The following is a 57,671-nucleotide window of genomic DNA, read 5'->3' on the forward strand; positions in this document are numbered from 1 at the left end:
CTCATTCCAAGAGCGCCGCACCCCGTCGGTGGAGGCGGGTTATAGGGCCCCAATACAGACCTGTAAATACCTTTTTGCAGAAAAATGACAGAAAATCGGAAAAGCATTCATTCCGGTCATTTTTCGGCAATTCTTTCACCCACCGGGCGTCATTTGAACGCGCTTTATATCCGTATTTGCGTATTTTCCCGATCAGAGACGCGTCACCCGTTAGCTAAAATCTCGAACGACGATAAAAACAGACCGGAAAAGATTCGGCAACGCGAGAGCTTTGGTCCACAGCCAAAATCAAATCGGGCCGCTCGATCTGTCATCTGGATATGAGATCTTCACTCAAACTGCGGAAACAGTATCGCGTTCTCCAGATACATATGCGCAACCAGATCCTCGATGAGTTTACCCGTGCCACTATATAATGCACGCCAGGAACCGCATACGCCTTGGGGGAGCTGACAATTATTTGTCAGCTTATGAAGTCGATGAACGGCCTCGGCATGATCATCATGCTCTTCTCGCATACAGTGGATCGGCAAAGCCAATGCGGCAGATATCGCACCATTTTTACGCATCTCACGCATTGCCGGGAAAAGAACAGCTTCTTCCTTCTTCATATGCAGATCAAGATTTTCGGCAATCGCACATAATTCGTCTGCCAGCCCAACCGGGGCTTCCGGATGATCACCGTGGACAGCTTCAACCTTGCGGGCCAGCACAATCAATTCAGGAAGTTCGTCCCGGTGTACCTGATGATATCGATCCAGAATGAAATTGATGAAGGCATCCGTATCATGCAGGTCAGGCAGATTTATCGGCCCTTTGGGAAGCTTGCAAAGTTCTTCTGCAACAAGATGGGCATTGATATCTTTCTTGTTGGCCAGTTCGGCTAATGTCTGCCCGGCATGACAGCAAAACCCGATATGGTGATGGCGAAAGACCAATGTTGCCCCCGGAAAACAGGCAACCAATGCACCTATCGTCTGATTGAGAAGATCATCTGGTGTAACGGGTGTTCCAGCATTACGTAAATCCGGCTGCATACGGTTTTCCTTCCCACTTGGCTGCCAATCAACCATCAGGAGTGTAATACCGGCACACGATGTCACGTTGACGATGGTCAAATTCCAGTTACGGCAAAAATTCCAAACTTTCTCTTTGAGAATCTTTCCCTGCCAACCAATGCCATGAACCATTGTTGAAAGTTGTAAAAATCCAAACCTGACGAGGATTTGACAGACATCAACCACAAACCCGAGAGCCCGCGCGATACTTCGGCCAACAAAAGTACCGGAGCATCACGTGTCAGGAAGTTATCCGTCTTTCACCCCTTTTCTGCTGGCCAGTCCGTTAATACGGAATGCTCCCAAAGCTCTGACTGAGCAAATCTGCCGCCATGCGATGGCAACAATGCACCGGCAACACAAAGCGGTGTTCGAACGGGTGGCGGAACGCGAAAGTTTCGCCTTGCTCATTGCTCCCACAGATCTTGATTTGAAGTTCTATCTGAAAATTGATCCGGAGCACCCTGAACTTCGCCCCGTCACAAACCAGACGCCAGAACCGGTTGCCGCCCGGATTTTCGGGCCCCTGCCTGCGTTACTGGAACTCCTTCAGGGCAAATCTGATGGCGACGCCCTGTTCTTTTCGCGCACCCTGCGCATTGAAGGGCGTACCGATCTGGTCGTGGCCCTGCGCAATGCCCTTGATGGTGAGGAAATTGATCTTCGTTCTGCAGTCAGTAACAGCTTTGGCATTGCCAACCCGGTTGCGCGCCTCATGCTTGGCCTTGCTGAAACACTTTATAAGCAACTGCAACACGATATGAATCGCACGGCCGCGACACTGACATCGTCAATCGAGAAACGCCTTGGCGGATTGGAGAAGCGTGCCAGTCAGCAAGCAGAGGCACTTGCCCGGCTCGAAAAATCCGTGCAGCGCAGCAGTCGCCGAACGCAATATTCCCCGGCGGTGTCCGCCAAAGACGACTTTGCCCTTCCCGATCACAAATAGCCTAAGCCAGTCAGAGGAACGATATGGAACTCGTTTGTCCGGCAGGGACACCTGCCAGTCTTCATGCCGCCGTCGATGCCGGTGCAGATGTTGTTTATTGCGGTTTCCGCGATGCGACGAATGCCCGCAACTTTCCGGGCCTGAATTTTTCGCGCGACGAACTTCGCAACGCTGTCGAACACGCCCACAAACATGATGTGCATGTTTACCTTGCCTGCAACACCTATCCGCAGGCCGGTATCGAACACATATGGCATGCTGCAATCGATGATGCTGTGGCAATTGGTGTTGACGCCATCATTCTCGCAGATATTGGCCTGTTGCGGTATGCGCGGGACCGCCATCCGGATGCCAGACTTCACCTTTCAGTTCAGGCATCGGCTTCAAATGAAGAGGCGATCAAATTCTACCATCGGGAGTTTGCTGTTCGCCGTGTCGTTTTGCCACGCGTTCTTTCACTTGAGGAAATCGCATATCTCAACAGCCGCATCCCGGTTGAGACAGAAGTCTTTGCCTTTGGTGGCATGTGTGTGATGGCGGAAGGTCGTTGTTCACTATCGTCATATGCGACCGGCGAAAGCCCGAATATGAATGGCGTATGTTCACCCGCCGCCCATGTCCGCTATGAGGAACGCGACGATATGACGGTTTCCCGACTGGGTGACTTTACAATCAATATTTACGATCAGGACGAGAAGGTCGGCTATCCGACCCTTTGCAAAGGCCGTTTTCGCGCCATGGACAAATCGGGATATCTGTTTGAGGAACCAACCAGTCTGGATGTCACCGGAATGCTGCCTGAACTGGCAAAGGCGGGTGTCACCGCCCTGAAGATTGAGGGGCGCCAACGCGGGAAGGCCTATATTTCCCAGGTTGTCAGTGCCTTTCGAGCATCTCTTGACCGGATTGCCCAAGGCAAGCTGGTCGAGCAAACAAGTCTGAATACCCTTAGCGAAGGACAAAGCGATACTACAGGCGCATACCGGAGAGGCTGGCAATGACAAAGTCACGACTTATTATGGGTCCCGTTCTCTTTCACTGGGACGAAAACCGGAAACGTGATTTTTATGCACAGATTGCCGATGAGACAGACATTGACACAGTCCATGTCGGAGAAGTTGTCTGCGCCAAACGCATGCCATTTTTTGACAAGCATCTGCCAGATGTTATTGAACGCCTCCAGCGGGCTGGCAAGGAGGTTGTTTTCTCAACACTTGCGCTGGTGATGAACAGTCGCGAAAACGCACTGATAAACGAAATCACCCAGATGCCGGATCTGCTTATTGAGGCCAATGATATTTCAGCAGCTGGCTTGCTTGCAGATCGTCCGCATGTCATCGGTCCCTATATCAATATCTATAACGAAAGCACGTTTTCATATTTCGAGAGCCGGGCGGCAAAGCGTATTTCGCTTCCCTGGGAGTTGCCTTTATCGTCAATCTCGCAACTGTGCGAAACGCGCAAATCTGCAGAAATTGAAGTTCAGGTGTTTGGTCGAATGCCTTTGGCTATTTCCGCGCGTTGTTATTCTGCGCGCGCGCAAGGCCTGCACAAGGACGGTTGCAGATATGTTTGCGGTGAACAGCTTGATGGCATGGAAGTCGCAACACTCGACGATACGCCATTTCTCGCAGTTAATGGCTTGCAGACATTATCCAACCACTATGTAGAACTCTCTGACAATATCGGAGAGTTGCAGGATGCCGGTGTCAGTGCATTCCGCCTGTCACCACATAGCCTGGACATGATGGAAGTTGCACAACTCTATCGTCAGTTGCTCGATCGTAAAATTGATGCTGGCGAGCTACGCCGGAACCTTCAGGAGATGCCTCTGCAGATGGCATTCTCTGACGGTTTCTTGCACGGTTTACCGGGTGCAGAATTGCGCAGCACATTGGGGCAACGCGCCGAATAACCACACCACCCCGACAAAAATCAAAAAAGAAGGGCTGCGACGGAAAGCGCAGCCCTACAATACATTGCAATTTCGGGGAGTCAGCAATTCAATGCATTGTTGTCGGGCCACTATATCGCAATCAAAGAAGCTGACCTTGACGATGGTCAACCCCAAGAATAATCTGACACGTTGCACATCCCGCTATCCCCCGATGATTAGTTGACTTGCTTTCTCGGCAATCATGACAACGGGCGCATGTGTGTTGCCCGAGACGATTGAAGGCATAACGGAGGCATCAACAACCCGTAAATTTTCCACCCCGCGCACACGAAGCTGATCATCAACGACCGCCATCGGATCATCTTTGGGGCCGATCTTTGCCGTGCCGACCGGGTGAAAGATCGTGGTTGCGACCTTGCCTGCTGCATCTGCCAAGGCCTCGTCAGAAGTAACTTCGGCACCTGGTGCAAACTCGACCGGGCAATATTGCGCCATACTCTTTGTTGCCATCAGGGCTCTGGCGTGACGGATTGATTGCACCGAGACTTCCCGATCCAGATCGGTACCAAGATAGTTCGGGGCAATGTGGGGAGCCGCATGCGGATCAGAAGAGGTCAGTGTCACGCGTCCCTTACTGGTTGGCCGCAGATTGCATACCGAAACCGTGATGGCCGGGAAGTCATGCAAAGGCGCACCGAACTTATCGAGCGATAAGGGCTGCACATGGTATTCGATATTGGGCGTTTCATAGCGCCCGTCGGATCGCGTAAAAATACCAAGCTGACTGGGTGCCATTGCCATCGGACCACGACGGCGTAGCGCGTAGTCCAATGCGATTTTGGCTTTGCCAACAAGGGTGGACTGCATTTCATTAAGTGTCTTTGCACCCGTTATCCGAAATGCTGTGCGTATTTGCAGGTGATCCTGAAGGTTCTCGCCAACGCCGGGCAAGTCGTGTTTGACCTCAATTCCATGATTGCGCAGCTCTTGTGTCGGCCCAATGCCCGAGACCTTCAGAATGTGCGGCGTTCCGATAGCACCCGCGCTCAGGATTACTTCACAATTTGCAGATGCAAACTCGGTTTTGCCACCACGTTCATACTGCACACCACGCACAACGGTGCCATCAAATTCAAGCCTGACAACAGTTGCCTTGGTCAAAACTGAAAGGTTCGGGCGATGCATCACCGGTTTCAGAAAAGCACGGGCAGCACTCCAGCGCACGCCGCGTTTCTGGGTCACATCGAAATATCCCGATCCTTCGTTACTGCCTCCGTTGAAGTCGTCCGTTTTTGGAATGCCGAGTTCCTCGGCACCATCACGCACAGCATCAAGCACGTCCCAACGCAGGCGTTGTTTTTCAACCCGCAACTCCCCGTCACTGCCATGAGCGTTTGACGGACTGTGATAATTCTCCGATTTGATGAAATAGGGCAGTACATCGTCCCAGCCCCAACCTGTTGCTCCCTCAACAACCCAGCGATCATAATCTGCGGCTTGGCCTCGCATATAGATCATGCCGTTGATGGACGAACATCCACCAAGAACCTTGCCACGCGGATAGGCAATCGACCGTCCCCCCAGTCCTTTTTCCGCCGCAGTTTCATAGAGCCAGTCTGTTCGGGGGTTTCCAATACAAAACAGATAACCCACCGGAATATGTATCCAGGGATAATTGTCTTTCCCCCCTGCCTCGATCAGCAGAACGCGGTTATTCGGATCTGCACTGAGCCGGTTGGCCAATACACATCCCGCGGATCCGGCACCGATAATGATGAAATCAAAAGAAGAATTATCGAAAGACATCTGTTGTCTCCGCAAAGGGACAGGCATGACGACGCCCCTGTTCATAAGTCAGAACAGTCTTTTGTCGAATTTTCAGGTGAAAGACCCCCTGTCACACACTGTCGCAACAGGGGGCTGAATATCTGAAATCAGGCGTTTGCCGCAGCAAACCGTGACCAGAATGGCAGCATCGCCGCTTCCAGATCACGCCACATTGCAAAGCGTTTGCGATAGATCTCGCTTGCTTCTAGGGCGGGGCTGTAATGACGGTCCATCCTGACCATGCTGTCTGCTGCCTGATCGTAGTCATGATACATACCAACACCAACAGCAGCAGCCATTGCCGCGCCGAGCGCACCTGTCTCCTGACATTTCGCAACACTGAGGGGCAGCTCAAGAATATCGGCAATAATTTGAGGCCAGATTGTACTGCGCGCTCCGCCACCCGACAGAATGATCTTGTCAAAATGAGCACCGGTCGCCCGTAACTTGTGCATATGTTGAAGATGCGCAAAGGTCACACCTTCGTAAATGGCACGCAACATATCGCCTCGCCCATGCCATCCACCGACACCAAAGAATCCTGCACGGGCTGTACCGTTGCATGGTGCACCATACAGATACGGATGGTAATAGGGGCCATCCAGACCAAATTTGCTTTGGGCAACCAGCTCATTGGCAAGGTCAAATGGTGATTTGCCATTTACGACTTCGGCATCATGCTCAAGATATTCCCGAACCAGCCATTCCAGATTAACCGCAGACGTCGCCGAACTCTCAATCGACATGAAGCGACCATCCGCATAACCAGATGACATGAAAATTTCGTTCTCACTCTGGAAATCGATATTCTCGAGGATGATCTGGTTAATGCTCCATGTGCCGACAATCATTGATGCCTGTCCCGGACGAGCAACACCCGATCCCAGTGCACTTGCAATCACGTCAAAGAAGCCTGCAACAACCGGGGTTCCGACACAAAGGCCGGTTTTAGCCGCCACCTCCGCCGTGACATGACCAACAATCTCGCTTGGATGCGCAAGACGCGGCAGTTTGTCCCGCGCATCAAGAATGCCAAAGGCATCAAGTAAATCATCGTCGTATATATTCTCGGGCATACGCAACATTCCGCATCCGCCCATGTCGGAAATATCACTGACCAGTACCCCGGTCAGCGCATGTGTCACCACGTCCTTGCACAACAAAACTGCGCGGGTGTCCCCATAAATATCCGGGCGTTCGCGCTTGACCCAGGCAAGCAAGGTCGGTGTCTGCGAGACCCAGGGACGCTGCCCGGAAATCGGATAACTTATATCCCCAACACCATCACGGGTCAGATCATCAACAAGCCCGTTTGCGCGTGTATCAAGGGACTGAACCCCTAAAAGCGCTTTGCCTTCCGCCCCCAGAAGATACAATCCATTGCCGTGCCCGGCGCTGCCGATTGCGGCAATATCGGATGTATTGACACCGGATTTCCTGATGACTTCCGCCACCACTTCCAAAAGGTCATTACGTAACTGGTCGATGTCACGTTCCACAAACCCCGGGGCAGGACAATGTGACACAGCCTCGCGGGAGGCATGGGCAACTTCTCTGCCAGCGGCATCAAACAGCACGGTTTTGACCACCGTATTGCCCGCATCAATTCCAAGAAAATAGCGCGCCATCAGCTTAACCTTCGAACCCGGAATAGATATCCCACGCCTTGGCCCCGTCGGCTCCGTCGTGAATCATCGCCATCAGGGCCGCGACGACCGCCTTGGGATTATCATGTTGATAGATGTTGCGACCATAAACCATGCCGTGAGCCCCTTGCGCCATCAGGGCCGCAGAATTGTCAAACACAGTTCGCAGATCGGCCTTGCCACCACCGCGGACCAGAACCGGACAACGCGCGGCCTGAACAACATGGTGGAAGTCCTCAGGATCGTCCGTCGGGTCCGCCTTGATGATATCGGCACCCATTTCACGGGCCAGACGTACCAGGGTCGTGACTTTTTCTGTATCTCCATCGACAAGATATCCGCCGCGTGCGCTGTTCGGCTGCATGACAAGCGGTTCGATCATCAATGGCATTCCATATTTTTCACAATCATTGCCAAGCTTCGAAATATTCTGCACACACTGACGGAACAGGTCTGGTTCGTCCGGAAGCATGAACAGATTGACCACGACACAGGCCGCGTCCATCCGCAATGCCGGCAGGATCGGATCACTTTCGTTCTGCATCACCGCCCACATCGAACGATGGCGTTCCTTGTTATATGGATTACCCATATCAACACGCATCACCAGTGCCGGGCGGTTTTCCCCCGGCAATGTCTGCAACAGGTCGGATTGCCCGTAATTCATCTGAATGGCATCGGGCCGCGCATCAACCAGTGTGTTAACCACCGACTGCACATCTTCGAGACCGAGCATGAAGCTGGGTTCATTACAAACACCATGGTCAATGGCGACATCAAGACAACGGCCGTTTTTCATCAAACGGTTCAAGCGCACTTTTTTCGATACGAACATGTTTCCTCCTCTGACCGGATTGCCCGGTTCATTCTTCAGACAATGCTGTGTTTTTTGCCGAGCTCTTCACCCAGCAACTGTTTGTGATGTTCAAGTTCGGATGCGGTCCAACCCAGCACGCCAGACATCAGCGTTCCGATTTCATCAATCAAAGGCTGTGTGATCCCACCTTCCAAACCGATGCCTGTGCGGCGTAACAAGATGTCGGAAAGGCTGCGCACTTTTTCATTACGGATCAGAAATTCGATCTCGCGACGGGAATATGCTGATGCTGCGACAAGTTGAGCATCCGGACCCGACTGGCAAAAACGCGCGATCTCTATAGCCCGGCTGCCATAACGTTCGGCAAGGCGTTCAAGGGTCGGGCGATCAATTGTCAGATCAATCAGTTCAGCCCCGACCCAGTCATCCAGATCGCTCTCGGAATTCGGAAAATCACGACCGCCTCCGATACGCAGATGGCTTGTGCTGCATTGGCGTTTGCGTCCCAGACGCTTCAAAACCACATCGGCAATTTCTTCGCCGAATACGCGAAATGTTGTCCACTTCCCGCCAATCAGACTGATGACCGGGAAATCACGTTTGTCATTAGGTTCCTGTTCGCGGTGCGAATGATCACGACTGATCCGGCCGGTAGCATCCGCATCACTGACGGGCAATGGCCGCACACCGGTAAAGACATGAACGATATCGTCCTGACTGATCTCGATTTCAGGAAAAACAAAACGCAACGCGTCAAGCATATAGTCCTTTTCGCTTTGTTCGCAGCGCGCGAGTTCGGGATCATCAATCAGGATATCTGTCGAACCGACCAGTGAGACACCAAGATAATTAAAGGCAATGCAGATCCGTCCGTCAGCATTCTCGTAGTAAACCATCTGATCATCCAAAGCAGCGGCCAGCTGCTTGTTACGGATCATCAGATGCGATCCCTTGGTCCCGCGGACAAAGCGTGGCGTGTCGTTTTCCTGTCCGCCAGATAAGGCCAGATTAGTGAAATCAACCCAGGCACCGGTTGCATTAACAACCAGATCGGGGGCAATCGTACCGGTCTCGCCGGTCAGGCGGTCGCGCCAGTGGATATTTTGACCTTCGACTTTTTCGACCGCGATATAGGAATGCGCACTGGCGTTCGGACAGGCTTCTTGCGTATCAAGGATCATCTCGACACCAAGACGTTCCGGATACTTGACCCAAGCATCATAATAGATCGCCCCGAACTTGGCGTCCGGCGAAAGATCAGGGGTCATCGCACGAAGTTTCTTGCGCGAGACGAATTGATGGGCTGGCATGGTGCGGCTTTTGCGCGACAACCAGTCATAAAGCATCAAGCCTATCTTGATCATCATCGCGGATCTCCGCGACGGCCCGCTTCCAAGACCAATGAAACGTTTCAGAGATGCCATTGACCCGTTAAAGACATCAAAAATCGGCACCAGCGTCGGCAACGGAAATACGTAGTGCGGTGCATTGCGTAACAGAAGGTCGCGTTCTTGCAGGGATTGCCGGACAAGCCGGAACTCGCCATTTTCCAGATAGCGCAATCCACCATGAACCATGCGCGAAAGTGCCGCACTTGCACCGGAACAGAAATCTCTCTGTTCCAGCAACACAACATCGATCCCCTGCAAGGCCAGATCACGGAACACACTGATCCCGTTGATCCCGCCCCCGACCACAACAACGGTGGCCCGTTTCGGGATTGTTTTATCCTGAGAATTCTGTGTCATCTTATTGTCAATCAGGCCGCACGTGCGACTGGGCCAAGATGGGCCGCAATTGCCTGGTCAATGATTGCAAGTTCATCAGAAGACAGCACGATTTCACCGGCGCGGGCATTTTCCAAGGCCTGCTGCGCATTTCGCGCGCCGCATAGCGAGAAGGTGATACCCTTTTGCGCAATCGTCCATGCGATCACAATTTGTCCCGGCTCGACATTATGCGCATCAGCAATCGGAAGCAGAACCTTCATGAAATCGGCAACCAGCTTGCGATTTTCGACCGAGAATTTCGGGTTGTCCCGGCGAAGATCATCGCCTTCAAACACGCGGTCCGGCCCGATCTTGCCCGATAGCAAACCAAGCGCCATCGAAGAATAACTCAGCACGGCCACATTGTTCTCAAGACAGAGCGGCACGAGTTCTTCTTCAAGCTGACGTTCGAGCATGTTGTAGCATTCCTGGATGCAATCAAGTTGCCCGGCGGCCAGATACTGTTTCATCTCGCCAGCATTCACATTACTGATCCCGATTGAGCGGATCTTGCCTTCACGTTTCAGATCAAGAAGGGCCCCCATTGTTTCGGCAATTGGTGTTGTTGGGTCCTGCCAATGGGTGATGTAAAGATCGATATAGTCTGTGCGCAGACGTTTGAGGCTGCTTTCAAGTTCGGCACGGACAGACTCTGCCCCCAGATAACGGTGGATTTTCTTGTCATGTTCATCGACGAAATAGTTGCCCTTGTCCGTATCCCAGACCATGCCGCACTTGGTCGCGATCACCACCTGGTCTCTGCGTCCCTCGATGGCCTGACCAACAAGTTCCTCGGCACGACCAAGACCATAGGCCGGTGCAGTATCAATCAGCGAGATACCTGCATCAATTGACGCCTGAATGGCTTTGATGGAGTTGGCATCATCATGTCCACCCCACATCCAGCCCCCCATCGCCCAGGTTCCAAGCCCAATTGCAGATGCCGATACACCGGATTTTCCAATTTCACGAATAAGCTGTGCCATCAGGCATCTCCTTTTAGTATGTCGCTGACCGCATAGGCGGTTTGTTCATCGATCGCCAAGGTTGTCAGGAAATCACCGCGCAAAATTGCTGCAATCGGCTCTGCCTTGTGTTGACCACTGGCAATGGCAAAGCGGTGCGGGATCTGACGCAATTCATCAAGGGTAAGGGCAACCACACGGTCATTGCCCGAATAGTCGCACGGGGCGCCATCCTTGCTGATCAGATGCGCCAGCAATTCACCACTTGCCCCGGCAGCGAGGACTTCGTCACGGTCGATATCGTCATCAAGAGACAGGTAGGTTGATGTGCTCTCGCGCACTGACCCGATACCCATCACGGCAATATCGGCCTTGCGGGCAATATCAAAAACGTCACGGATCGAACGGACATCCAGCAAAGTGTCACGTGCTTCTCGTGAACCCGCGATAATTGGTGCATGAAGCTGAAGCGCACGCCCCCCAAGCTTTTCGGCCATTGCCATCGAAACCTGATTGACATCCGTGTAATATTTTCCCTGAACCCCGCCGGTTCCCGGCACAACCGTCACGTCATATGTACGTTTTGGTTTCATTGCCTCGACAATCGCACTGACACCAACCCCGCCTGAGATTGCGATGGTCATGCCATCTTCAAGTTTTTCAAACAAAGCGGCTGCGGCCGCATCCGCCGTAGACTTGATCGTGATCTTGGGGTCGGTCGAGACTTCCGGCACCACAATCGCGTTTTCAATCCGTCCCGCTTCCGCGATCAGGGCCCCAAGATCCGTCATATTGCCAAAGGGTGACTTGACGGTAATCTCGACCAGTCCGCGCTCCTGGCCTTCCTTCACCAGCCGGTTAACTGTGGTGTGTGACAAACCTGTCAGTTCCGCAATTTTGGCTTGGGAAATGTTCTGTTCGTAGAACATCACCAGAACCTTGTGCAGGCGTCGCAGTCGCTCGAATTCTGTACTGTTGGTCATTCTTTTTGTTCCTGACGCGATTACGATTTGGCCGATGCGCTGCGTTTGCGGCGATTGAGCAGATGGTCTGCCGAAACCGCGACCAGAAGAATCAGACCGCGAATGATGTCCTGCCAGTAAACCGGCACATCAAGCAGGATCAGGGAACTTGTCACCAGTGACAGAAGAGCCGCACCAAGAACCGCACCAAAGATGGTTCCCGATCCACCATTCAGGCTGGCGCCGCCAATTACCGCGGCCGCAATCACGCTAAGCTCCATGCCAATACCGAACTGCGGCGTCGCGGCACCGAAACGCGCCATATAGACAACGCCGGCCACACCGGACAAAAGTCCGCAGAGGGTCGCGCATAAAATCTTGATACGCTTGGTCTTGATCCCTGAAAACAGCGCCGCCTTTTCGTTGCTGCCGGTGTAATAGACTTTGCGGAAGATGGTTGAATGGCGCAGCAAAAGGTCGAAAAAGACAACCAGCGCAAAGAACAGGATGATCACAAACGGCATTCCGGCAATATCACCCTGTCCGATAAATTTGAAACTTGGCGGCAGGGTAAACAGCGATTGCGGCGTCCCCTTTGTGATCAGCAATGAAAGGCCACGTGCGATGACCATGAAGGCCAGTGACACGATAAAGAAGTGAAGTCCTATGCGGGTTACACATTGCCCCATAAGGAAGCCGATAAAGCCGCATGCCAGAATTGCAATCAAACTTGCCGACCAGGGATCCATCCCCATCAGGAAAAGCTTGCCACCAATCACCATGGCCAGACACACGACCGAACCGACAGAAAGATCAATTCCGCCAACAATCAAAAGAATTGTCATCCCGACCACGACAATCCCCTCAATCGAGAAAGACAGCAACATGGCCCGGAAATTCTGCCAGGTCAGAAAATAGGGCGAGGCAAAGCTCATCGCGATGCAAATAATCAGGATGATGGCAACAAGCCCCGCTTCACGCGCTTTGAAAATTCCCAACATTCGGTTTTGCACACCCTTGTTCAACTGGGTTGCCTCCGCATTCTGTGTTTCGTTTTTCGTTTTGGTTTCTGGTTTCAAGGCCTTGACCGATGTCATGACACCAACTCCCGTTCCTTCACGACCGCGTTCTGGCGGGAAAGCCCCGAAGCCAGTTTCATGATTTTTTCTTCGGTCATATTTTCATCTTCGACTTCACCGGCAACTCTGCCTTCGTGAAGAACAATAATGCGATCGCAAAGACCAATCAGCTCAGGCATCTCGGATGAGATAACAAGAACCCCGACCCCCTTGGACGCCAGATTACGCAAGATGGTGTAAATCTCGCTCTTGGCACCAACATCAACACCGCGGGTCGGTTCATCAAAAATGATGATATCGGGGTGCACCGAAAGCATCTTGGCGATTGCCACCTTTTGCTGGTTTCCACCGCTGAGCGCAGATACCGGCTGACTGACATGAGCACAGCGCAACGAAAGCAGACGGCCGAGTTCCTCAGCCCGTTTTTCCTCTTCGCGCTGGAGCACAAATCCCTTTGAGCTGACATGCCGAAGATCAAGGGCCGTGATGTTTGCAGCAATCGACAGGTCAAGGAACACGCCTGACCCCTTACGATCTTCAGACAGATACACAAGCCCGTTCCGAATACTTTCGGCATAACTTTCGATATTCAGAGGTTTGCCGCGCATTGCCACGGATCCAGCGGTTTTGCGGCTTAGTCCGCAAATCGCATGTGCAAGTTCACTGCGTCCGGCACCTATCAAACCGCCGAGACCAAGAACCTCGCCCTCGCGCAAATCAAAGCTGATATCTTTCAGGAAACCGTCATCACTTAGTTCACGCACAGACATGACCGATGACATCCCACTTTTCAGATCAGGGTTCTTTGCCGGAAACTGATGAAGGATTTCGCGGCCAACCATTTTGGTTGCCACTTCATCAGGGCTGGTATCTTCCGTCATCAGGGTGTCAATGAAAGTCCCGTCCCGGAACACCGTGATCCGGTCAGAAATCGCAAAGATTTCTGCCATGCGATGACTGATATAGATGATGCCGATATTGCGCGCCTTCAGATCAGCAATGATCCGAAACAGGGCTTCGGCCTCACTATCTGTCAGTGCCGCAGTTGGCTCATCGAAAATCAGCACATCACAGTCAAGGGTCAGGGCCTTGGCAATCTCGACAATTTGTTGGCTGGCGATTGGCAGATTTCCGACTTTTTCATCAACGGGTATCGGCATCAGATCGGCCAGAACTTTTTTGGCACGTTCGCGCAATTCACGATCATTCATCAAAAATGAGGTACGCGCGTTGGTCGCTGCCATCAGGATATTTTCTGCAACGGAAATGTCCGGGCACAGGGCTATTTCCTGATGTACCAGACCGATGCCATGTGCCTGCGCTTTTGCCGGGTCGGAAAGAACTATGTCACGTCCCTTGAAATGGATACGTCCCTGGTCAGGCGGGAATACACCGCTGAGAATATTCATCAGCGTGGATTTTCCCGCACCATTTTCCCCCATAAGGGCATGGACCTCGCCGGGCATCAGCGACAGTTGAACACCGCGCAGGGCCTGCACCGGGCCGAAGGATTTATGAATGTCGTGAACTTCTAGAATGGGCTGCATAAAACCGGATGCCTTGCGATGAAAAGAAGGGCAGCCCTTCCTTTCGACCAATCAAAGTGGGAGGACCGAAAGGAAGGGTCTTCTGGTCGCCATGGGCATAGCGACCAGATCTAGATGTCCTTATTCTTCGATACCTTTGGTACCGCGACGTTTCAGATAATCTTCCCAATAGAAGTCATCGGCATTCTTTGCAGTCACGACCGCATAGCCATTATCGATGTAGGGAACCATCATCGGGTTGGCACCAGCCCGCATATAGTCATTCATCGGATCAATCAGATCCGGATGTGCTGCGAGGAACAGGGAAATGAAGCCCATGTAACCCTGAATACCCTGGTTAGGGTTAATTGAACCAAAGACCTCTCCTGCCTTGATCATATCAAGGATCTTGGCATTCACGTCAGCAGTCATCACCTTGATATCTGCCTTGGTCTCGATGGCCGCCTGCGCTGCACCCAGTGCACTGTTTGCCTCTGGCATAAAGACAGCGCCAAGGTTCGGGTGTGCCTGATGCATGGTCAGAACAGCGTTATAGGCCTTGGTCGGATCTTGGTTTGATGCCGCGCGAGCAACCAGCTTAATATCCGGGTATTTTTCTTCCATGCGGGCGATGAAGGCCGAAACGCGGCGATCATGGTTGTCCTGCCCGGGATTCTCCAGAACTGCATATTCACCGGATCCGCCCATAGCCTCGGCAATAGCATCAGCCGCAGCTGCTCCTTCGCGGTCATTGTTCGAGGTGATATAGGCCGAACGCTTTGAATTCGGAGAATCTGCGGCAAAGGTGACGACAGCCACGCCCTGCTCAACAGCACGATTGATCGGTGCGATGAACGGATCAGAGTTCATCGGATGAACCATGATGCCGGCTGGCTGACGCGCCAGAACCTGCTCAAAGGTCGCAATCTGCTTGTTCACATCATATTCCGGCGTGCCGGTATAAACCGTGTCACATCCCATCTGCTGCGCAGCCTGCTTGAACATTTCATAGACAGGGAACCAGTATTCGACACCGCTGACCATGACGTTCATGGCATAAAGCTCGCCGGGCTCACACTGGAATGCGCTTTTTTTAGTATCCTGCGCCATTGCCGAAGACGCAGTGAGAGTCAAGAAAGCAGCCGCTGCTGTTCCCAGCAGCATTGATTTGATTTTCATGTTATCCTCCCTAATGCGTAACCAGTTCCGGGCTTTCCAGGACACGGTGTGGTTCGCATAATGTTATTTATGGTAGATATTTCACATCTGGAAATATCTACCATTCATTTGGATTGATCCCGTTTCGGGAGTCAACATGAAATATATTTCAACCATAAATGTCGCCGCGTAAGCTTGCAAAACCAACGCTTTCCGCCCGCAAAGAAATTTTCAGAAGATCGTTTTCTGTCCGAATTTTCCTCGATATTTTTTGCTTAACCTTGCCACCTAGCCAGCGGGAAACGCCCGAAACACTCAACCTTGCTGGCCGCAAGGTATGACTGTGATCAATTTTTGACTTGGGTAATGGAAATTTATCGGGGCTGGAATCGCCCCCTGCGGCGTCTAACATCCCGGAAAATACAATTTTCCAAGCCGACATCACCAATGCAGCCTGAAGCTCTGCCGTGACGGACAGGTGGTTCGACAATGACAGGAAGATGATCTTGCGGCCCGTGACCTTTATCTGACACGCAACTTGAAACATGCCTGCGCGACATGACCACAAGCGATATCGAAGCGAACTATCGGAGCGTATTCCGATTTTGCTGCTTGCAAACGCCCGTTTACAACCCGGCAAAAAGACCGGCGGCATGTTTGATCACCTGGCCGCCGGTCCTCAAAGATCTGTGACATCAAGCAACAGGCTTAACGAATGGCGACCGGATTTATGATCATCTGGACGGCACCCTTAAGCTTTGCCTGACCAAGAACAAAAAGAAACTCGTACGCCCGATCTTCGGCCAGGTCCCTGGTGACGATATTCTCAAGAATATAAACACCGTTTTCCGCCAAAAGTTTTACGTGAACCGGGAAGAATGCCGTCGAATCTTCATGGGGAACGGCTTCCAGCCCCCACGTGTCGGCTCCGACAGCAACGACCCCTTTTTTTGCCAGCCATTCCGCGGCTTCCAAGCCGATGCCAGGCTCGGTCGAACCATAAAGTGCATTATCCTGTCCAACCAGATCAAGCCATCCGGTATGGACAAGAACCACGTCCCCCTTGCGAATTTCAGTTCCGGCCGCCTTTTGTGCTGCCAGTACATCATCAAGGGTAATGACATATCCACCCTCGAGCCGCCCGGTTCCTTTGATCGCAGCAACGTCGAGCAACACACCCCTCGTCGCCATTGGCGGAACATTCTCAATACCCAGTTTGGTCAGGCCCGTAGCTGCCACCATGTCTTCGGCATGGTTGTTATTGTAGTAAGTATGGTGATCACCAAGATGACCCAAACCGTCAATCTGCGTCCCCACACCAAGCCAACCGGTGAACATGTCGTCGTTATATGTCCCGGAATTGCTGCCAAGGGTCTTGTTACCACTTTGCCCCGGCGAGAAAACAGTTACAGCAACACCACGCGGCGCGAATGCCGGTGTATCACGTGAAATCTCCATACCAAGCGAGTAGACTTTCCCTTCGGATATCAACTTGCTCGCGGCAAGGGTAACTTCGGCAGTCAGATAGTTTGCGGCACCGATCTGGTCATCGGGCCCAAACGGCGACGTGAATCGTTCATCGGCAGAAGCAACGCAGGTTGCCCCGATAAAACCCAGCATCATGGAAGCCGTGACAAACATTTTTGCTTTTTGCATTTTTTCCTCCCTAAGTTGATAAGGAGTCAGAAAATTGCAATTATGATGCCAACAAAAAATGGCTGAAAACCGAGACTTTCAAGGGAAGTTTGAGCGGAATACGATCAACTACAACGTTGGAATGATCGGTTACCGCTCCGGCAAAACATACAAGGCGAAAACCAGACTCACATGAGCCTGCGGTTTTGCTAAATGTCATCTACCGGAAAAAAGCGATGGTGCCCCCGGGGAGAATCGAACTCCCACTCACTAGGTGAAACAGATTTTGAGTCTGCCGCGTCTACCAATTCCGCCACAGGGGCAGGCAATCTGGGTGCGTGATCGCACCCTCCATCGACGGGCGGGATAATAGCTGTAAATTTCGCGGGGTCAATGGGGCTTTGTGCAAAAATGTTGCTGATTTTGCGATCATCAACTGCATCATTGCGATTGGTCGCAAAATGCGCTTTGATCGCGCCGAGTTTCAAGGCCCTGCGCCATTCACCAGACCATAGCTAAACAAGATAAGGCGCGATTGCCGTGATCCGCAGTCTTTATGATTGGACCATGAACCTGGCGGGTCACCGTCATGCCGCTTGGGCATTGTTCTTTATTGCTGCGATTGAAAGCTCGGTCTTTCCGATCCCGCCAGATATCCTGTTGATCCCGATGATCATTGCAGCTCCGACCAAGGCCTGGCGTTATGCGCTGATCTGTCTTGTCGGATCGGTTCTGGGCGGTCTGATCGGGTACGGAATCGGGTTCTTCCTGTTTGAAACGGTCGGCCGTCCGGTGCTGGAGCTTTATGGCTATGGCGCAAAGTTCGATCAGTTCAAAGACTATTATAATGAATGGGGTGCCTGGGCTGTGCTGATCGCCGGCATCACTCCGTTCCCCTATAAGGTCATTACGATCCTGTCGGGTGTCACCGCACTTGATCCGGTGGTCTTTACCGTCGCTTCGATCTTTGCCCGTGGATTGCGGTTCTTTGTCATTGCGGCCCTGATCTGGAAATTCGGCCCGGCCATTCGTGATTTCATCGAAAAACGGCTGGGCCTCGTTTTCACCATATTTATCGTGGTTCTTGTCGGTGGGTTCGCCGCAATCAAACTGATCCCGCACGGGTGACCCCATGAGCACATTTCAAGGAAGACGAGATACGGATTTGCTGATGTTCAAAATGCTTCGCCCGCGCTATATCCCGGCCTTCGCACCGATTATCCTGTTCCTGGTCTCAAGCGGCAGCATCGGATTTGCTCTTTATGCGCAGTATGTTCAGAAACTACTGCCCTGCATTCTGTGCCTGTATCAGCGCAAGCCCTTCTATATCGTGATCGGCCTGTCTGTTCTGGCCCTGCTTCTGATCCGCTTCCCCAAGGCCGCACGTGCAATCGTCTATCTTTGCGGGTTGACCTTTGCGGTTGGCACCGGCATTGCCATTTATCACGTCGGCGTTCAGGAACTCTGGTGGCAGGGACCGGCGATGTGTGGCGGAGTGCAAAGTGGTGCAAGTTCGCTTGCCGAACTTAAGGCACAGCTTCTTGCCCAGCCGATTATTCGGTGCGACAAAATCGACTGGACCCTGTTTGGCATCACCATGCCCACGGTCAATGTCTTCTTCTCGGCAGCCCTTACCATTTTCTGCTTCATCGCACCGTCACGCTGGATGAAGAAAGAAGGCGAACACGGCCTCTAGAATCAAAAGACGCCCGGAACAAACGTCATCGTTCGTCCCATCAAACCCGCCCGCACTCCGGGCGGGTTTGTTTGTATCCGGCCACCCGCCAAACGTGATCAATTGACCGGTGAATGAACAATTCTGCTTTTGATAATGAGAATTGTTATTGTTTGCAGAATATTCCCGGCTATATTTGCCCTGCGATTCTCAAGAGAGTCCCTTTCAGAACCCGGACCAAAGGACTGACGCAGGATTGACCAAGATGACATTTCATCCACAAATGACCAGCAAGATCGAAGGTATTTCCCTTCTGGATGATTTGCGTTTCCGGCGCTGGAACGCAGCCATCACCGATCTGTGGCATGTCGAATGTGAACAGGAAGCGGGCGGCACCTATGTCTCGCGCGCACCGCGTCTGGTCGCCATTCTGGACTGTATCGGTGACGGGCGCGTCGAAGTCCGGGCTTCAAGTGACACAACTACCCGCAGCCATCGTGGGCAGGGATGCCTTTCCTATATCCCCGCGGGGATGGAGGTATCATCGGAAGTTCTTGGCAAATGCCGCCTGCGTCATCTTGATATTCATCTCGATGTCAAAGCCCTTGAACATTCAATGGGGAGCATCCTTGACCGGCGGGCACTTGAAACACCCCGGATCGGGTTCTGCGATCCGCGCATCAATGCGCTTGTGCGACTGCTTGCCGACGATCTTGAGACCGGTATGGCAGCCCCGCAGATTTACGGCGAAGGATTGGTAACAGCCCTGACTGCTGCCCTTCTTGGCCCGTCGCCAGCCACGGGACCACAGCGTAAGCGTGGCAAACTCGCCCCCTATCAGCTGCGCAAAACGGTTGATTACATCGAACAGAATTGCGGGCGGACCATCCGGCTTGATGAACTCGCCCAACTGACCGGCCTGTCTCAATCCTATTTCTGTTCTGCATTTCGTGAATCCACAGGCATGCCGCCCCAGCAATGGCAAATGAAAGCCCGTGTTGAACGGGCAAAAAAACTGCTGAAAAAAGGTGACACGCCACTGGCATCGGTTGCGGTTGGCGTCGGTTTTGCTGATCAGGCCCATCTGACCCGTGTCTTTCGCAAGATCGTCGGAACCACGCCGGGTGCCTGGCGCAAGGAACAGATCGCCTGAATTAAGCCAAATTCCGTTCAATCCGGACAAATCCGGTTCAATATTCCCCCCCGCGCGCGTGATATCGACAGGCCCATCATTCAAGATGGCCCGCCGGTTCCCGCCCAGCAGGTCGTCGCCAGAGACAACCGATAGGGATTCCCAAATGCGTTTTACAGGACAGAAACTGTCTTCGACCCTTTTGCTGGGGACTGCGATCGCATTGGTTTTTGCGGCGCCGAACTTTGCACGGGCGCAGTCGACCAATGATACGACGTCGAGCGAAACGGAAAACACCGGGTCAACCGAAACCCCGGCCATTGTCATCGAAGCTGATAGCAAAGCAGAACCGGGCGATCCGACCCCGCCCGTTTATGCCGGTGGTCAGGTGGCAACCGGTGGTCGCGCAGGCGTTCTTGGCAACAAGGATGTGATGGATACGCCCTTTAGTACAACGTCATATACCAGTGAGCTCATCGCAAACCAACAAGCTCAGGATGTTGCAGACGTCCTTTTGAATGACCCTTCGGTCGTCAATTCAACCGGCTATGGCAACTTCGCTGACCGGTTCAATATTCGCGGTTACGACCTGCAATCCGATGATATCTCGCTTGACGGGGTAAGTGGCACAGCACCACGTCAGAAAGCAATCATCGAGACTTATGAAAGGGTTGAACTCCTGAAAGGTGCCTCTGCGTTCCTCAACGGTATGCCTCCGGGGTCCAGCGGCATTGGTGGAACGGTTAACCTTGTTCCCAAACGGGCGACAGCTGATCCCGTGACAAGCCTTACCGGAAGTACGGAAAACGGTAAAACCTTTGGCTCCCATGTCGATATTGGGCGCAGGTTTGGCTCTGCGGACCAGTTTGGTGCAAGGGCCAACGCCGTTTATCGTGACGGGGAAACCGGCATTGATGACGAAGAAGTAACCGCGCGCCTTGCATCTCTTGCACTTGATTTCAACGGCGAGAATGCCCGCGTTACAATCGATGGCATCATCAACCAGCACTATATTTCCCAGGCTCGCCCGTCGGTCAATATCGGAAGCACCCTTACCAGTATCCCCAACGCGCCATCCGCAAGTCACAATTATGCCAGTGCATGGACCTATAGTGATCTGGAGGACTATATCGGTCAGGTACGTGGCGAATATGACCTTACCGATAGCACGATGGCCTATGTGGTTCTTGGCGGTCGTAATTCGGAAGAAGAAGGCGGTTATGCCACCCCCACCCTGAATAGCTCTGATGGAACAGCTTCATTTGGAAGTAGTGTCATCAACTTCCAGAATACCGATCTGAGCTCAATGGCTGGCATCCGGCAAAAGTTTGAAACAGGGCCTGTTAACCATGAAGTCAATCTCGGGATTTCCGGGATCTGGCAAAAGAATTATCAGGCCTATGAGTTCTATTCTAGTCAGACTGGCAGCATTTATGGCTCCGGTGCAGACAGCCACAGCTCGACGGTCACCTTCACCGGCGGCAACCTCAATGATCTTCCCTTGAGCAGCAAGAACACATTTGTCAGCTATTATATCGCCGACACCATGGGCTTCCTGAATGACCGGATTGAACTCACCGCGGGTATTCGCCATCAGGAGGTCAACACCAAGGGATATAATCTTGGCACAGGCGCACAGAACTCCTACTACGACTCACGTGCGGACTCACCAATGTTTGCCATCGTCGGCAAGGTGACGAATGAATGGTCGGTTTACGCCAACTACATTGAAGGCCTGTCAAAAGGCAAAACGGTCACCGATACCGGTGCGGCGAACTTCGGATCTGTTTTGGCACCTTATGTCTCCAAACAGTTTGAAACTGGCGTGAAAGCCGACTTTGGTACTTTTGGCGGCGGCATTGCACTTTTCCAAATTGAAAAGCCTTCTGTTTACAAGGACAGCACCACCAATATTGAAGACACTAACGGCGAACAGCAAAATCGCGGGATTGAGTTTACGGCCTTTGGCGAACCTGTTGAAGGCTTCCGTCTGCTTGGCGGCCTGACCTATATCGACTCAGAATTGCAGGACACCGATAACCGGACCAATGACGGCAAAAGGGCAAAGGGTGTTGCCGAATATCAGGCAACATTCGGTGTCGAATATGATCTGCCGTTCCTGCGGGGGGCGACATTAACAAGTCGGGTTATCCATAGCGGCCCGCAATTTGTTGATGACGAAAACACCCTGCAGCTCGACGAATGGACGCGCCTTGACGTTGGGGGGCGCTACAATACAACGCTGTATGGCTATCCGGTTACCTTCCGCGGCAATATCGAAAACCTGACCAACAACAATTATTGGGCAAGTGCCAGCACCGATAGCGAATACATCACGATGGGCGCACCATTGACGGCAAAGCTGGCCCTGACGGCCAATTTCTGAAAGTTACTGGCGATCTATTCACACAGAACAAAGCCGACGGATTTTCCGTCGGCTTTTCTGTTTTGCAGGTTCCGAGCAAGACCGGATCAGAAGTCGTATTCCAGTTCGGTATCCCAGTACAAAAAATCCCGCCAACTTTCATGGAGATAGTTCGGCGGGAAACGGCGTCCTGTTGACTGGAGTTCATGCATGGAGGGCTGCCCCGGCGTCCTGCGCAGTCGAAGGCCAGCTTCCCGGACCGATCGACTACCCTTGAACAGGTTACAGTCCGAACAGGCCGTGACGATATTTTCCCAGTTGGTACGTCCACCGCGCGCACGCGGGATCACATGGTCAAAGGTCAGCTCGTTGGTCGGCAGGCGATCCCCGCAATACTGGCAGGAGAACTCGTCACGCAAAAAGACGTTAAATCGTGTGAAGGCCGGACTGCTTTTGAGCGGAACATATTCCTTGAGCGAAATGACGCTCGGCAGCTTCATTTTAAAGGATGGGGAACGTACTTCGCGGTCGTATTCCGAAAGAACATCGACGCGTTCAAGAAAGACCGCCTTGAGCGTATCCTGCCAGGACCAAAGAGACAGCGGGAAGTAGCTCAACGGCCGAAAGTCGGCGTTAAGAACAAGTGCCGGACACGCATTGGGCGATAAATGCATACCATCCGCTCCACCGTGTTTACCGAGTCGCTTGCCTTGTTTAGCAGGTTCGGGAATCGCTGGTGATGAAGAAATCGTGACGTTTCACCAAACCGGGCGACGCGGCGACGTAAACCACTGATAGAGCAAAGTATAGACCATTTTCGCAAAAGCGCAAAGTCCGTCTGCCGCCGAGTCGCGTTTTGTCAAATCCGGATGCCCCGAAATCAGGCGACTCCGACCATCCGCCTATGCCGCAAGCCACAAAAAAAGCTGCCCATCAATGATGGTGCAGCTTGTCTTGTGGCTTGGAACCAAGCCCTGCGATCAGATAAACGAAAGGCCCGCCAGAAGCGAGCCTTCGTAAAATCTGTCTGTAAAGCAGAAGCCTGAATTAGGCAGCTTTTGCTTCAACAGCTTTGGCGACCTGGCGTTTGATTTTCACCAAATCTGCCGGCAGCTTTGCATTTGCAGTGCTGAGCAGATATGCATCCAGACCACCACGTTTTTCGATGGTGCGGACAGCATTGGTGGTCAGACGCAGACGCACCGAACGACCGAGCGACTCACTAAGCAGCGAGGTCGGCTGCAGGTTCGGGAGGAAACGACGTTTGGTACGATTGTGGGCGTGGCTCACATTCATGCCGACCAAAACGCCTTTGCCGGATACCGGGCAGCGACGTGCCATGACCTGATCTCCTGGTCTATAAATTCGCAAAAGGACGCTTGGCCTGAACATGCAGGCCCGCGCTTGGAGCCGGGTTATTACCGCCTCTGACCAATGTCGTCAAGCCTTCATCAACCGAAATCTGCGACAAAAACGCTTATCTGGCCCGTTTTGGCGGGAAACCGTGGTTTGGGTCGCATTTTACCCAACTCAACCGCACGGAATCTGCTCCTTTCCAAACCTGCGCGTCAGTATCAAAGTCTGCTTTGACAGGCAATTCCAAGAGCAGCGGTTGTGATCGTGACCGATTCTCGATTGAATGACGGAGATCCCGACAAGCATTCCCGACATACGGACCCGCTATCCACTATCTTTATAGATAGAGACCACGACTGACACGGGTCACTTAATCTATGACGATCATTGATACGGATCAAAACGCATGCGCGTAAAGAATGTTAACTTCAACACCATGAGTTAAAAAATCCGTTTCGGGAGCATGACGGGACATGAAAACAGATAGCAACGTATCCTTGCCGCTGTTGGGCATTCTACTGGTCGCAGTGATCGGTCTGGTACTTTATCTTGTCGGCTTTGTGCTGGCGCATTTAGGTGTCCCTGTCGCATCGTTCTGGATTTACGTTGCACTGGCACTTGTACCGGTCAGCTTCCTTGTACTGATTGATTTCAGCCGCTGATTCTGTCCCCCCATCAGAATGGCACTAGAACGGCCTGTCGCACCTGCGGTCAGGCCGTTTCTTTATGGTCCCAGCCATACTTCATATCCTGACCGGCACATCCGTTTGCCAATGGCACTCAACGCACGGAACAGCGCCCGGCCGGGCAAAATAATATCCCTGATAGGCATCAACACCCATGCCATCAAGCATGTTCCGCTGATGTTCGGTTTCAACCCCCTCGGCGATGACCTGCAAGCCAAAGCGGTGTGCAATCAGAATTGCACCTTCGATCACCACCCGTGCATTCTCATCCATCTTGAGAACAAAGGATTTGTCGATCTTGACCGCATCAATCTGGATTTGATGCAGACGCGACAGCGATGAATAGCCTGTTCCGAAATCATCAATGTGAATACCGATCCCCATATCAAACAGCTGATCAATCACATTCGCGATCAGGGCCCTTTGACGTTCTTCAAAGATTGATTCTGTCACTTCCAGCACAAGCCGGGTTGGCAAAAGTCCCGCCTCTTCAAGAATGCTTGAAACTATTTCCGGAAATCGCGGCGCGACCAGCTGGCGGATCGAGACATTGACCGCAATCCTGGTGTCATCTTCGGTCGAGGAACGAATCGTCTTGCACGCCTCGCGCAGGCACCATTCACCGATATCGACGATTAATGCACTTTCCTCTGCAATAGGAATGAATTCGTCGGGCGGCACAAGACCAAGCTCGTTGCTATTCCAGCGCAAAAGCGCTTCGTAGGAAACAATCGCCCCGCTTACCGCATCAATGACCGGCTGATATTCAATATAAAATTCGTCAGCGCCAAGGGCGCGACGCAAGGCCTGATTGATTGCCAGCCGCCGTTCCTGTTCGGTCAAAAGCGTGCGGTCATAACTGCGCACATTGCCACGTCCCGAACGCTTCACATCCGCCGCCGCCAGATCAGCCCAGTGGATCAATTCCGAAATTCCCGGATTACGTGCCGCCGCAAAGGCAACTCCGGTACTAAAGCCGATATGCAGGGAATGACCACAAATCAGGATTGGCTGACTGATCGACGCACGCGCCTGATCAATCGTGCTTTCAACAAGGTCATGCAGCTCATCATGGGGGGCTGCGAGAACCATCAGGAACTCGTCCCCACCCCAACGGCCAACCGCATGCTGATCATCGATATAGACCTTCAGTCGTTCACTGACGATGCGCAGAACCTCGTCGCCAATCGCGTGACTTAGCCCGTCATTGATCTGCTTGAAACGATCAAGGTCGATAAACAGGACCGCATAATCAAGATTGTCGGTCGACTGACGTTTTTTGTTAAACCAGGCAACAATCCCGTCGCGATTCAAAATCCCCGTCAGGGTATCGTGTTCAACAAGCTTTCTGAGCTCTTCTGTCCGCTCGGCCACCCGTGCTTCAAGGGTTGCGTTCCAGTTCTCTGTGATGCGGTTCTTCTGGCGCAAATCCTCGACCAGATCGACATTCTGATGTTTCAGCACCAGGGACCGGAACAACACCGCATGATTGTTTCGATGGGTCACCAGCATCACAATCAGGAAGATCAAAGACAGAAAAGCCAGAACATAGTTCGGCTCGGCCATCACTGTCAGGATCACGGCAGGCGGAAACAGCAATGCAACCAGATAAATCCGCCCGACAAGAAATACAGGTGCCAGAATCCCCGTCGCCCCGCCCGCCAGACCGGCGATAATGATCAGCGTCATGAACTGGCTTTCACCGCGCACGGTGGGAATTTCAAAAACACCGATCATCGACCACAGAAAACCGGCGATCAGGACCCCGACCACATACCGCCCATGCCAAAGCCGGTATGCGTCGGCATCAAGTTCATCAACAGAAGTACGGGCGCGCGCAAAAAGATAACCACCCCAAAGCCGGATCGCACAGAGGATGGTAACAAGTATCGCCCACCATGCCGTCACCCAGACCAGATCGCCCTGCAGCCACAATATCGCGACAAGCCCCGACGCTGCGGCAAGGTTCACCAGAATGTTTGCCCAGTTATTGCGATATGCCAGATCAAGAAGGTCACGCCGAACCTTCCCGGTAAGTTCATCACCGACCTTTATCGCTATTTGGGGATCAACAAATCGGCTTGCGATTTTCCTGACCAAACTGGCGTGCTTTTCCATCTGGCCTTGCTGCCTCTAACCTCATCGCATGAATAGATAATCCTATACATAGGTAATACTGAACACCAACGAGAATATCGAGTTTCACAAATATTAGGAAAACGCTTTCGTGATGTGCGCCAAAATGCAATCGGGGGAAAAGCAATCACCTTGCTTCTCCCCCGGAATGGTCATGTCAGAAGATCAAAATATTTCAAACACCTGCCCGGTCTGCAAACCTTCGACCGACTTGGCATAGCCAAGTGCGGCACGGGCAGCAGGCACCGGATCATGTCCACGGAAATAAGGCCCATAGCCGTCCATCGCCTCGGTAATCACACCGGGACTGACGGCATTGATGCGAAGACCGGGCTTCATTTCAATCGCGGCCGACTTAACAAACCCTTCTATCGCACCATTCACCATCGAGGCCGAACTGCCATACCGGATCGGGTCCTTGGCAAGGATACCGGTCGTCAGGGTAAAGGATGCCCGATCCGATACATATTCACGGCCAATCAGAACCAGATTGATCTGACCAAACAGCTTGTCATCAATCCCGATACGATATTTTTCCTCGTCCATTTCGGCAAAATCCCCGAAATGCACCTTGCCGGTGGTCGAAACCACGGCATCGACCGGACCAATCTTTTCAAACATCGCGCGAATGGATGCGATGTCTTTGAGATCGACATTCACATCGCCACTGGTGCGCGATGCGCGGATAATTTCGTGGCGCGGGGACAGTTCGGCATCGACACCTTTGCCGATGATCCCGGATGCGCCGATCAACAGAACTTTCATATCATCCTCCAATTCTGGAAATTTTGATGAATGTATGATTTCACAGAACAGTACAGCCGATAATCTGGATATTTACGAACCAGTCGTTTAGTATTTTAAACAATGAAGGATTATCTGAGCGAAATGCGCAGCTTTGCTGCCGTGATCAAACAGGGCAGTTTCACCGATGCCGCCCGCGCCACAGGCGTATCCAAAGGGCTGATCAGCCAGCATATCAAACGCCTTGAAGATGTGCTGGGCGCGCAATTGCTGTTTCGCTCAACCCGCAAACTGGAACTGACCGAAATCGGTGCGACCTTTCTGGGTTATTGCCAAAGCATCACGCAAAGTGCCGATGCCGCATTCGAAGCGGTCGAAGCCCTTCGCGGCGAACCGGTCGGGACCGTTCGCATCACCGTCCCGGTATCCTTTGGCGAGATGTTCCTGCACGACATCATCGTTGCGTTCCAACAGGTTCATCCGCGTATTCAGATTGAAATGGAGCTGGAAAATACATTCCGTGATTTGCAGTCAGCCCATATTGATATCGCGATACGGGCTGGCCTGACCGATGATCCTGATCAGGTTGCCATTCCGCTTGGTCAACTTTCCGAGCTGATCTGTGCCAGCCCGGCATACTGGAAAGCACACCCAAAACCACAAACGCCCGCCAACCTTGCCGATCACAATTGTCTGGTCAATTTCCAGTATTACAAGGATCGCAAGTGGGTGTTCTTTTCCGATGACGGTCCGACATCCATCACGGCCGAGGGCAATTTGCACCTCAATCATTATCCACTGATCCGCAATGCCACTGTTCAGGGACTTGGGGTGGCCCGACTGCCACGCTATATCGCCATGCCGGAAATCAGGGCCGGACGGATTGAAACCGCCCTTGAAGAATACAAGTCACCGTTGCGTCCGATCTATCTGGTTTATCCCTATCAGGGAAATCTTCCGATCAAGAACCGGCTGATGATTGATTTCATTCACAACTGGTTCACCGAACGCCCGGACCTGCTTGAAACCAGATCTCCATCGACAACCGACTAGCGTTCAGAACTGATCGGCAAGATCGCGCACGGCATCGGGCGTCATCCCCTCTTCGCGCATTGAACGCAGGGTTTTTGATTTGTCGCGCTTGGCAAAACGTTTGCCATCGGGCCCGGTCAAAAGACCATGGTGATGATATTCCGGCACGTCATATACCAGCAATTCCTGCATCAGCCGATGAAGATGACTGGCAAAGAACAAATCCTGCCCGCGTGTGATCAGACTGATCCCCTGAAGATGATCATCATGGGTAACGGAAATATGGTAACTGGTCGGCGTATCCTTGCGTGCCAGAACCACGTCACCGAAAATCTCGGGTGTTGCAACCTGCCGTCCGGCCGACCGGTCAAACCAGACAAGTTCCCGCCCGACACGCCCAATTGCTGCATCCATATCAAGACGCAGCGCATAGCTTTCGCCCGCGGCAATCCGGTCTGATCGCTCTTGCGCTGAACAATGACGACAGGTTCCGGGATAAAGTGCCCCATCCGGTCCATGCGGCGCATTGCCGATCCGCTCGATCTCGGCCTGAATATCCTTGCGGGTACAGAAACACGGATACAGCAACCCCATATCCGTCAGACGATCAAGTACCGCCTGATAATCGGTAAAATGTTCGGACTGCACCCGAACCGGTTGTTCCCAACCCAGCCCAAGCCAGGCAAGGTCTTCGTAAATCGCATCAAGATATTCCGGGCGACACCGGGTTTGGTCGATATCTTCTATGCGCAAAAGAAAACGGCCATGCGGCCCGGCCTGTTTCATTGAAAACAATGCCGAGGCCGCGTGGCCAAGATGCAGATATCCGGTCGGACTTGGTGCAAATCGGGTGATCACCGTCATCCTGAATGCACCCCGCTCTTACCAGCGGTCCCGATCGCCAGCCGCACGGTCGCGTGCCTGTCCGCCATCGGCGGGCACATGGCGCATCGGGCGTTTGGGCTGACGCGCACCCTGTTCGTCAAACAGGTCTGACAATTCGGCAAGCATCGTGCCACCGAGTTCTTCGGGATCGTTGATCGTAACCGCACGACGGTAATAACGCGTCACGTCATGGCCGATACCAATGGCCAGAAGTTCCACCGGTGATTTGGTTTCGATCCAGCCGATCACTTCGCGCAGATGGCGTTCCAGATAATTTCCGGAATTGACCGAAAGGGTCGAATCATCGACCGGCGCACCATCAGAAATAACCATCAGAATCCGGCGTTGCTCGGAACGGCCAAGCAGACGTTCATGTGCCCAAAGCAATGCTTCGCCGTCGATGTTTTCCTTAAGCAGCCCTTCACGCAGCATCAGACCAAGGTTCTTGCGCGCGCGACGCCACGGGGTGTCGGCGGCCTTGTAGATGATGTGACGCAGATCGTTCAAACGACCGGGCTTGGGCGGCTTGCCACTATCGACCCAGCGTTCGCGCGATTGACCACCTTTCCACTGGCGGGTGGTAAAGCCGAGAATTTCGACCTTCACCCCGCAACGTTCCAGCGTACGTGCCAGAATGTCGGCAGACAGGGCGGCAATGGTGATCGGACGCCCGCGCATGGACCCAGAATTGTCGATCAGCAGGGTCACAACCGTATCGCGGAAATTGGTGTCCTGTTCCTGTTTGAAGGACAGGGATGTCGACGGTGTTGAAACGATACGCGCCAGTTTGGCGGCATCAAGGATGCCTTCTTCAAGATCGAAGTCCCAGCCGCGGTTCTGTTGCGCCATCAGACGACGCTGCAAACGGTTGGCAAGACGCGACACCACGTTCTGAAGGTTCGCCAACTGCTTATCGAGCATCGCACGCAAGCGTGACAGTTCAAGGTTTTCGCACAGATCATCTGCGGTTACGACCTCGTCGAATTCACGCGTGAACGGCTCGTAGCCGCGTTCAATCGGCTCGTTGCGACCGTCAAATTCCGGCTGCTCACCTGGACCGGCAGGTTTTTCTTCCTGCGACATCGCTTCAAGCTGCTGATCGTCAATATCGCCTTCGCCTGCTTCGGCGTCTTCGGAACCGGCGTCCTGTTGCTGATCGCTGCCATCAGGTTCGGAATCGTCGTTCTGGCCTTGCTGGCCGCCCTGACTTTCCATGTCTTCCTGTTCAGGATCGGCTTCGCCTTCTTTTTCCTCGTCATCCTCGCCTTCCTGTTCGGGCGGAACATCATCAAGGTCATCTTCAAGCGACAGGTGATCAAGCAACCGGCGCATGCCGCGCGCAAAGGCATCCTGATCATCAAGAACTTCACGCAGATCAGAAAGGTCAGACCCGGCACTTTCTTCGATATGAGTGCGCCACAGATCAATCAGCGGACGCGCGCTTTCGGGCGCACGTTCACCGGTAAAGATTTCACGCGCCAGCATGCCGATGGCATCAGCAAACGGTGCATCTTCACGCGATGTCAGGCGATGATAATTCTTGGCGTGGCAATCCTGTTCGGCATGGTCGCGCAGGTTTTTGCGGACACCCGGGAAATAGCGCGATCCCACCGCTTCGCAGCGTGCTGTTTCAAGCGCATCGTAAACAGCCTGAGCCTCGGCTGTTTCGGGCATGCGTTTGGCATGCAGGGCCACGTCGTGGTGACGCATCTTGAGCGCCCAGCCATCCGCAATACCACGAAGGTCTGCGACTTCATCCTTGGGCAAGGCCGTTTTGGGCATCGGCAAACGCACATGTTCGCCATAGCCGCCCGGCCGCCCGCCTTTGACAAAGCCGACTTCCAGATCGTTGCGCCCGGCAAGCGCGCGAAACGTCGCTGCCGTGCCGCGCAAGAACCCGGAAAGAGCCTCATCATTCTTCATCGTACTACTCGCTTGTGGGATCAGCTCGCCAAGCTGCTTTAAAGACACGCCCTAGCGAACCATCACATTGATGGCTTCTTCGGGCAGCTCTTCACCAAAGCAACGCTGATAATATTCCGCCAGGATCGGACGTTCGACCTCATCGCAACGATTAAGGAACGTCACCCGGAAGGCATAGGAAATATCACCGAAAATCTTGGCGTTTTCAGCCAGCGTAATCACCGTACGCGGGCTCATCACGGTCGATATATCACCAGCAATGAAACCCTGACGGGTCAGATTGGCAAGTGCAACCATCGCTTCGATCTTCTGGCGGCCTTCGGCATTGTCAAATGCCGGAACCTTGGCAGCAACGATATTGGTTTCATCGGCAACCGACAGATAGTTCAGTGTGGCCACAATCGACCAGCGGTCCATCTGGGCCTGGTTGATCTGCTGGGTGCCGTGATAAAGACCGGTGGTATCACCAAGGCCCACGGTGTTTGACGTCGCAAACAGGCGGAAATGCGAATGCGGGTGGATGACCTTGTTCTGATCAAGAAGGGTCAGTTTACCATCAACTTCGAGAACACGCTGGATCACGAACATGACGTCCGGGCGACCGGCATCATATTCGTCAAAGACCATCGCCACCGGACGTTTCAGCGCCCAGGGCAAAATGCCTTCGCGGAATTCAGTGATCTGTTTGCCATCACGCAGAACAATCGCGTCCTTGCCGATCAGGTCGATACGGCTGATATGGCTATCAAGGTTCACGCGCACGCACGGCCAGTTCAGGCGTGAAGCAACCTGTTCAATATGGGTGGATTTACCCGTGCCGTGATAACCCTGAATCATCACACGGCGGTTATGGGCAAAGCCCGCAAGAATTGCCAGCGTGGTATCACGGTCAAAACGATAGGTCGGATCAGCGACCGGCACGTGTTCACTGCCCTGGCTAAATGCCGGGACTTCCATATCGATATCAATCCCGAACGTTTCGCGCACGGAAATGGTGATGTCAGGTGTATCAAGCGGATGTTCAGCCGCCGTACCTGTCGCTTCGTAACCTTGGCTCATAAGTACTCGCGCATTTCTCGGACCGGCACTGGTGACGCGGTCGTTTCGTTAAACTTGCTCATTAATAGCGGTTTAGTCGCATCACACAAAGGGAAGATGCGCAAAAAATCTCTATTCCCGCAAAAGGTTTGCTCAAAGAGCTTCTCTACATACTCTGGCACGGTACGCAAACCGCAGCCAGATTGACCAGATTTTTTGAAATTATCGGGGCGGCCTCTGTCAGATCAGAGGGTCACACGCGCCTCAAGATCGCGGATATAGCTCATCAGGGAACTATAGGCCGCGCTGATCTTCTTGAAGCGTTCTTCTGCCCCCTTGTCGCCGCCATTGGCGTCGGGATGGTACTTTTTTGAAAGCGCCTTGTATTTGGCCTTGAGCTCGTCACGGGTAAAGGGCCAGCCAAGGTCAAGCGTCGCCATGGCCTGCTGCTGTTCGCTTGGCATGCCAAGTGCCCCTGCGCGGCGCTGGGCTTCCTCGCTTTTGCGTCGGCGCTCCGCACCGGGATCGGCACCCGGACCATGATGGGTCTGATCACCGTCTTCGTTAAAGAAGCCGAACCCGTCCCTGAACTTGAAATTGAAGGGTTTCTTGGAACCACGAATATGGCCGAATTTCCATGTCGGGCGCTGCCAATGGGTATCGCGACGCATGTCGTTCTCGATATCCTCGGCCTTCATGCCTTCATAATAGTTCCAGGATTTGTTGTATTCGCGAACGTGATCAAGGCAGAACTTGTAATAGTCGCGCAGCTTGCGATCCTTGGGCGCACGGAACTCACCATGCCCCTCGCAGCCCGGCCAATCGCAATCGGGCAGGATGGGTTCATTGTGATACAGCGTCTTGCGCTTGTTGCGGTGTCCTCGGTTCATCTGCGTCTATATGTTCTGAAAAATCGATGCACGCAATATCATAGGGATCGTTTAAATGCGATAAAAGGCTTGAAAAACCGCCATCGCGTGCCAGAACCTAACGCAGCAATTCGTTTTTGCAGAAATTTGCAAATATCCCCAAGAAAATAGAGGCCCTTATCATGCAGGTAGCCAATCAGATCCGCGACATCCTGACCGAACAATTCGCCCCGACCGAATTGCAGATTATCGACGACTCTTCAAAACATGCCGGTCATTCGGGTGCCGACCCGCGTGGCGAGTCCCATTTTTCCGTTCTGGTTGTGTCTGAAAAATTCACCGGTGAAAACCGTGTCAATCGTCAACGGCTGGTCTATGGCGCACTTGATAGCCTTCTGAAGGACCGTGTCCATGCGCTGGCGTTGAAAACCATGACGCCTGGCGAATACAAATCGGCTCTGGAAAACAGAACCTGAAAATACATTTCCACATCGTGAAATCAACCTAGACGTTAATCCCGATTAGGCGCAATGCTTGTGACACAAGCCGTCCACAAGCATTGCAGGTACGGCACGGGTGCCGACAAATGGCACCCGCTACAATCGGGAGGACTACGTAATGACGAAACGCCTGCTTATGGCGAGCATTGCGCTTGCCATATCCGGAACCGCCCATGCGCAAGCACCAGCACCGGATAACCTCGAAAAGCTGTCGAATTTTCAATCTACCGGAACCACGGAATTCACCCTTATCGAACAGGGTGGCGATTACGCCGAGGGCATCAAAAAGACACTTGAACGCATCAAACTGCCCGACGGCTTCAAGATCGGGCTTTATGCCGTTGTGCCCGATGCCCGTCATATCGCGGTCGGGCCGCAGGGTGTTGTGACCTTTGTCGGCACCCGCAAGGACAAGGTCTGGTCGGTAACGGACCGCAACAAGGACCGTGTCGCCGACGAGGTCAAGGACTTTGCCCCGTCCCTGCGCTTTGCTATTCCCAATGGCCCCTGCTTCTCGCCCGACGGAATGCTTTATATCGCCGAACAGAACCGGGTTCTGACCTTCCCGGCGGCCGAGTTCTTCTATGAAAGCCCGGACGTTGCGGCATTCAATGTCGTCAAACAGGGTGATCTGATCCCGCCATCCGAGGAAAGCTACAACCACACCGCACGCGTCTGCAAAATCGGCCCGGATGGCAAGCTTTACATCTCGCTGGGCCAACCGTTTAACGTTGCGCCGGAAAACAAACTTGAGCTGTATCGCAAGCACGGTATTGGCGGCATCATTCGCATCAATACGGATGGCTCGGACCGCGAAGTCTATACCTACGGGGTGCGCAACTCTGTCGGGCATGATTTCCATCCAGAAACCGGTGAGCTGTGGTGGACCGATAACCAGGTCGACGGGATGGGCGATGACATCCCGCCCGGTGAAATCAACCACCAGACCGCAGCCGGTCAGCATTTCGGGCATCCATGGTATGGCGGCGGCGACGTTCGCACCAATGAATATGCCGGACAGGAAGTCCCCTATGACGTGGTGATGCCTGCGGTCGAAACCGTGGCCCATGCCGCCGATCTTGGCATGACCTTCTATACTGGCAAGATGTTCCCGGAAAAATACAGGAACGCCATCTTCTCGGCCCAGCACGGATCATGGAATCGCACGACACCGGTCGGCGCACGCGTGATGGTGACCTTCATTGATGCCGACGGCAATGCCGCCATCGAACCGTTTGCCGAAGGCTGGATCGACGAGAATGGTGAATATCTTGGCCGTCCGGTTGACGTTGCCCAGCTGCGTGACGGTTCGATCATTGTTTCTGATGATCTGGCCGGCGCACTTTATCGCATCTGGTATGAGGGCAACTGATGCGCATTTTCCGGATCGTACTTCTCGGCGGGCTTTTGCCCGCCGGGACCTTGTTCGCACAAGACGCCTCCAATCTTGAAGACGGGCGCAAGGTCGCTGGTATGTGTCGCACCTGTCACGGACTGGATGGCAAGGCCCGCATTCCGATTGCACCGCATATTGGCGGTGAATCGGTCGATTACCTGATCTCTCAGCTTCGGGCCTTCAAAACCGGCGCACGTGAGCATGAAATGATGACTGTTGTAGCAAGCGGGCTGTCAGACGAACAGATCACCAAGGTCGCCACATGGTTCAACCATTTCACCATCGAGGCCACCTTGCCCACTGGCAAAACCGAAGATGACGCACCACAATTATGTGTTGGCTGTCACGGGGCAAATGGCATTTCCGAATTAAAGGATGCCCCCAATCTGGCCGGTGAAACCAATATCTATATTGAAACCCAGCTTAAGGCATTCCGCACAGGAAAACGCACTCATGACATCATGTCCCCGATTGCCCGGGACCTGACAGAAACCGAAATGCAGGAAGCTTCTGACTGGTACAGCAAGATCACGATTGCGATTACAGACCCGACGAAGAAATGAGCATCAGCTTTCCGGACGCAAAGCGGCTGAAACATCAAGCCCGACGGTCAGAACCGCAAGGGTCTGACCACTGTCCGGATCAAGGATCGGCACCGTAATTTGCGACAAAAAAGCACGGGTTGATGCATCAAATCTGATGTCATCAATCAGGGCATGATCGCGATTGATGTTTTGTGCCATCTGATATTGCGGCTCGTCAGACTGGTCAAAATCCGACGTCAGACGGTTCATCCCGATGATCTGACCATAGACATCAAACACAAATGCCTCGGCAACCTGACCGCCACTTGTAAGCTGAAAGTTTCGCAAGAATTCCGATAATTGATTCCCCAGTACAGCACGGGCCTTCATGCTGGGTTCACCAAGACGCGCCATGGTTGTCCATTCTTCATCGACCAGACGGCGCTGATCAGCGGGCATCCTGTTTCTTTCCATTACCGCGCGCACATTTCGGATCAGGTCTGGCGACCGCGCCAATTGCCGAACAGCAGGTAAATGCACCCGTTCAATTGCGTCCCGTTCCCACGGTTCAAGACGCATAGGATTGGTTTCACAAAATTCCAGAACCGTATTCAGTCGATCAATCAGATCGGGAAACTTCGCCACATAGCGCTTTGAGAAATAGACAACAAGCGGCGCATACCGTTCAAACTGAACCAGAAACTGTTCGGCACCGATGCCCAGCTCGTTGCGAGCGATCTCGAAACTGTGTTTATCAATCAAGGCATAATCAACACGCCCCGCAGCAACCTGCCCGACCAGCGATGCAATCGACGGCACGCGCACCAGATCAGTATAGCCTTCCTCGCTGAGCCATTCGGCCTCGTTGGACCCCAGTATCGCACCGATTGTTGCCACACCATCGGGTTTTGGCACTTTGACATTGCTCGCTTCAACCGCCCGTCGGGACGGCGACACCCACACCCATTTTTCAAGTGCCAGCGGGTTTGACGCCACCGCATATTCATCCATGAACTGGCTGATCCGGGCCAGGAAAAATCCGTCTGCCTGCGCATTACGGACCAGTTCGCGGTTGCGCTGGCGCGGAGCAACGGCAAGACCGTATCCGACACCAATACGTTCAAACGCACAATTAAGCACTGAAACAGAATATCCACCCAGCGTCCCGTTATGAAGTTCCTGATAGGGCGGATGAAGATTGGTTTGCAGGATCAGGAAGTTCTCAATGCCATCATCGTCAGCTTGAGAAACTTCGTCCGACACTGATCCCCCGCCTGTTGCAGACACAGGTGAAACAGGGACCAACATCGAAATTGCAATCAAGCCCGCAGCCTGCGCAAACCGGTCAGTGTTGCGCAACAAACCATTTATGGCCTTGGTGATCTTTTTTGTTATTCCAGCACGGCATAGTACGGTCATGAAAAACCTGCAAAAACACGTGGCGGAGTGGCATTGATATTGGGCCTGACTTCAGAACTTGCAAGACTGCTCTGACAGTTCGTCGAAGGACGGCATTTTCTAAAAACTATTCATCCCCTGTGAAGAATTCAGGTGCGATACGTTTGACCGCTGGCCCGTCGCTTCGCCATCCGTGACAGGTATTGATCAACGGCATGCGACGACGTGGCGTTTCTTCGGATGATGTCTGTTCGGCTTTTCTTGCCACCAGAGATTCACGCGCAAGGATCGGGAAAACAGTTTGAAAAGCTGTTGTCGCAACCGGCCCCATCAGTTCGTTCAGATGTGTACAGCCATGTACACCGCCGACCCGTTCGCGGATCTGCTTGCGTAGCCCCGGCCCCAGTTTAAGACCAACCAGTTTCTCGTAGTTTGGCGCAATGGCATCACAGCCATTGAACGGCGCATAATCGGTGACTGCCTCGACCGCACGTATCACCAGATCGTTGCCAATGGTAACCCGTATCCACATTTCATGAACCGGCTCACCGGCTGGAATTTCGCCACGATCATCGTTGGTGAAGGCATATGTCTTGATATCAGTGATGTGACCTTCTATGTCCCACAGATCGTCTTTGCGACGGAAACCCTGACAGGTCACGGTGCGGGTATGAATATGTTCACGATCAACGGGGCGGGACAATGGCATGGGAAATCTCTCCTTTACGTAAACGTAAGGACATTCCCCTATGCGCTGTCAAGTATCAAAGCACGCCATTCACATGTAGCGGCCACATCACCCGCCTGATATTCGCGCCGAAACCCTGCATTTTCAAAGCCGCGATTGTTCCGGTTACAGCCAATACCCGAACGATCAACAAGGATCAGGCAACTCCGTAGTCAGACCCGAAAATGAACTTTTCACGTTCACGAACATCTTCTTCAAGTTGAGCCTTGACCACATTAAACAGATCGCGGATCGACACCATGCCAATGACGGTATCCCCGTCAACCACCGGAAGATGGCGGTAACGCCGCGCACTCATCAGATCAAGCGCATCCATTGCCGAATCATTTGGCGCAAGCGTATCGGGGTCGGCGGTCATCACCTTGGACAAAGGGACGGTTGCTGCGTCCAGCCCCTGGGCGACGACGCGGTTCACAAGGTCGCGTTCAGTAAAAATACCCGCAAGTCTTGCCGAATTATCAACGATGATCACGGCACCGATCTTGCGTTCGGACATCAGGTTCACGGCATCCATTACGGAATCAGCGGGATTAAGCGTTGCGAGGGATTGCTCCTTGACCACACCTGGTACGATTTTCGTATCCATTTATTTCTCTCTGCAGATTGCTGTTGCCACATGCCCAAACCCGACTGGATCATCTGGTTCTATGCTGCAAGTCATTGCAATACATAGGGGCCCTTATCTGCAAGTGGCCCTGCAATCCTTTGGGTCAAGACCTTGAAACAAGATTTTAACCCATAAGTGGAGAAACCTGAAACTGTTTACGCGAATAAGGTTTAGCTAACGTAACCTGATCAAGAAACCGTATGTGGCGCTATTCGTGAGAATCCCCGGCAAGATCGGTAACTTCATTCATCCGGACACGGGTGATCTGATTGCGGATACGGCGCAATATTTCGAACTCGAACCCGTGGAACCGGAATTGCTGCCCGACATCAGGAATACGACGGGTTTCATACAAAAGCAGACCTGCAACAGTGGCAGCTTCCTCGTCAGGCAGCCGCCAGCCAAACCGGCGGTTCAGGTCACGAATGGTGACATCCCCCCGGACAATGACCGATCCATCGGCCTGTGGCTGCACGCCAACAACTTCGACGTCGGTTTCATCTGCAATATCGCCGACGATTTCTTCGAGAATGTCCTCAAGCGAAACCACGCCTTCGAACGCACCATATTCGTCAACGACGATGGCAAAATGCTCATGCCGTTCCTTGAATGCCTTGAGCTGATCGGCAAGGGTGGTTGAATCCGGGATAAACCATGGTTCGGCGCTGAGTGCACGAACATCGGCGGCATTGGCCGGTTTGGCCCCACGTACAATTGCCTTGAGCACTTCACGGGCATGGAGAACACCGACGATATTGTCGGGATCTTCTTCATAGATCGGAATACGGGTGTGCGGACTTGCCAGTACCGTATCAAGAATTTCGTCCATCGGGCGGGTAATATCGATCATCTGCACCTTGCGGCGGTGAACCATGATTTCCCAGACCCCGACATCCTCAAGATCAAGAACCCCATGCAGCATGGTCCGTTCGGCGTGATGATTACCGACAACAACATCATCGGCATGAAGCTCAATCGCCCCGCGCAATTCGCGTTCACTATCCAGTCCGGGTCCCTCACCACTGCCAAACAGCCGCAAGGTTGCCTGCACGATGACCTGAATGCTCTGGGTGACCGGGGCAAAGATGACGACGAGAATGCTCATCGGGCGTGCGACACGCAACGCCATGGTATCGGCATGTTGCAACGCGTATGTCTTTGGCAGAATTTCCGAGAAGATCAGAACAAGTGCGGTCATCACCGCCGTTGCGTAAACAACGCCATTTTCCCCGAACAGCTCGATCATCACCGATGTCGCAAGGGCCGAGGCCAGAATGTTGACCATATTGTTGCCCAGCAAGATCGCACCAAGCAACCGTTCCTGATACTGGCGCAGCCTGTTAACGATCCCGGCCCGCTGGTCGCCATCCTGTTCCTTGTGATGCATCACCGGACGCGACGCAGCCGTCAGCGCGGTTTCCGAGCCAGAAAAGAATGCCGACAACATCAGCAGGAAAAAAATCACGATAATCGTGATTGTCATTCAGGGAAGTCTCCAAAGAGTGATCGCAACAGGATTACTTTGTCCTGTGTTCACCTATAAGGTCAATTGGCGTTAAACAAGTTAACGACATCACAAATCATAAAACCCGCTTTGAATACCCGTCACACAGTCATTACTGGTTCCGGGCATCCAAACGCAAATGATCAATCAGCCCCGGCAGGATCGCGTGACGGCAGCACGCATCTTTTCAACATCCATTGCCTTGGATGTAAATGCCTTGCCGATACCGCGCGTCATGACAAAGGTAATCTCGCCATCACGGACTTTTTTGTCACGAGACATGTGGCCGATCACCTTGTCGATATCCCAGTGCATGCCACTGACTTCCGATGCACTTACCGGAAGACCAACCGATTTCAGATGCGCAACAATACGGTCTTTTTCACCGGCGGGTGCCATTCCCATGGCACCACAGACATCATGGGCAATGACCATACCCATTGCGACGGCTTCGCCGTGCAAAAGTTTCTCGCCGTACCCGGTTTCCGCTTCAAACGCATGACCAAAGGTATGACCAAGATTAAGCAGCGCACGCTTGCCGCCTTCGCGTTCGTCTTCCGAGACGATACGTGCCTTGGCCGCACAGCTTTTGATAACAGCCTGACGCCGCTCCGCACCATCTTCGGCCAGAACCGCCTGCCCGTTTTCTTCAAGCCAGTCAAAGAATTCCGGGTCATCAATCAGGCCGTACTTGACGACCTCTGCATAGCCAGAACGCAATTCGCGTGCAGGCAGGGTATCAAGAACCGCAGTATCGGCCAAAACCAGACGCGGCTGATGAAACGCCCCGACAAGGTTCTTGCCCGATTTCGAGTTGATCCCGGTTTTTCCGCCGACAGAACTGTCGACCTGCGACAGGAGTGTCGTTGGAATCTGCACGAAATCAAGACCACGCAAAAGTGATGCTGCGACATAACCAGCCAGGTCACCGACAACACCACCACCCAGTGCGATAATCAGGGTAGACCGTTCAATTCCCATTGCCAGTATCTGTTCGACAACATCTTCGAACACGGCAAAGCTTTTGGATTTTTCACCCGACGGCACGATCACTTCGCGATGGGCGATATCGGCACCATCAAGGGAGTTCAGAACCATTGCAAGATGATGCCTGGCAACAACGGCATCACTGATCACGACAACACCGGCCTTTTTGACGAACGGTGCAATATATTTGGCGGTATCAGCCAAAAGGTTGCTGCCAACAAGGATGTCGTAGCTGCGCGCGCCAAGCTCGACGCGAAGGGTGTCGTGATTGCTCACTCTGTCAGGTTCCTGTCTTGATGAGGTGACCGTCATCATCAAAGGATTGCGCCAGCAATTCGAGAACAGCATCCCGCGTTGCTTCCTTTGAAGATTCATCACAGTCGAAAATAATGTCTGCTCCGGCATAGACCGGGTAACGCGTTTCGATCAGGTCGGCCAGAATCTGGCGCGGATCGCCGTTATTGAGCAACGGACGATGGGTACGCCCGCTCGTACGGTGCAACAGCAATTCCAGATCGGCGCGCAGCCAGACGGATACGGATTTTTCAAGAATAAGCTCGCGGGTGCGTTCACGAATAAACGCGCCGCCCCCCGTCGCCAATACAATCGGTTCGCCTTCAAGCAACCGGGCTATTACACGTTCCTCACCATCGCGAAATGCCTCTTCGCCATACAGCTTGAAGATATCGGCAATCGAGCAGCCAGCGGCTTCTTCGATTTCGCGGTCGGCATCGACAAAATCCAGTTTCAGTTCCTTGGCAACCATACGGCCGATGCAGCTTTTTCCAGCGCCCATAAGCCCGATGAAAACCAGGGTCCGGCCCTTAAGACCGTTCCGGATTTTGGCGATCACGTCTTCGTGCAAACCCGACTCGGCAATGTTGCTGTCCATGTTCGGTTTGCAGTCCTGTAGTTCATTCGGTTGATATACAAATTACCCAATTCTTTAGGGCAGCTGAGCCACGAACGCAAGCAAACCGCACATCATCGGCGACAAAAACCTGCACATATTTGCCAATCCCGGTCACATGAAACATTCCGACAACCTGATTTGACTAATCACGTTGCGGCGTTGGGTATTAACCCTCTGTGAGGAACAGCATCCTATACTGCCTTGAAGTTGCCGGATTGAAATGTCATCCACCGCCTTTGATCATGCCAAAACGCGGCATCATCAGGGTGGGGGCACCAGACTTGCTAGAAGCGCAAATGGTCGTTTGCAACAAATGACCAGGCCATGGGGTTTCCGTTTCTTGCATCTTTGGTTTTCGTGGCCATACTGGTAGCTGCGTCATTTGCTTAAACGCTTCGAAGTCTGGATTAAAATGAGAATCTTATCGCGCATCATCTTGTTGCTGGTCATCGCCGTCATTGTTGGCGGTGCGACGTTCCTTGTGACCTGGGATATCCCGGCACCGACCACCCAAATCGAAGAAACCATTCCGAATTCGAGGTTCAACTAAGATGACGTTGCGTTCCCGCCTGCTGATACAGACCTGTTTACTGGCAATGATGACGGGAACGGGCGCAATCGCCGTTCCTGCCAATGCACAGACATCGGCACCTGTACCGCTGTTTTTAAAACAGGAAGCAGAACGGGATGCAGAACAGCGATCCTCTGACACAAATACGGCCCCCGACAGCACCGGCGGCACGTTGTCACAGGGTGGATTTGGCGGCACAACCACCACTCCTTCGCAGTTCCCCTCCGATCCGAATGCGGTTCAGTCGCTGTCTCTTGGCGCAGTCGATGCCGAGGCTGTCGGAACCATTGACCGGTCGCGTGGCGGGCTGGGCATTGATATGTGGAATGGCACGACCCGTAAATCCGCAGCCCAGCTGATTTCGGAATTACCAGCCACACCAGCCACTCATGCGGCACGCGACCTTCAGGTTCGTTTGCTGCTTTCAGCCGCTGCCTTGCCGCAGGACTCACAGGATATCAGTCTCCTTGATGCCCGCGTGGCCAAGCTGATCAATATGGGGGCGCTCGACGAGGCGATCGGACTGGTCCGTGCAGCCCCGCAAGGATCGCGTGGCGAATTGCTTGCCGAGGCCGAAGTGAATGCACTTTTGATCGGCGCACAGATGGATGAAGCCTGTGCCGCAGTTGAAAGTTATGGCGCAAGCTATGATCAGTTGTTCTGGCTAAAGGCCGCTGCCATGTGTGCCTTCTATGCCAACGATCCGACAGCCGCGGCATTCTCGGTTGATCTGGTCCGTGAAATGGACGGCGAAAAGGATGCAACCTTCTTTGGTCTGGCCAGCGCCATTCGCAGCGGGACGGCCATTAAATCCGAACTTCTTGCCCAATTGCGCCCGATTGACATCGCTCTTCTGGCCATTGCCAAACAATCGATCCCGACCAGCCAGCTTGAATCAGACAATGCTGCGGCAATTATTGGCATCACCAATGCAAATGCCACCGCAACCGATATTCGCCTTGAAGCCGCGCGCAAGGCTGAGAAGCTTGGGCTGATTGATGCTGAAAAACTTGCCGGGATTTATGGCTCGGTAAACTTCGAGCCGTCCGCACTTGAAAATGCGCTTGATGATGGCGCCGAGGCCATTCAGGCCCGCCAATATGCCAAACTGTATCAGGCCGCCGCACAAAGTGATGTTCCTGCTGCGCGCGCCGAAATTCTGGCGGCCCTGTTTGAAGCAGCCCAGATCGAAGGCGATTTCATGCAGGCAGCGCGCCTGAGTGCGCCACTACTTGCCGATATTCCGGTCAATGGCGATTTTTCGTGGTTTGCGGTTGATGCCCTTAAGGGGTCGCTTGCTGCAAACAGTCTTGAGCGCGCCGAAAACTGGCTTCAGGTCGCCAAGAACGCATCGAATTCCGGCAATGATATAGCCTCGCGGCTGAGCCTTCTTTACCCGATTCTTGCCATTGCCGGTCTCGAAGAAACCGGTGCGGCAAAGCCGGTCAATCAGGTTGCGAACGCAACCGATAGCATGGGCACGGCTTTACCGGGACTTGCCCCGCAGATGCCTACGCAAAGTTTTGGTCTGGGTGGCGCGATCACGCCGAATACAAATAACGGCATGGCATCGGCGACCGTCATGCCCAATTCGACATCCCCCGAAGACATCCAGAAGGCCACCGATCAGGCTGCTGCGATTGCGCGTCATCGCGCCCGTATGACCGAGTGGCAGGAAATGCAGGCTGCGCGCGGTGATCAGGCCGCAGCAAAACGCTATGCAGAACTGACCTTTGCCCTGTTTGAAGGGTTCGGTATCGAAGTTCCCGCCGGTCTTTGGGACAGTCTTTTGACAGCACCCTATGCCGAGGATCGCCTGACGATCAGCAGTGCGGTTGCCCATAGCATGATGGCGTCCGCAGCTGCCCGCCAAAAAGCCAGAACCGTTGCCATGGCCATTCAGGCCCAGCAGATTGCAAATGCGGATAATGCCGATCCCAAGGCACTGGCAGATACGGTTGCCGCACTTGAGATGATTGGCCTTCACGATGATGCGCAGCATCTTGCGACTGAACTGTTGCTGTCATTTGATCAGTAATGGAAACCGGGCAATGGCCAAGGCACTGACAAGCTCGCTGATATCGGCTTTTCTTGAAATGATGGCCGCCGAGCGCGGGGCAAGTGCCCACACGCTTGATGCCTATCGCCGTGACCTTGAAGATTATGTGGCGTCGCTCCTTGCGGGGAAATCCGGTCCGGTCGATGCCACCGAAAAGGACCTTCGTCGCTATATGGCCGAGTTGGGTGCGGCGGGTCTTGCACCACGCACGCAGGCCCGACGCCTTTCAGCCCTGCGACAGTTTCACAAGTTTCTTTATTCCGACGGGTATCGCAATGACGACCCGTCGTCGAATATCGACAGCCCGCAACAGGGACAGACACTTCCCAAGTTCCTGTCGATTGACGAAATTGATCGTCTGATCACAACCGCTGCCAATCATTCTGGCATCAAGGGCAAGCGCCTGCTTGCCATGGTCGAGTTGATGTATGCCACCGGCATGCGTGTGTCCGAGCTGGTCGAACTGCCCTATGCCGCTGCGGCTCGCGATCCGCAAATGCTGATCGTACGAGGTAAAGGCAGCAAGGAACGGCTTGTCCCCCTGTCTGATCCGGCCCGTGATGCGCTTCGCGATTACCTTGATGTCCGCGATGCATTCATTCCCTCTGACAAATCAGACGGGCACGCTGATCGCCCCGGGCAATCCTCATACTTATTCCCATCACGCGGTAAAACCGGCCACCTGACACGCCAGATGTTTCTGAAAATGATCAAGGATCTGGCGATTGAGTCAGGCATCGCACCATCGCGCGTATCGCCCCATGTGCTCCGCCATTCCTTTGCCAGTCACCTTCTGGCCAATGGTGCGGATTTGCGCAGCTTACAGAAAATGCTGGGCCATTCCGATATTTCGACGACACAGATTTATACCCATGTTCTCGAGTCTCGCCTGCGCGGGCTGGTACAGGAACATCACCCGCTTGCGCGGATGGCCGGACACGGATCCTGACCACAGAATAATCAGATTTGTCTAATACCCCCGCATAGGTAAAAGTCGATAATTTGACATAAAAACGGACTTTTTCTGCGGATGTCATATATTCGTAATCTAACTGTCATCAAGTTGTTGTCGAACCTGAGCTACCAGCAAGATCGTAAATAATAGTTTCTCCTTATATCCGGGATTTCAGGCCATTTTTGAAGATCGGGGAACTGCATTGGCGTTTGATGCAGAAGATGAATTGATAGCGGACCGACCTGTAACCAAACCAGTCATGCTGCGGAACTGGCAGCAGGTCGTTGAAAAGGTCGACTTCGCATTCCAGCCCATTGTCAGCCCGCATACAGGCCATATTTTCGGCTATGAAGCGCTTTTGCGCCGCTGGGAGGATGCCGGCTTCACCTCCATTCAGGCCCTGTTTGATACCGCCTGGGATACAGGCAACCTGCATAGCGTCGATATGCTGCTGCGCGCCAAGGCAATTGAAAAATTCGCCCGGATGCCGGACGCAAAACGTCTGAAGCTGTTTTACAATTTCGACAATCGCGTTGTGAAGACCGAGGATTACCAGCCCGGTCAGACGGCAGCCCTTCTGGCCGATGCCGGGCTTGAGCGCGATACCATCTTTCTTGAGATTTCCGAACGTCACGACATCAGCAATGCCGACTATCTTAAAGACATTCTGGTGCGGTATCGCAGTCAGGGTTTCAAGATCGCCATTGATGATTATGGCAGTGGCTTTGCCCAGTTGCGCGCCCTTTATGAATGCGAACCTGACATCATCAAGATCGACCGGTTCTTCATTGATGGCATTGACCGTGACCGCCGCAAGGAACTGTTCGTCACCCAAATCACCGCCTTTGCCCATATGATTGCCGCCCAGGTGGTCGCCGAAGGTGTCGAAACCCGTGAGGAATTCCTGTGTTGCCGCCGGTTGGGATGCGATCTGGTACAGGGCTTTTTCATTGCCCGCCCGTCCATCGAATTGCCGGAACGGACCGACCTTGTTCAGGTTGCCGCCGACATTGCGGCTGATACCCGTCGGCAGTCGGATCGTGATGATGACGTGGTTCGATCCTACCTGCTTGATACCCCGGCCATTCCAAGTGATATCAACCCGGTTGATATCCTGACCTATTTTCAGCAGAACCCCGACATCACACTCGTTCCCGTCGTTAATCCGGATGGCGAGCCGATGGGCGTCGTTCGCGATTCCGAATTCAAGGCATTCATTTACACGCCATTCGGACGTGAATTGCTGCAAAACCCGGCAAACCGCGCCAATATCAAACGGTTCCTGCGCAGATGCCCGGTTGCAGACATTCGTACCAGTCTTTCGGAACTGCTTGAAACCTTTGTCGCGACCAATGCTCTTGATGGCGTGATCCTGACCGAAAACGGACGCTATCTTGGTGTGCTTGATCAAAGTGCGCTGCTGCGCGCGGTCAATGAACGCAACACGTTAAATGCGCGCGATGAAAACCCGCTGACCCGATTACCCGGAAACAGCGCGATTTATCGATATGCCGCACATGCCTTATCCCAACCGCGCAAACGTCGATTTGCCGTCTATTTTGACTTTGATAATTTCAAGCCGTTCAATGATCGCTACGGGTTTCGGCAAGGTGACCGTGCAATTCTTCTTTTCAAGGATATTCTGGGCAAGGCGCTGAGCCAGAATGACTGGTTTGTCGGCCATATCGGCGGCGATGATTTCTTTGCCTATGTCCAGTCGGTTGATTTCGAAGTGGCCGTCGAAGCCGTGCAGCGCGCACAGGCCATGTTCGATGCACAGATCAAAAGTTTCTATGATCAGGAAACCCGTGATCGCGGCTATCTGATCGGCAAGGGTCGCGATAACCAGGTGACAAAATTCGATCTGATGAGCGTCAGTGCCGCCCTTGTCCGCATCCCGCCCGAACGAACCGATATCACCCTTGACCATATTTCGGTCGAAGCTGCCAAGCTCAAGGCGATTGCCAAAAACAGCATAAACCGTTTTGCCAGCGGACTTTATGATGCGCCCTGTGCACCGCTTCCGATCAGTGGAAAATAAGTTTGCACCGGGATACGAAAACAAGTTTCTCGCAACCGCAAATTAACGCTTCAAATTATAGAATTGCTGGGTAATATTCCGACCAAAGACCAGAACAGCAACGATCTTTCACGAGCATTCTACAACGATGGTAAGCGTTTCCTCATCGTCCGATATTAAAACGGCAATCCCCGTTCGCCCGGCAAGTCCGATTGCGCAACGTCAGCAATCCGAACAGGAAATTCAACAACAAAACCAGTCTGTTGAACGGACCAGCCGCGTCTCCTTGACGACGGATCAGGAAATTGAACGTGCGGTTCAGGCCTTTCAGCGTGATCGCAACGAACAGCAGCGATTCGTCAAGGAAGGCACACAAGAAACCATTCTGGAAAACTATATCGACCAGTATGACCCGTCAGGCTACGGGCAGACCGGTACGACGAATTCTGCCAGTGCAAATAACGCCGCCGGTCGTGGTCAATATATCAACATCATTGTCTGATCCGGATCAGTCGGTCAGCCCGACAGCCCGTTTCCAGCCATCCCATTCCCAGATCAGTTCGGCCACCCGGTCATAACCGGCCTTGTCGGGGTGATACCCATCACCACGGCGCAATGCACGCTGCCATGTATCGTCCTTAAGCGTGGTGGCAAACAGATCAAGGTAAGGCACGTCAAAGCCATGCGCGGTTTCCAGATAAATCTGGTTTAACCCTTCCAGACGTTCATTGATTTCCTGACTGGATTTGCTGCCATCAATCACCGCCTGTGGCCCGATCCAGAGTGTCGGGGCAAGTCTGGATGCTTCCCCGATGATCTCGGCTGCATTTGCAGCCGACGTTGCAGGCGACACACGCATGGTGGTTTCTTCACCACGATCTTCGGCGTGGTTGGCATCATTGACGCCAAAGCTGAACATCAGGATGTTCGGAAATTCGGTGACCATGCGTAACTGAGCTTCAAGTTTCCAGCGGGCCTTAAGTCCCTCGGTGGTTTCTGCGCGGATGCCAAGATTGTATATCGTGGTTTCACGTTTGGCCTCTTCAAGCAACCTGCGCCCAAGGCGCATCGGCCAACCGCCCTTTTCCCCATCGCGGACACCATTGACCAGACTGTCTCCAAAACAGCAAATGCGATGCCCGATTGCGCCTGTGCTCATTCCGTCTCCTGTGCGCCAGCCGATAGCAGGCCGACAATATAAGTCTTCAGTTCGTTCTGATCGGGTTCAAACCCGTGATCAAGCCAATATTCTTCGGCCTGTTTCAACAATTCGCCAATTTTCGGCCCTGCCGGAGCCAACCCGGCCGCCAGAATGTCGCGACCTTGTATCGGCAATTTGACCGGTTGCCAATTTCTCGCCGCATCAATCAGGCTTTGCCATTGTTCATTTTCCTGCCGCGAACATCGTGGCGGGACAGCGGCCCGCGTGCTCCAGGCCAACAAAACAGCATCACGAAAGGCATCCGGTCCGATCCGATATAAATCGCGGCGAATATTGTCTGCCGACATTTCGGGATCAATCAGCGGCGCTTGTGCCACCATCGCGGCGAACCGGTCCGTCTGCTCGTTGGAAAGACGCAACGCACGCGCAAGCCGTTCTGCCGCGGCAAGGTTGTCATCCGTCCCGTCATCGCCGGTCTGGAACAATGCAGCCAGACGGCGCAAGGGATCAGGCGTGATCGCAGGATCGGCAAGGGCTGTACTATCAAGCCATTGCATGATGCGCAGGCAGTCCGTCCGCGCCAGTTGCGGCAAGATCACCGGCAGGATACCAAAGCCGATCATATCCCCGACGGTTCCCGCCGGGCTTCTGGACCGTAATAACTTGAACATCTCGTCGCGGATACGCTCGGCCGAAATATCGATCAGCCCATGCGCCCCCTTGCGACAGGCCTCTGCCCCGACAGGATCAACCGGCGGGCGGCCAAACCATGCCTGAAACCGGAAGAACCGCAGGATACGCAGGTAATCCTCGGCAATTCGGTTTTCCGCCACACCGATAAACCGCACCCGCCCTTCGCGAAGATCGGTTTCCCCGTCAAACGGATCATAAACGGTGCCGTCAGGGTCGCAGTAAATTGCATTAAAGGTAAAATCGCGGCGCTTGGCATCGGCAAGCCAACTGTCGGTAAAAGCCACCTCGGCATGACGTCCATCGGTTTCGACATCAACACGCAGGGTTGTGATTTCATAGGTGCCCGCGTCTGTTAACGCCGTGATCGTCCCGTGTTTGAGCCCGGTCGGCAGGACTCGAATACCCGCCTTTTCCAGCGCAGTTTGCGTTTCTTCGGGTGCAAGGTCGCATGCGATATCAACATCAACCAGATCGCGTTTAAGCAAGGCATCCCGGACAATACCGCCAACATAGCGCGCCTTGCCGCCATGCTGTGCGATGGCGGCAAACACGCGGGCGGTATCGTCGGCAACCATGATCCCGTATGGCTGCAATCTTCCGGTTGGTTCGAGTGCTGTCATTGCACGCTTGGCCTTAAACGCTTATCCGTCTGAACATAAACTTCGATATGTCATGCCAAGTTATTTTTTTGGCTCGAAATAGCCCGGCTCGACCACACCGTCACGCAGTACCGGGGCATGATAGATGGAATCAGGCGGTGCGCCAGTCCCAAGTGCCGTGAAAATCAGGATAGCGGCCGTCAGTGCAACACCGGCCCCGAACAGCAGCAGCCAGGGACCTTTATTCCATGGCGGAATAACGTCGTGACCTTCCCGGATCGCCTTGACGCGTGCCCATTTCAACCACAGCCCGTAAAGGACAAAGGGCAGGATCAGAGGCAGGCCGATCTGGATGATTTGTCGCAACATAAAGCTGAGTTCCTGACACTTGGTTTAAGGTTGGAAGGTCTGTGTATTGGCGCGGATGACTTCACTGAAGTTTACCAGCATTCCGGCTGTTGCCCCCCATATGTAATATTCCCGGTACGGAATGGCAAAATACCGCCGACGCATTCCCTCGAATGTAACGGTCTGGAGCTTCTGGTTTCTCGGATCGATGATAAAGTTAAGGGGTACTTCAAAAACCTCGGCCACCTCATGGTCATCTGGCGACAGATCAAAGGGGGGTGTCACCAGACCAATCACCGGGGTCACCTGATATCCGGTCACGGTATAATAATCGTCAATTCGCCCGACCAGATCGACATGCCGTCGCGACAGACCAATTTCTTCTTCCGTCTCTCGCAAGGCGGTTTCTTCGAGCGTCGCGTCCTCTTCTTCCTGACGGCCACCGGGAAAACTGATTTGACCGGCATGGTCACTAAGATGATCCGTTCTTCGGGTTAAAATGACATGCAAACCGGCTTCACGTTTTACCAATGGCACCAGAACGGCCGCAGGCCGTGACACCAGTTCGCCCTCGGCAAAGGCACGCGCGCGCGATTTCGACCCCGGATAGTCAACAGCATGATCACCCCGACGTTGCAAAATGTCGGTCTGGGGTGCCCTGAGGGCGGCAATGATATCATCCGGACTCATCAAACAGCCTCCATCCGGCCAATCTCGAAGAAGTGTCCATGACTATACACGCCAATACGTAACATATTGCTTTCGGGCTCAATAATTTCGTCCGCCAGTTCAACCAGCTGATAAAATACCGCCCGGTTCAGGCGCGCCTCAAGACCGCGTTCGAGGCTGATATAGGGGGATGGTTCGTCAGTTTCCGGATCATGTTCAACCCGCAAGGGATGGGACATATCAAGTTCCACCCATTGATCAATATTGGTCCGGAAACGAACGATCTGTTCCTGTCCGCTGCCTTCATTTTGCATCTCGACGGCAATGAAGGCGACGTCTTCAACCTCGATGCGGGCCATCTCGGCAGGCGTCACCAGCCAATGGCCGCCTTCATCGTCACGTTGCAGGACGGAAGAAAAAAGTTTCACCAGCTCAATTCGGCCAATCGGGCCACCTTGATAGAACCAGGTTCCATCCCGACCTATAGACATAGGAATATCGCCGCAGATTTGCGGATGCCGCCCACTACCCGGCTTTTGCCCGCGCAGGCGCGACCACAATTTTTCGGCAAGATCGACGGTTTGTTGGTTGTCACTCATGCTGTACAGTTGATCCTGAGCCAGACGTTTTCCCGTAATATTTATGTGAATCCATCTGCGTTCTTCAACCTGCTGGCATCCATGCTGCAACAAAGGAAGCAAAGTTTCGCATCATGACAAACGCGCCACGTTTCCCCGAAGAAATGGGATTTTCCCAAGATAGCAGTCTGGAACGCGACGCCGCTCGTTTAGACGAATGTGTCGCGCGGCTGGCCGAAGCCCGCAAAATGGTTTCATCTGTTATATTTGGGCAGAATGAAGCCGTAGAGCAAACACTTATCGGTATTTTATCAGGCGGTCACGTCCTGATGGTTGGTGCGCCGGGGCTTGGCAAATCATTGCTTGCCCATACGCTCGGCAAGGTTCTGGGGCTTCTGGACAAACGTGTTCAGTTCACCCCAGATCTGATGCCGGCCGATATCCTCGGCTCCGAAGTCCTTGAAGAAGGTGCCGACGGCAAGCGGGCATTTCGCTTTATCAAGGGTCCGGTCTTCTGCCAATTGTTGCTGGCTGACGAGATCAACCGTGCCAGCCCGCGCACCCAGTCCGCCCTGCTTCAGGCGATGCAGGAACGCGAAGTATCCGTCGCCGGATACAGTCACAAGCTTCCCGAACCGTTCCATGTTGTCGCAACCCAGAACCCGCTGGAACAGGAAGGGACATATCCCCTTCCAGAGGCACAGCTTGACCGTTTCCTTCTTGAAGTGCGCCTTGGCTATCCCGACGCAGACGAAGAACGCAAAATCGTAACCGAAACCACCGGGCGGTATCCGACCCGTCCGCGTCAGGTTCTTCAGGCAGATGATCTGGTCGAGGCACAGGATTTTGTCCGCCGCCTGCCGATGCCTGACCGGGTGCTTGATACCATCATTGCACTCTGTCGCGAATGCCGCCCGGAAAGCACATCGCTTTCCGATATCCGCGACAATGTTGCATGGGGTCCGGGGACGCGTGCAGCACAGGCGCTTTCGCTGGCATGCCGGGCACGTGCGATGCTGTTTGGACGTTTCGCCCCGTCGCTTGAGGATATCGAAGAACTCGCTGTCCCCGTCCTGCGTCATCGTTTCGGTCTGACCTATGGCGCGCGCGCCGAAGGGTTCACTGCCAAAGGCCTGATCACGGATGCCCTTGCCCACTTGCAGGAGAAAGCATAATTGGCCGTTCCCGCCGTGCATGATCATGTTGCCGCCGCACGCGCCCTTGCGGCACGGCTGCCCCAGCTGATTGATGAGTCCCGCAGAACGGCCATCAGTTTGCGAAGCGGTCTGCATGGCAATCGCAAGGTCGGCCCGGGCAGTGATTTCTGGCAATTCCGGCCCTATGTTCCCGGCGACCCGACCAACCAGATAGACTGGCGTCGGTCCGCACGCAGCGATCATACCTTTATCCGCCAGACCGAATGGCAAGCCAGCCACAATTACTGGATCTGGCCGGTCCTTTCGCCGTCCATGTACTGGTCATCCGATAGTTCCATTCCGTCCAAGGCCGAGCGCACCCTGATCATTTCCATCGCGCTGGCCGATCTTTTGATCCGCAATGGCGAGACCGTTGGCACCTTTGACGGGGAACGCACCCGGATCACGTCGGCCGAACATCTTGAAAAGCTGGCCCATGCGATGCTGGCAACACCGCAAAGCATCGCCGAACAAGGAAGCGGCATACATGCCGGGCGCAAGCAATCGGTCCTGCTATTGGGTGATTTTCTGGAATTTTCAGATCAGGCTGAAAAAAGCACCAATGTCATCCGGCGACTTGGCCAGTATCAGAATGACGGGGCACTGGTGCAAATTCTTGATCCGGCTGAAATATCCCCGCCATTTCGCGGACGCGTTGATCTGTTTGATACCGACGATCAGATGATCTATCGCAGCGAAAAGTTCGAAGACATTGCGGATGGCTTCAAACAGCGGGCCCGCAAATGGCGCGCAGCAGTGCGCGATGCTGCACGTCATAATGACTGGCTTTATGATCGTCATGTCACGTCCGAAAGTGCCAGCCCGACCCTGCTTGCGCTGTATCAGCATCTCAGCGAGCGGCAAAATCAAAGCGGATCAAACGGTCGCGGACGACCAAACTTGCATCGCCATAACCAGCAGGAGATGTCATGAGCCTGTCGGCCATCACATTCCTTTATCCTGCGATGCTGGCTGGCCTGATGGTTTTGCCGATTGTCTGGCTTTTGATCCGCTCGGCCCCGCGTGCGCCAAAGAATGTGATCTTTCCGGCCGCACGGCTATTACGCGGTCTGAAAAGCCAGCGCCGCGATATTCAGCGCGCCCCGATCTGGCAGACCATTCTGCGCTGTCTTATCCTGACATTACTGATCATTGCCGCCGCGCGTCCGGTGATGAACCGCAACGACTTTGCCCGGAATGAGGGGGCGCTTCTGATCATTGCCGATAACGGTTGGGAAAGTGCTGCCAACTGGTCGCAATATCGCGTCGCCTTGCAACAGATTGCCAATCAGGCGCGCTTTGACCTTCGGACCATCTATGTCGCGCACACCGCTCCCGAGGCCGCAGGCGCATCGACATGGAAACTGCCCGAGCTTGTTGGGCCGGTTTCCCCGCATGATACTGAAAACCTGATTGATCGCCTGCATCCGCGCCCGTGGAATTCCGACTATGCGGCCCTTTCTGATCTGATTTCCGAAAATCCGGAAATGAACAATGCAATCGGAAGTATCCTGTGGCTGACCGACAATATGGATGGCCCAGGCAAATCCGCACTTGCCACAGACCTTCAGGATATTGCCCCGATCACCGTCATTTCACCAACCCGGACCGACAGGATTGCCATCACGTCACTGACACGTTCACGCACCGGCATGGTTGTATCCATCGCCCATGACCGCAACGAGAATCCGCGTACAATCAACCTGCTGGCCCGTGGCGAACGGGGTTCCGTCCTGTTACGCCATACTGCCGAACTTGCCGCCAATAGTGACCAGAGCGAAATCGCCATCTTTTTACCAAGTGACATTGCCAATGCCATTCAGGCTGTCGGCGTTGAAGGTATCGAAAGTGCGGCAACGATGTATCAGACCGGGGCGCGCTGGCAACAGCGGCGCGTTGGCGTGATTGTCAGTTCAGGTGACAGTCCCGGTGTTCTGTCAGATCAGTATTTCTTCCTTGATCGTGCTATTTCACCCTATGCCGATGTGACCTATGCGCCGCTTGGTCAGCTTCTGGACAGGAAAGTCGACATTCTGGTCGCAACCGGCCCGATTTCCGGACTTGGCAGCCAGTTCGAAGCACTGGAACGCTGGGTCAATGACGGCGGAATGCTGGTGCGATTTGCCGGTGACAGTTCGACCGACATCGGCAATGAATTTTTGCCGGTGACGTTGCGTTTGGGCAACCGCGATTTTGGTGGTTCCATGTCATGGGAGAAGCCAAAGCGCCTGCTTGATTTCCCCGATAACAGTCCGTTTTACGGCATTGCCATTCCAGGCGACATCACCGTTAACCGCCAGCTTCTTGCCGAACCGGACCCAGATATTCTGAGCAAGACCTGGGCGCGACTGACCGATGGCACCCCCCTGATCACCAGTGCCACGCGCAATTCCGGCCGTATTGTTCTGTTCCATGTAACACCTTGGGCGGACTGGTCGAACCTTCCGATGTCGGGTCTGTTTGTCGAGCTGTGGCAAAAAATCCTGCCTCTTGCCAGCCCAAGCAACAATAGTGACGCCGAACTCAGCACCAGCCTGCCGCCGCAAGCAATTCTGGACGGGTTTGGACAAACCCATCAACCAGATGCGGTGATCCTGCCGGTACGAGCGCCACTTCCATCCCCGAACCCGCGCCACCCGCCGGGTATTTACGGGGAAAACGGACAGGCGGTTGCACTTAACCTTGGCCCGTCCCTTGGCAATATTGCCAATACCGTCAACTGGCCATCCGGGGTGAGTGTCCGCCAGATTACCCGTCATGACCAGGTCGATCTGGCAGCCCTTTGTCTGTTGGGGGCACTGTTGTTGCTGCTGTGTGATGCGCTGATCCTGCTTGCCATTCATCATGTGACGTTACGACGTAACCGGCGCAGCAATGCCTTTACCTCGATCCTGATGGTGATCGGAATTGCGGGGATGACCAGCGCCATCCTTATGGGATCGTCTGGAAGCAGTCATGCAGCCTCGCTACAGGAAGCCGCCCTGCAACCACGTCTGGCCTATTTGAAAACCGGCGTGGCACCGGTCGACCGGCTTAGTCAGGCCGGCATGACCGGTTTGACGGAATATCTGCGCCGTCGCAGTGCTGCGGACCTTAATACAGTAGATGGGATCGATCCTGAAACCGACGAGCTAAGTTTCTATCCCCTGATCTATTGGCCGCTTGTTGACGGACAGGCTGCGTTTTCAGAGCGCGCACGCGAACGGTTGAACCGCTATCTGAATAATGGCGGCATGATCCTGATCGACAGTCGTGACCGCGAAGTTCAGCCAGCCCGCCTGCGCCGTTTGCTGGCCGGGCTTGAAGTTCCGCTTCTTGATCGGGCACCGGGCGATCATATTCTGTTTCGCAGCTTCTATTTGCTTGATCATGCCTATGGCCGGTTTTCGGCCCCGCTTTGGCTTGATGCTCGCCCCAATCAGCGACTGGACGGTGTTGCCTCGGTTTTGTTTGGTGGCAATGACTGGGCATCGGCCTGGATGATCCCCGAAGGCCGCGATGAAATCCGCTCAGAGGACATCGCCCCACGTCAGCGCGAAATGGCGGTGCGCTTTGGCATCAATCTTGTGATGTATGCCCTGACCGGAAGTTACAAGGGCGATCAGGTCCACCTTCCAGCCATTCTGGAAAGGCTGGGACGATGAATCAGGGCTGGCAAAACCTTCAGATTTCCCCGCTGCTTGATATCACGATCCTTCAGGGCTTGGCGGTACTGTGTCTTGTGGCAATCATTCTGTTTACCTTGTTTAGACTGCGCGGAACGGTCTGGCGCGGGGGTGTGATGGTGCTTGTCCTGCTTGCGCTTCTGGCACCGCAATTCACTGACCGCGAAAGTGAGAAGCTGAGCGACATTGTGCTGGTTCTGGTCGACAGATCGGCAAGTCAGCGCATTGCCAACCGGACAGAGCAGACAGACAAGGCCATCGCCGAACTCAGGGATCGTTTTGCAGATGATCCATCGGTCGAGTTGCGGTTCGAAAATGTCAGCGGTGAGTCAGACACACGCATGTTTGCCGTTCTTGATCGGATGCTGGGCGGCATTCCGCGTGAACGTCTGGGCGGGGTGATGATGATCACCGACGGCCAGGTCCATGACGTTCCGACCCGCCTTGATCTTGGTGCGCCTTTGCATGTTCTGATCAGCGGCGCGCGCGATGAACGCGATCGCCGCCTTGTCATTCGCCAAAGTGCTGATTACGGCATTGTTGGCAAAAAGGCCGAATTCATGATCGAGGCGATTGATCATGACCTGCCGCCCGGTACCGCCATCCCGGTCAGGATGCTGCTTGAAGACGGCACTGAAAATGAAATCTTGCTGCCTGCCAACGAGCAGAGCCGGGTCAGCATTCCCGTACCCCATGCCGGATCGGTTCTGGCAGAATTGCGCATGGATGACGCGCCCGAGGAAACCGATAAAACCAATAATCGCCTGATCCTTGAAACCACCGGCGTTCGTGACCGGTTGCGGGTCTTGCTACTATCGGGGGAACCCCATCCGGGTGAACGGGCATGGCGCAATCTTTTGCGGGCTGATCCCGGTGTTGATCTGGTACATTTCACCATTTTGCGTCCGCCCGAAAAAGGCGATGACACACCGATCAATGAACTGGCCCTGATCCCGTTTCCGATCCGCGATCTTTTTGAAGTTCGCCTGCGTCAGTTCGATCTGATCATTTTTGACCGCTATCAGATGCGCGGGGTTTTGCCGCCGCACTATCTGGAAAAGGTTGTTGATTTTGTGCGCTGGGGCGGGGCTGCATTGGTGGTTGCCGGGCCGGAATATATCGGACCTGACGGGCTATCAAGCACCGCCCTTAACAGCCTGATGCCCGCCGAAGCAACCGGTCGCATCGTCGAACAACCATTTGTTCCGCGTGTGAATGCGGCTGGTCGACTGCATCCGGTGACCGCCGCAATTGCCGGATCACCAAACACACCACCGAAATGGGGGCGCTGGTATCGTCAGATCGAAACACGGGTTTCCGATCCCGATGCCATGACGCTTCTGACCGGGGCTGATGACATGCCGCTTCTGACCCTGCAACGGGTTGAGGAAGGCCGGGTCGCGATGCTCAGTTCCGACCAGATGTGGCTGTGGCAACGGGGTCATGACGG

Annotated in this window: 52 protein-coding genes and 1 tRNA gene (1 of these 53 running past the window's edge); 21 read left to right on the forward strand and 32 right to left on the reverse strand. The window is 53.7% G+C overall.

The annotated features are described in order from the left end of the window. Positions 1-329 precede the first annotated feature (329 nt). On the reverse strand, positions 330-1,244 hold the full coding sequence (locus WA318_RS16585) for a DUF542 domain-containing protein (RefSeq protein ID WP_336082909.1): 915 nt from the start codon (positions 1,242-1,244) through the stop codon (positions 330-332). Between the two features lie 52 nt (positions 1,245-1,296). Here WA318_RS16585 and ubiT point away from each other — a divergent pair, with 52 nt between their 5' ends. The 3 genes from ubiT to ubiV are packed head-to-tail and all read left to right on the forward strand — an operon-like array spanning position 1,297 to position 3,922. Then, the gene (ubiT, locus tag WA318_RS16590; RefSeq protein WP_443082645.1) at positions 1,297-2,007 is read left to right on the forward strand and encodes a ubiquinone anaerobic biosynthesis accessory factor UbiT; all 711 of its coding nucleotides are present in this window, start codon (positions 1,297-1,299) and stop codon (positions 2,005-2,007) included. Positions 2,008-2,030: 23 nt separating this feature from the next. Further along, the gene (gene ubiU / locus WA318_RS16595) at positions 2,031-3,008 is read left to right on the forward strand and encodes a ubiquinone anaerobic biosynthesis protein UbiU (RefSeq protein ID WP_336082913.1); all 978 of its coding nucleotides are present in this window, start codon (positions 2,031-2,033) and stop codon (positions 3,006-3,008) included. A 17-nt stretch (positions 3,009-3,025) separates the two neighbouring features. Then, entirely contained in the window at positions 3,026-3,922 is an 897-nt protein-coding gene (gene ubiV / locus WA318_RS16600) for a ubiquinone anaerobic biosynthesis protein UbiV (protein ID WP_336082915.1), read from the forward strand. A gap of 183 nt (positions 3,923-4,105) precedes the next feature. On the opposite strand, the gene WA318_RS16605 is transcribed toward ubiV, so the two are convergent. The 12 genes from WA318_RS16605 to WA318_RS16660 form a co-directional block, all read right to left on the reverse strand. Further along, positions 4,106-5,710: a GMC family oxidoreductase gene (locus tag WA318_RS16605; protein WP_336082917.1), complete on the reverse strand. Its 1,605-nt coding sequence runs from the start codon at positions 5,708-5,710 to the stop codon at positions 4,106-4,108. Positions 5,711-5,838: 128 nt separating this feature from the next. After that, positions 5,839-7,359 (reverse strand): FGGY-family carbohydrate kinase, encoded by a 1,521-nt coding sequence (locus WA318_RS16610; RefSeq protein WP_336082919.1) that lies wholly within the window; start codon positions 7,357-7,359, stop codon positions 5,839-5,841. A 4-nt stretch (positions 7,360-7,363) separates the two neighbouring features. Beyond that, positions 7,364-8,212: a class I fructose-bisphosphate aldolase gene (locus WA318_RS16615; RefSeq protein WP_114097172.1), complete on the reverse strand. Its 849-nt coding sequence runs from the start codon at positions 8,210-8,212 to the stop codon at positions 7,364-7,366. A 35-nt stretch (positions 8,213-8,247) separates the two neighbouring features. Beyond that, positions 8,248-9,942 carry a glycerol-3-phosphate dehydrogenase/oxidase gene (locus tag WA318_RS16620; protein ID WP_336082922.1) on the reverse strand — a complete coding sequence of 565 codons (1,695 nt, stop codon included), beginning with the start codon at positions 9,940-9,942 and terminating at the stop codon, positions 8,248-8,250. A gap of 11 nt (positions 9,943-9,953) precedes the next feature. Next, the gene (locus tag WA318_RS16625) at positions 9,954-10,949 is read right to left on the reverse strand and encodes an aldo/keto reductase (RefSeq protein ID WP_114097170.1); all 996 of its coding nucleotides are present in this window, start codon (positions 10,947-10,949) and stop codon (positions 9,954-9,956) included. Further along, positions 10,949-11,911 carry a sugar-binding transcriptional regulator gene (locus WA318_RS16630; RefSeq protein ID WP_114097169.1) on the reverse strand — a complete coding sequence of 321 codons (963 nt, stop codon included), beginning with the start codon at positions 11,909-11,911 and terminating at the stop codon, positions 10,949-10,951. Before WA318_RS16630 ends, WA318_RS16625 begins: the two co-directional genes overlap by 1 nt. 20 nt (positions 11,912-11,931) lie before the next feature. Further along, on the reverse strand, positions 11,932-12,987 hold the full coding sequence (locus WA318_RS16635; protein ID WP_258548625.1) for an ABC transporter permease: 1,056 nt from the start codon (positions 12,985-12,987) through the stop codon (positions 11,932-11,934). Beyond that, on the reverse strand, positions 12,984-14,516 hold the full coding sequence (locus WA318_RS16640) for a sugar ABC transporter ATP-binding protein (RefSeq protein WP_336082927.1): 1,533 nt from the start codon (positions 14,514-14,516) through the stop codon (positions 12,984-12,986). Before WA318_RS16640 ends, WA318_RS16635 begins: the two co-directional genes overlap by 4 nt. 120 nt (positions 14,517-14,636) lie before the next feature. Next, on the reverse strand, positions 14,637-15,674 hold the full coding sequence (locus WA318_RS16645; protein ID WP_114097167.1) for a substrate-binding domain-containing protein: 1,038 nt from the start codon (positions 15,672-15,674) through the stop codon (positions 14,637-14,639). Between the two features lie 148 nt (positions 15,675-15,822). Further along, positions 15,823-16,308 (reverse strand): hypothetical protein, encoded by a 486-nt coding sequence (locus WA318_RS16650; protein ID WP_336082930.1) that lies wholly within the window; start codon positions 16,306-16,308, stop codon positions 15,823-15,825. Positions 16,309-16,361: 53 nt separating this feature from the next. Continuing rightward, positions 16,362-17,309, reverse strand: a complete 948-nt coding sequence (locus WA318_RS16655; protein ID WP_336082933.1) for a cyclase family protein — start codon at positions 17,307-17,309, stop codon at positions 16,362-16,364. A gap of 216 nt (positions 17,310-17,525) precedes the next feature. Beyond that, positions 17,526-17,611: transfer RNA gene (locus WA318_RS16660), tRNA-Leu, on the reverse strand. A gap of 217 nt (positions 17,612-17,828) precedes the next feature. Here WA318_RS16660 and WA318_RS16665 point away from each other — a divergent pair. The 4 genes from WA318_RS16665 to WA318_RS16680 all read left to right on the forward strand — a co-directional run bounded on the left by WA318_RS16665 (position 17,829) and on the right by WA318_RS16680 (position 22,481). Further along, complete coding sequence (locus WA318_RS16665; protein WP_114097164.1) at positions 17,829-18,416, forward strand: YqaA family protein; 588 nt, start codon at positions 17,829-17,831, stop codon at positions 18,414-18,416. A 43-nt stretch (positions 18,417-18,459) separates the two neighbouring features. Further along, the gene (locus WA318_RS16670) at positions 18,460-18,984 is read left to right on the forward strand and encodes a disulfide bond formation protein B (RefSeq protein ID WP_114097163.1); all 525 of its coding nucleotides are present in this window, start codon (positions 18,460-18,462) and stop codon (positions 18,982-18,984) included. A gap of 244 nt (positions 18,985-19,228) precedes the next feature. Further along, complete coding sequence (locus WA318_RS16675; protein WP_336082939.1) at positions 19,229-20,116, forward strand: helix-turn-helix domain-containing protein; 888 nt, start codon at positions 19,229-19,231, stop codon at positions 20,114-20,116. 145 nt (positions 20,117-20,261) lie between these two features. Continuing rightward, complete coding sequence (locus WA318_RS16680; protein ID WP_336082941.1) at positions 20,262-22,481, forward strand: TonB-dependent receptor; 2,220 nt, start codon at positions 20,262-20,264, stop codon at positions 22,479-22,481. Between the two features lie 86 nt (positions 22,482-22,567). Here the strand turns inward: WA318_RS16680 and WA318_RS16685 are convergent, their stop codons facing one another. Then, positions 22,568-23,134, reverse strand: a complete 567-nt coding sequence (locus WA318_RS16685) for an HNH endonuclease (protein WP_114097161.1) — start codon at positions 23,132-23,134, stop codon at positions 22,568-22,570. A 373-nt stretch (positions 23,135-23,507) separates the two neighbouring features. After that, positions 23,508-23,801 (reverse strand): 50S ribosomal protein L28, encoded by a 294-nt coding sequence (gene rpmB / locus WA318_RS16690; RefSeq protein ID WP_008889909.1) that lies wholly within the window; start codon positions 23,799-23,801, stop codon positions 23,508-23,510. Between the two features lie 488 nt (positions 23,802-24,289). Between rpmB and WA318_RS16695 the strand changes: the two genes are divergently transcribed. Further along, complete coding sequence (locus WA318_RS16695; protein WP_114097160.1) at positions 24,290-24,478, forward strand: hypothetical protein; 189 nt, start codon at positions 24,290-24,292, stop codon at positions 24,476-24,478. Positions 24,479-24,559: 81 nt separating this feature from the next. Here WA318_RS16695 and WA318_RS16700 read toward each other — a convergent pair whose 3' ends face one another. Beyond that, positions 24,560-26,620 (reverse strand): putative bifunctional diguanylate cyclase/phosphodiesterase, encoded by a 2,061-nt coding sequence (locus WA318_RS16700; RefSeq protein WP_336082948.1) that lies wholly within the window; start codon positions 26,618-26,620, stop codon positions 24,560-24,562. A 183-nt stretch (positions 26,621-26,803) separates the two neighbouring features. After that, positions 26,804-27,403, reverse strand: a complete 600-nt coding sequence (locus tag WA318_RS16705; RefSeq protein WP_336082950.1) for a short chain dehydrogenase — start codon at positions 27,401-27,403, stop codon at positions 26,804-26,806. A gap of 123 nt (positions 27,404-27,526) precedes the next feature. Between WA318_RS16705 and WA318_RS16710 the strand changes: the two genes are divergently transcribed. Next, on the forward strand, positions 27,527-28,435 hold the full coding sequence (locus tag WA318_RS16710; RefSeq protein WP_336082952.1) for a LysR family transcriptional regulator: 909 nt from the start codon (positions 27,527-27,529) through the stop codon (positions 28,433-28,435). A gap of 3 nt (positions 28,436-28,438) precedes the next feature. Here the strand turns inward: WA318_RS16710 and gluQRS are convergent, their stop codons facing one another. The 4 genes from gluQRS to WA318_RS16730 form a co-directional block, all read right to left on the reverse strand. Beyond that, positions 28,439-29,278, reverse strand: coding sequence for a tRNA glutamyl-Q(34) synthetase GluQRS (gene gluQRS / locus WA318_RS16715; RefSeq protein WP_336082954.1), 840 nt, complete (start codon positions 29,276-29,278; stop codon positions 28,439-28,441). Between the two features lie 18 nt (positions 29,279-29,296). Then, positions 29,297-31,222, reverse strand: coding sequence for a cobaltochelatase subunit CobT (gene cobT, locus WA318_RS16720; RefSeq protein WP_114097155.1), 1,926 nt, complete (start codon positions 31,220-31,222; stop codon positions 29,297-29,299). Between the two features lie 51 nt (positions 31,223-31,273). Beyond that, a complete protein-coding gene (cobS, locus tag WA318_RS16725; protein WP_336082957.1) occupies positions 31,274-32,281 on the reverse strand; it encodes a cobaltochelatase subunit CobS in 1,008 nt (335 codons plus the stop codon). Positions 32,282-32,505: 224 nt separating this feature from the next. Next, positions 32,506-33,150, reverse strand: a complete 645-nt coding sequence (locus WA318_RS16730; RefSeq protein ID WP_114097153.1) for a J domain-containing protein — start codon at positions 33,148-33,150, stop codon at positions 32,506-32,508. A 161-nt stretch (positions 33,151-33,311) separates the two neighbouring features. Here WA318_RS16730 and WA318_RS16735 point away from each other — a divergent pair, with 161 nt between their 5' ends. From WA318_RS16735 to WA318_RS16745, 3 genes are all read left to right on the forward strand, one after another. Continuing rightward, entirely contained in the window at positions 33,312-33,605 is a 294-nt protein-coding gene (locus tag WA318_RS16735) for a BolA family protein (RefSeq protein ID WP_336082960.1), read from the forward strand. A gap of 142 nt (positions 33,606-33,747) precedes the next feature. Beyond that, a complete protein-coding gene (locus WA318_RS16740; protein WP_114097151.1) occupies positions 33,748-35,001 on the forward strand; it encodes a PQQ-dependent sugar dehydrogenase in 1,254 nt (417 codons plus the stop codon). Beyond that, positions 35,001-35,588, forward strand: coding sequence for a c-type cytochrome (locus tag WA318_RS16745; protein ID WP_336082964.1), 588 nt, complete (start codon positions 35,001-35,003; stop codon positions 35,586-35,588). The genes WA318_RS16740 and WA318_RS16745 overlap by 1 nt, the downstream gene beginning before the upstream one ends. A 3-nt stretch (positions 35,589-35,591) precedes the next feature. On the opposite strand, the gene WA318_RS16750 is transcribed toward WA318_RS16745, so the two are convergent. The 6 genes from WA318_RS16750 to WA318_RS16775 form a co-directional block, all read right to left on the reverse strand. Further along, the gene (locus WA318_RS16750; RefSeq protein ID WP_336082966.1) at positions 35,592-36,812 is read right to left on the reverse strand and encodes a hypothetical protein; all 1,221 of its coding nucleotides are present in this window, start codon (positions 36,810-36,812) and stop codon (positions 35,592-35,594) included. A gap of 262 nt (positions 36,813-37,074) precedes the next feature. Then, positions 37,075-37,656, reverse strand: coding sequence for a DUF2889 domain-containing protein (locus WA318_RS16755; RefSeq protein ID WP_114097148.1), 582 nt, complete (start codon positions 37,654-37,656; stop codon positions 37,075-37,077). Positions 37,657-37,831: 175 nt separating this feature from the next. After that, positions 37,832-38,281: a CBS domain-containing protein gene (locus tag WA318_RS16760; RefSeq protein WP_114097147.1), complete on the reverse strand. Its 450-nt coding sequence runs from the start codon at positions 38,279-38,281 to the stop codon at positions 37,832-37,834. A 229-nt stretch (positions 38,282-38,510) separates the two neighbouring features. Continuing rightward, on the reverse strand, positions 38,511-39,785 hold the full coding sequence (locus WA318_RS16765) for an HlyC/CorC family transporter (protein WP_336082971.1): 1,275 nt from the start codon (positions 39,783-39,785) through the stop codon (positions 38,511-38,513). A 168-nt stretch (positions 39,786-39,953) separates the two neighbouring features. Continuing rightward, positions 39,954-41,105, reverse strand: a complete 1,152-nt coding sequence (gene aroB, locus WA318_RS16770) for a 3-dehydroquinate synthase (RefSeq protein ID WP_443082649.1) — start codon at positions 41,103-41,105, stop codon at positions 39,954-39,956. Next, on the reverse strand, positions 41,074-41,685 hold the full coding sequence (locus WA318_RS16775) for a shikimate kinase (RefSeq protein ID WP_114097144.1): 612 nt from the start codon (positions 41,683-41,685) through the stop codon (positions 41,074-41,076). The genes aroB and WA318_RS16775 overlap by 32 nt, the downstream gene beginning before the upstream one ends. A 433-nt stretch (positions 41,686-42,118) precedes the next feature. On the opposite strand from WA318_RS16775, the gene WA318_RS16780 reads away from it, so the two are divergent. The 5 genes from WA318_RS16780 to WA318_RS16800 all read left to right on the forward strand — a co-directional run bounded on the left by WA318_RS16780 (position 42,119) and on the right by WA318_RS16800 (position 47,813). Further along, positions 42,119-42,256: a hypothetical protein gene (locus WA318_RS16780; protein ID WP_170310220.1), complete on the forward strand. Its 138-nt coding sequence runs from the start codon at positions 42,119-42,121 to the stop codon at positions 42,254-42,256. Between the two features lies 1 nt (position 42,257). Beyond that, the gene (locus tag WA318_RS16785) at positions 42,258-44,315 is read left to right on the forward strand and encodes an antifreeze glycopeptide (RefSeq protein WP_336082978.1); all 2,058 of its coding nucleotides are present in this window, start codon (positions 42,258-42,260) and stop codon (positions 44,313-44,315) included. 13 nt (positions 44,316-44,328) lie between these two features. Continuing rightward, positions 44,329-45,285: a site-specific tyrosine recombinase XerD gene (gene xerD, locus WA318_RS16790; protein WP_336082980.1), complete on the forward strand. Its 957-nt coding sequence runs from the start codon at positions 44,329-44,331 to the stop codon at positions 45,283-45,285. A gap of 265 nt (positions 45,286-45,550) precedes the next feature. Next, complete coding sequence (locus WA318_RS16795; protein WP_258548624.1) at positions 45,551-47,332, forward strand: GGDEF domain-containing protein; 1,782 nt, start codon at positions 45,551-45,553, stop codon at positions 47,330-47,332. A 127-nt stretch (positions 47,333-47,459) separates the two neighbouring features. Further along, complete coding sequence (locus WA318_RS16800) at positions 47,460-47,813, forward strand: hypothetical protein (protein WP_114097140.1); 354 nt, start codon at positions 47,460-47,462, stop codon at positions 47,811-47,813. A gap of 6 nt (positions 47,814-47,819) precedes the next feature. Here WA318_RS16800 and WA318_RS16805 read toward each other — a convergent pair whose 3' ends face one another. Genes WA318_RS16805 through WA318_RS16825 form a run of 5 tightly spaced genes read right to left on the reverse strand, consistent with a single transcriptional unit; the run spans position 47,820 to position 51,483 of the window. Then, positions 47,820-48,470: a GDSL-type esterase/lipase family protein gene (locus tag WA318_RS16805; RefSeq protein WP_336082984.1), complete on the reverse strand. Its 651-nt coding sequence runs from the start codon at positions 48,468-48,470 to the stop codon at positions 47,820-47,822. Next, positions 48,467-49,786 carry a CCA tRNA nucleotidyltransferase gene (locus tag WA318_RS16810; RefSeq protein ID WP_336082986.1) on the reverse strand — a complete coding sequence of 440 codons (1,320 nt, stop codon included), beginning with the start codon at positions 49,784-49,786 and terminating at the stop codon, positions 48,467-48,469. The genes WA318_RS16805 and WA318_RS16810 overlap by 4 nt, the downstream gene beginning before the upstream one ends. 60 nt (positions 49,787-49,846) lie before the next feature. Further along, on the reverse strand, positions 49,847-50,134 hold the full coding sequence (locus WA318_RS16815; protein ID WP_114097137.1) for a hypothetical protein: 288 nt from the start codon (positions 50,132-50,134) through the stop codon (positions 49,847-49,849). 24 nt (positions 50,135-50,158) lie between these two features. Beyond that, positions 50,159-50,803 carry a CoA pyrophosphatase gene (locus tag WA318_RS16820; RefSeq protein WP_114097136.1) on the reverse strand — a complete coding sequence of 215 codons (645 nt, stop codon included), beginning with the start codon at positions 50,801-50,803 and terminating at the stop codon, positions 50,159-50,161. After that, complete coding sequence (locus tag WA318_RS16825; RefSeq protein ID WP_336082990.1) at positions 50,803-51,483, reverse strand: DUF1285 domain-containing protein; 681 nt, start codon at positions 51,481-51,483, stop codon at positions 50,803-50,805. The genes WA318_RS16820 and WA318_RS16825 overlap by 1 nt, the downstream gene beginning before the upstream one ends. Before the next feature lie 11 nt (positions 51,484-51,494). On the opposite strand from WA318_RS16825, the gene WA318_RS16830 reads away from it, so the two are divergent. The 4 genes in view from WA318_RS16830 to WA318_RS16845 are tightly spaced (each overlapping or abutting the next) and all read left to right on the forward strand, a layout consistent with a single transcriptional unit that may run on beyond the window. After that, entirely contained in the window at positions 51,495-52,535 is a 1,041-nt protein-coding gene (locus WA318_RS16830; protein ID WP_114097134.1) for an AAA family ATPase, read from the forward strand. Further along, entirely contained in the window at positions 52,536-53,489 is a 954-nt protein-coding gene (locus WA318_RS16835) for a DUF58 domain-containing protein (protein WP_114097133.1), read from the forward strand. Beyond that, positions 53,486-56,200 carry a DUF4159 domain-containing protein gene (locus WA318_RS16840; protein ID WP_336082993.1) on the forward strand — a complete coding sequence of 905 codons (2,715 nt, stop codon included), beginning with the start codon at positions 53,486-53,488 and terminating at the stop codon, positions 56,198-56,200. Before WA318_RS16835 ends, WA318_RS16840 begins: the two co-directional genes overlap by 4 nt. Then, on the forward strand, positions 56,197-57,671 hold the 5' portion of the coding sequence (locus WA318_RS16845; protein WP_336082995.1) for a hypothetical protein. It continues 601 nt past the right edge of the window; the window shows 1,475 of its 2,076 coding nt (coding positions 1-1,475); it begins with the start codon at positions 56,197-56,199; its stop codon lies off the right edge, out of view. The genes WA318_RS16840 and WA318_RS16845 overlap by 4 nt, the downstream gene beginning before the upstream one ends.

It is taken from the genome of Thalassospira sp. CH_XMU1448-2 (genome assembly GCF_037027285.1).
GTDB classification, from domain to species: domain Bacteria; phylum Pseudomonadota; class Alphaproteobacteria; order Rhodospirillales; family Thalassospiraceae; genus Thalassospira; species Thalassospira profundimaris_C.

What these genes read in the sequence shown, in the direction of transcription:
- WA318_RS16615 (WP_114097172.1), bottom strand. Translation starts at nt 8,212, where the DNA reads ATGTTCGTATCGAAAAAAGTGCGCTTGAACCGTTTGATGAAAAACGGC.
- WA318_RS16765 (WP_336082971.1), bottom strand. Translation starts at nt 39,785, where the DNA reads ATGACAATCACGATTATCGTGATTTTTTTCCTGCTGATGTTGTCGGCA.
- WA318_RS16740 (WP_114097151.1), top strand. Translation starts at nt 33,748, where the DNA reads ATGACGAAACGCCTGCTTATGGCGAGCATTGCGCTTGCCATATCCGGA.
- xerD (WP_336082980.1), top strand. Translation starts at nt 44,329, where the DNA reads ATGGCCAAGGCACTGACAAGCTCGCTGATATCGGCTTTTCTTGAAATG.
- WA318_RS16705 (WP_336082950.1), bottom strand. Translation starts at nt 27,403, where the DNA reads ATGAAAGTTCTGTTGATCGGCGCATCCGGGATCATCGGCAAAGGTGTC.
- WA318_RS16670 (WP_114097163.1), top strand. Translation starts at nt 18,460, where the DNA reads ATGTTCAAAATGCTTCGCCCGCGCTATATCCCGGCCTTCGCACCGATT.
- WA318_RS16630 (WP_114097169.1), bottom strand. Translation starts at nt 11,911, where the DNA reads ATGACCAACAGTACAGAATTCGAGCGACTGCGACGCCTGCACAAGGTT.
- WA318_RS16795 (WP_258548624.1), top strand. Translation starts at nt 45,551, where the DNA reads ATGCTGCGGAACTGGCAGCAGGTCGTTGAAAAGGTCGACTTCGCATTC.
- WA318_RS16820 (WP_114097136.1), bottom strand. Translation starts at nt 50,803, where the DNA reads ATGAGTCCGGATGATATCATTGCCGCCCTCAGGGCACCCCAGACCGAC.
- cobT (WP_114097155.1), bottom strand. Translation starts at nt 31,222, where the DNA reads ATGAAGAATGATGAGGCTCTTTCCGGGTTCTTGCGCGGCACGGCAGCG.
- WA318_RS16640 (WP_336082927.1), bottom strand. Translation starts at nt 14,516, where the DNA reads ATGCAGCCCATTCTAGAAGTTCACGACATTCATAAATCCTTCGGCCCG.
- WA318_RS16645 (WP_114097167.1), bottom strand. Translation starts at nt 15,674, where the DNA reads ATGAAAATCAAATCAATGCTGCTGGGAACAGCAGCGGCTGCTTTCTTG.
- WA318_RS16695 (WP_114097160.1), top strand. Translation starts at nt 24,290, where the DNA reads ATGAAAACAGATAGCAACGTATCCTTGCCGCTGTTGGGCATTCTACTG.
- WA318_RS16685 (WP_114097161.1), bottom strand. Translation starts at nt 23,134, where the DNA reads ATGCATTTATCGCCCAATGCGTGTCCGGCACTTGTTCTTAACGCCGAC.
- WA318_RS16680 (WP_336082941.1), top strand. Translation starts at nt 20,262, where the DNA reads ATGCGTTTTACAGGACAGAAACTGTCTTCGACCCTTTTGCTGGGGACT.
- WA318_RS16610 (WP_336082919.1), bottom strand. Translation starts at nt 7,359, where the DNA reads ATGGCGCGCTATTTTCTTGGAATTGATGCGGGCAATACGGTGGTCAAA.
- cobS (WP_336082957.1), bottom strand. Translation starts at nt 32,281, where the DNA reads ATGAGCCAAGGTTACGAAGCGACAGGTACGGCGGCTGAACATCCGCTT.
- WA318_RS16780 (WP_170310220.1), top strand. Translation starts at nt 42,119, where the DNA reads ATGAGAATCTTATCGCGCATCATCTTGTTGCTGGTCATCGCCGTCATT.
- ubiV (WP_336082915.1), top strand. Translation starts at nt 3,026, where the DNA reads ATGGGTCCCGTTCTCTTTCACTGGGACGAAAACCGGAAACGTGATTTT.
- WA318_RS16755 (WP_114097148.1), bottom strand. Translation starts at nt 37,656, where the DNA reads ATGCCATTGTCCCGCCCCGTTGATCGTGAACATATTCATACCCGCACC.
- WA318_RS16650 (WP_336082930.1), bottom strand. Translation starts at nt 16,308, where the DNA reads ATGCCGCCGGTCTTTTTGCCGGGTTGTAAACGGGCGTTTGCAAGCAGC.
- WA318_RS16800 (WP_114097140.1), top strand. Translation starts at nt 47,460, where the DNA reads ATGGTAAGCGTTTCCTCATCGTCCGATATTAAAACGGCAATCCCCGTT.
- WA318_RS16710 (WP_336082952.1), top strand. Translation starts at nt 27,527, where the DNA reads ATGCGCAGCTTTGCTGCCGTGATCAAACAGGGCAGTTTCACCGATGCC.
- WA318_RS16785 (WP_336082978.1), top strand. Translation starts at nt 42,258, where the DNA reads ATGACGTTGCGTTCCCGCCTGCTGATACAGACCTGTTTACTGGCAATG.
- WA318_RS16745 (WP_336082964.1), top strand. Translation starts at nt 35,001, where the DNA reads ATGCGCATTTTCCGGATCGTACTTCTCGGCGGGCTTTTGCCCGCCGGG.
- rpmB (WP_008889909.1), bottom strand. Translation starts at nt 23,801, where the DNA reads ATGGCACGTCGCTGCCCGGTATCCGGCAAAGGCGTTTTGGTCGGCATG.
- ubiU (WP_336082913.1), top strand. Translation starts at nt 2,031, where the DNA reads ATGGAACTCGTTTGTCCGGCAGGGACACCTGCCAGTCTTCATGCCGCC.
- WA318_RS16620 (WP_336082922.1), bottom strand. Translation starts at nt 9,942, where the DNA reads ATGACACAGAATTCTCAGGATAAAACAATCCCGAAACGGGCCACCGTT.
- WA318_RS16635 (WP_258548625.1), bottom strand. Translation starts at nt 12,987, where the DNA reads ATGACATCGGTCAAGGCCTTGAAACCAGAAACCAAAACGAAAAACGAA.
- WA318_RS16830 (WP_114097134.1), top strand. Translation starts at nt 51,495, where the DNA reads ATGACAAACGCGCCACGTTTCCCCGAAGAAATGGGATTTTCCCAAGAT.
- WA318_RS16735 (WP_336082960.1), top strand. Translation starts at nt 33,312, where the DNA reads ATGCAGGTAGCCAATCAGATCCGCGACATCCTGACCGAACAATTCGCC.
- WA318_RS16840 (WP_336082993.1), top strand. Translation starts at nt 53,486, where the DNA reads ATGAGCCTGTCGGCCATCACATTCCTTTATCCTGCGATGCTGGCTGGC.
- WA318_RS16700 (WP_336082948.1), bottom strand. Translation starts at nt 26,620, where the DNA reads ATGGAAAAGCACGCCAGTTTGGTCAGGAAAATCGCAAGCCGATTTGTT.
- WA318_RS16805 (WP_336082984.1), bottom strand. Translation starts at nt 48,470, where the DNA reads ATGAGCACAGGCGCAATCGGGCATCGCATTTGCTGTTTTGGAGACAGT.
- aroB (WP_443082649.1), bottom strand. Translation starts at nt 41,105, where the DNA reads ATGACGGTCACCTCATCAAGACAGGAACCTGACAGAGTGAGCAATCAC.
- WA318_RS16810 (WP_336082986.1), bottom strand. Translation starts at nt 49,786, where the DNA reads ATGACAGCACTCGAACCAACCGGAAGATTGCAGCCATACGGGATCATG.
- gluQRS (WP_336082954.1), bottom strand. Translation starts at nt 29,278, where the DNA reads ATGACGGTGATCACCCGATTTGCACCAAGTCCGACCGGATATCTGCAT.
- WA318_RS16655 (WP_336082933.1), bottom strand. Translation starts at nt 17,309, where the DNA reads ATGCAAAAAGCAAAAATGTTTGTCACGGCTTCCATGATGCTGGGTTTT.
- WA318_RS16775 (WP_114097144.1), bottom strand. Translation starts at nt 41,685, where the DNA reads ATGGACAGCAACATTGCCGAGTCGGGTTTGCACGAAGACGTGATCGCC.
- WA318_RS16625 (WP_114097170.1), bottom strand. Translation starts at nt 10,949, where the DNA reads ATGGCACAGCTTATTCGTGAAATTGGAAAATCCGGTGTATCGGCATCT.
- WA318_RS16675 (WP_336082939.1), top strand. Translation starts at nt 19,229, where the DNA reads ATGACATTTCATCCACAAATGACCAGCAAGATCGAAGGTATTTCCCTT.
- WA318_RS16760 (WP_114097147.1), bottom strand. Translation starts at nt 38,281, where the DNA reads ATGGATACGAAAATCGTACCAGGTGTGGTCAAGGAGCAATCCCTCGCA.
- WA318_RS16730 (WP_114097153.1), bottom strand. Translation starts at nt 33,150, where the DNA reads ATGAACCGAGGACACCGCAACAAGCGCAAGACGCTGTATCACAATGAA.
- WA318_RS16605 (WP_336082917.1), bottom strand. Translation starts at nt 5,710, where the DNA reads ATGTCTTTCGATAATTCTTCTTTTGATTTCATCATTATCGGTGCCGGA.
- WA318_RS16815 (WP_114097137.1), bottom strand. Translation starts at nt 50,134, where the DNA reads ATGTTGCGACAAATCATCCAGATCGGCCTGCCTCTGATCCTGCCCTTT.